The sequence below is a fragment of the Kitasatospora aureofaciens genome (assembly GCF_001188955.3).
GTDB lineage: Bacteria > Actinomycetota > Actinomycetes > Streptomycetales > Streptomycetaceae > Kitasatospora > Kitasatospora aureofaciens.
In genome coordinates this window covers 740,542-797,987 of record NZ_JPRF03000001.1, presented here as the reverse complement: position 1 = coordinate 797,987, position 57,446 = coordinate 740,542, and the positions used below count along the sequence as shown (strand labels likewise).

The window sequence follows — 57,446 nt, the reverse complement described above, 5'->3', positions numbered from 1 at the left end:
CCCGGCGGCAGGGCGAGGGCGTCGTGGACGGCCGTGCCGAGCACCATCGCCCCGGCGGCCGCCGTGAGCATCCCGATCCGCACGGCCTTCCGGCGGTCCTGCCCGTTCTTCTTCATGATCGGTATCGTCCACCGCCACGCGCGGCCGCCGCCTGAGTACGGGTACTCAGGCGGCGGCGTCCGCGTGCCCGGGTTCAGGCACGGGGCTCAGGCGTGCGACTCAGGCGTGGGCGGTGGCGCACTCCGGGTGGCCCCAACTGCTGCCCACCTTGGTGATCTTGTCGCCCTTGGCGTACGGGCGGCTGCACGGGCAGGTCCCGGGGAAGCGGGCGTTCAGGGTGCGCGAGCCGCTGCTGCGCTTGGCGGCGCCCGTGGCGGCGGAACCGGTGCTGCGCGCCTTGGGGGCCTTCGGTGCCTTCGCGGCCGCGGCCGGGTCGGGCACCGGCAGGTCGGCGGCCGTCCCGGCGGCGGCCTGCTGGGTGCGGGCGGCGTCGCTGGCGGCCTTGTCGGCGATGGCGTTCAGCGGGTCGCCGTCCACCTGGTGGGCGGGGACGTAGACGAAGGTGACGTCCCGGCCCTCCAGGAGTTCGTCGATCCGCTGGATCAGCTCCCGGTTGGCCACCGGCTTGCCCGCCGCCGTCTTCCAGCCGTTGCGCTTCCAGCCCTTGAGCCACTTGGTGACCGAGTCGCGGGTGTAGGTGCTGTCGAGCCGCACCTCCAGCGGGATCGCCGGGTCGGTGGCGGACAGCAGCTGCTGAAGCGCCGTCAGCTCGCCGATGTTGTTGGTGCTGTGCCCGAGCGGCCCGGCCTCCCAGCGCTGGGGCACCCCGGCGCCGTCCGCCACCACGTAGGCCCAGGCCGCCGGACCCGGGTTGCCCTTGGCTGCTCCGTCACACGCTGCAATGACTCGTTCGACCATGCCCCGATCATGCCTGGTCAAGCGGCCGGTCGCCAAAGTGGTCAGAGGCGCAGCAGCGGGAGCAGCAGTGCGGCGGACCAGCTGAAGTCGGTGGAGTTGCGGCCCCGGCCGGTCAGCGGGTCGTAGTTCTCCCGCGCCGGGCCGTCATCGCCGACCACGAGAACGCGCCGCCGAGGAGCACGAACGGATCGCCCAGTGCCTGCTCGACGGCGACGTCGAACAGGTCGCTCCGGAGGCCAACTGGATCAGCGGGATGGAACGCATCCTGGACCGCCTGCCCCCGCTCGGCGCCACCTGGCAGGCGCTACCGGAGGTATCCCTCCACCAGGTCGGCGCCCCGGGCCGCTCCCCCACCCCGCCGGATGGCCCGGCGCATCTCGGCGAGGGCGGCGCGCACCGCCGGGTCCGAGGCGACCCGGTCGATCGCCGCCCGCAGTTCCCCGGCGCCCGCCGCTTCCGCGTCCAGGCGCACTCCCAGCCCGAGCTCCGCCAGACGCCCTGCATTGGCGGCCTGCTCGGGTGTCCGCGGGACGGCGACGATGCCGACCCCGTAGGTCAGTGCCTCCATCACCGAGTTCATCCCGGCGTGCGACACGAACGCGGCGGCCCGGCGGAGCACCGCCAGCTGCGGGAACCACGACCGCACCTCAACCCGACCGGGTACGGCCCCCAGCGCGGAGCGCGGCGCACCGCCCACGCTCACTGCCACCTGCCACGGCCGGTCGGCGACGGCGGCCACGCAGGCCCGGTAGAAGTCCGCGTGACCGTCGACCACGGTGCCCAGCGAGACGTACAGCAGCGGCGCGTCCGGATCGCGCGGCGACCACGACTCGGACCGCTCGCGCGACTCCAGCGACGGGCCGACGAAGTGGAAGCGCTCGTCGAAGCTGTCGGCGGCCGGCTGGAATTCCCGTGGGACGAAGACCAGATTGAGCCCGTCCGCCACCGTCATGGTGTCGGCGACGCCGAGCGGGACGCCGTACTCGCGGGAGAAGGCCGCGCAGTCGGCGGCGAGCGCGACGAACTCCGGACCATCGGCGTCGATCCCCGCGGTCAACTGCCGGTCCAGCGAGTACTTCTCGTTCGAGGCGAGGTGGGGGAAGCACTGCACCCCGGGGATGCCCAGGCTCCGGGCGGCGATCCGGCCCGGCCAGTTCGTCGTGTCGTAGCAGACCGCGTCCACCGGCTCCGACAGGCAGTGCCTCCGCAGTACGGGGTAGGTACCGCTCAGCGCGGCGAAGTAGTGCCGCAACCAGCCCGCCACGGCCTCCGGCCCGAACGTCGACGGCGGGGTGAACGGCGGCGGCGACGGCAGCTCCAGCCAGCGCGCACCGGCGCCGGTGACGGTGGCGGCGTGGGCGGCCTCGGTCGCGTACACCACCTGGTGCCCGCGCCGTACGAGTTCCTCGACCAGCGGCAGCATCGGGTTGATGTGCCCGTGGCCGGTCAGCGTCACGAAGAGCAGGTTTCTTCCGAGCACGACCGGCACCCTGCCAGGAGCGCTCGGGCGGCGCCACCGGTTTTCGCCGCCACCGGTCCTACGCCGTCGGCCCGAGGGCCATCACCACCTCCGGCGATCGCGGACCGGCCCGGGCTGGTCGGGCAGGTGGGCGGCGGGTCGCCGACGGACGACCGGGCGCTGCTGCTCGGCCTCTGGGCGGACGAGGACGCGTACCTCCGCTTCATGCGCGAGCGCCGCGAAGCGGTTGCCACTGAGGCCTCCCGGCACGCCAGTTGGGTCTCGATCCGGGTCTTCTCCGGGCCGGTCGTCCAGGCCGCGCGGCGCGCTGCCCGGGGCGTTTCGCGTGCCGCGCCCCGTTCCTCGTCGTCCGTGCCCGCCCCGGCCTCACACCTGCCGGTCCAGGAGGGCCAGTTCCTCCTCGGTGAGACGGAGGGCACCGGCGGCGATGTTCTGGGCGAGATGGCCGGGGCTGGTGGTGCCGGGGATCGCCAGCACGTGCGGGCCGCGGTGGAGCGTCCAGGCGAGCCGCACCTGAGCGGGTGTCGCGCCGTGGGCACGGGCGACCGTGTGCACCCGCGCGTCCCGCTCCCGTACGGCGGGCGCCTCGCGCCGCCGTCCGGCGATGGCGAAGTACGGGACGAACGCGACGCCCTGCTCCCGGCACAGGTCCACCATTCCGCTCTCGTCCGCGCGGCGCCAGTCCAGGCCGTAGGAGTTCTGCACGCAGACCACGGGCGCGATCGCCCGGGCCTCGGCCAGGTGCTCCGGCCTGACGTTGGAGATCCCGAGGTGCCGGATCAGGCCCGCTTCGCGCAGCTCGGCGAGGGCGCCGAAGTGTTCGGCGATCGAGGCCGTCCCGGGGCCGTTGCGGCGCAGGTTCACCACGTCGAGGTGGTCCCGGCCGAGCTGGCGCAGGTTCTCCTCGACCTGACCGCGCAGCTGGTCCGGACGGGCCATGGTGAGCCACTCTCCGGAGGGGTCGCGCCCCGGACCGACCTTGGTCACCACCACCACGTCGCCGTTCCAGGACGCCAGGGCCCGGTTGATCAGCTCGTTCGCGGATCGCAGCGGCGAGAAGTAGAACGAGGCCGTGTCGACGTGGTCGACCCCCTGCTCGAAGGCGCTGTGCAGCAATCGCACCGCGGCGTCGCGGTCGATCGGCGTGCCGTCGGAGTTGCCCATCATGCCGTTGCCGGTCAGCCGCATCGCCCCGTACCCGATGCGGTTCACCTCCAGGTCCCCGAGCTTCCAGGTTCCCGCTTCCGACGCTGCTGCTGTGCTCATCGTGCTCCTCCGCCTCGGTGGTTCGTGAGGTTCCGGAGTATGGGCGGGTCAGCGGGCTTGCGACAGGTCAACGGGCTGGGCGAAGCGTCACATTCCCAGCGGGAACGAACCGTGACCGCCCAGCCGTTGGACCTGTCGTGGATGCGCTGCCCCGCAGGCCGGAAGCTACTGGTGCGCGGCGGCGTCGAAGCCTTCGGGGGCGCGGTCACCGTCGAGACCTTCTTCCCGGCCGACCGGGCGACGGTGACGCCGATGCGGGCGGCCGCCCCGTAACGTCGTCAGGCCACCACCGGCACGCCGTCCGGGCGCCCGACGAGCAGGGCCGCGACGTGGTCGGCGCAGCGCAGGGCCGCCTCGGCCATGGCGGTCCTGGTCATCCCGGCGACGTGCGGGGTGAGCAGGGCGTTGGGCAGGCCGGAGAGCGGTGAGGCGAAGGCGGCGTGCTCGTGGGCGAAGGTGTCGACGGCGGCGGCGGCCGGTGGCCGGGCCGGGTCGCGCAGGGCGTCGGCCAGGGCCTGTTCGTCGACGATGCCGCCCCGGGAGGTGTTCAGCAGGATCGACCCGGGCCGCATCAGGGCGAGTTCCGCCCGGCCGATCAGCCCCGCGGTGTCCGGGGTGAGCGGGAGGTGCAGCGACACCACGTCGCTGGTGGCCAGCAGGGCGTCGAGGGTTTCGACCCGGGGCACCGGCGCGGGCGTGGGGCGCCGCGCGTGGCCCTGGACGGTCATGCCCAGCGCCGTGGCCCGCTCCGCCAGCGCCAGCCCGATGCGCCCCATGCCGACGATGCCCAGGGTGAGGTCGGACAGCTCGACGGCCGGGGCCTTCGGCGCGCTCCAACGGCCCTGGTGCGCGGCCTCGTTGTACGCGCCGAGGTTGCGGGTCAGGGTGAGCAGTTGGGCGAGGGTGAACTCCGCGACGGCGTTCGCGTTGGAGCCGGGCGTGTGGGTGACGGTGACGCCGTGCCGGGCGGCGGCGGCCAGGTCGACATGGTCGGTGCCCGCCCCGGCCCGTCCGATCACCCTCAGCCGGTGGGCCAGCCCGCGGTCGGTCCCGGCCGCGAGCAGCGCGGCGCGCAGCGGGGCACCCGCGCGGGACTTGAGGGCGTGGTACCCCTGCCCGTCCCGTAGCACCTCCTCGATCAGCGCCGCCTCGGCGAACAGGTCCACGTCGGTGAACTCGACCCGACCCGCCCACCGTTGAACCACCCCCGGTCGGTCCTCCACCCGCCGCAGGTTCAACGTGACGGCCAGCCCGTACCCGACCAGGCGCTCCAGCTCGCGATCGAGCAGCTCCCCCGGAGCTGCGTCCAACAACAGGATCCGCATCCCTTCCACGCCCCCTACCTGGCCGGAATCAGCACTGTACATCGGGAATTTCCACCACTCCTGCCCCTGACCTCCACAAGCCGCCCGGCCCGGCAAAGGGTCCTCCCCCTCCACCGCCCACCCCCGGTCCGGCCTGGCAGGATCTCCCGCCATGACGCACTACGAGACGTCCCGGCCGGGGCAGCGACGCGGCCGGGGCGGCCGACCCCGGAGGTCCGGGGAGGACAGCACGCCGTGGCCTCGGCGGCCGCTGCTGATGGCACTGTGGATCCCGGCCGCCGCCGTGCTGCTTCCGCTCGGCGGGGCGCTCGGCGCGTTCGGCGCGTGGTTCGTGCTGCCCTCCGTCGCGCTGGCCCTGACCGGGGCGACCGGGCTGATCTACGCCACGGCGTGCCTCTGCCGAATCAGGGCGCTGCAGGTCGCGGCACTGCTTCTGGCGGTCGCTCCGATGATCGCCGTCCCGCTGATGAGCATGAACACCGTCCAGGCCACCGTGCTGTCCATGCGCGGCACGGCCCACCCGGGCACTGTCACCGACATCACGGTGACGCACGGCAAGGGCACCAGCTACACCTGCGAGGTGCGGTACGACGACGCCCCGGGGCGCACCCGGTCCGTCGCCTGCGGGAGCGGTGACACGGCGGGCGAGCGGGTCAGTGTCACCGAGGACCCGGACGGCCTGGTGCGCCCGGAGTTCACCGCGGAGGCCGAGAACCCCCGGTTCGACCTCGCGATGGTCGGCCTCGCCGACGCCTCCCTGCTCGTCGTCTCCGGCGCCGCGGCCGGCCTCGGCGCACTGCTCCACCTGCTGCGGAGGCGCCGTTATCCCGTTGCGCCGGCGGCCGGGTGACGGACATCCTCCCTGGATGGAGCCAGTAGAGCAGGAAATCGCCCTGGACGAGGTGACGCTGCGCCGTTTCCGCGGCGAAGCGGACTTCCCCGAGTTCTTCCGGGTCATCGAGGAGTCGCTGGAGCACCTGCGGCCCTGGATGCCATGGGTCGCCGAGCACAGTGAGGCCAAGACCACCGCGTTCCTGGCGGAGCGGCCGGAGCTGTGGGAGAGCGGGCAGGACTTCACGTACGCGATCCTGCTGGACGGCGCGATCGTCGGCGCCTGCGGGCTGTTCCGCCGCGATGACACCGAGGAGAACGGCCGGGAGATCGGCTACTGGCTGCACCCCGCCGCCACCGGTCGCGGCATCGCCACCCGGACGGCCCGGGCTCTGGCCGAACAGGCCTTCCGCCTCCCCGGCGTGGACTTCGTGGAGATCATGCACGACCCGGCGAACCTCGCCAGCGCCGCCGTGCCGGCCCGACTCGGCTTCACCGAGTACCGGCGCCGCCCCGCCGAGGCGCTCGCCCCGGCGGAGACCGGCGAGGAGCAGATCTGGCGGCTCCGGCGCAGCTGAGGAGGAGCGGCCCGGCGGTCCGCCGCCGTGGGGGAATGCGTGCGGACCGCCGGGCGACGCCGGACGGACGGGACGATCCGGCCTGGCGCCGTGGGAACGAACGCGGGCCGGAGACTTCCGTCCCCGCGCGGAGCGCCCCATCTCGAACCCCGCATGCCGACCGCGCACCCTCTGCCGCAGCCTGGTGCGTTCGTTCCCACGCCCAGGAGACCGCTCGACAGGTGGGCGGATAACACTTTTTTTCTCGGGCCTTCCTCCGCCCGCCGCCCCCGTTCCGGTGATCGTCTAGTCTCGGCTGCAGCCGACGGCGACCGAGACCTCGGCCCAGCCAGCAGCTCCCGCCGAGAGGCCCGACCGTGCCGAACGCCCCCGTGATCCGCAGTGACGTCCCCGGTTCCTTCCCCTGGGCCGTCTTCCACGAGCGCCACCCCGAGCTGGTCCGGCGGCTCCTCGACGCCCTGCCGTACGGCCCGGCCGAGCGGGCGGCGGTCGAGCGGCTGCTGCTGGAGAGCACCACCGGCCTCCTGGAGCCGCCGGAGGAGGACACCCCGGACGCCGCCCAATGGCGGGAGTGGGGCGGGCCCGTGTGGGGCAGTCCCTGGGGCGAGGCGCCGTTCCTGTGGGCGGAGAGCTACTTCTACCGCCGGCTGCTCGAGGCCACCGGGTACTTCGGGCCGGGCGCCTGGCAGGGCATCGACCCGTTCGCGCCGTTCAAGAACGCCGAACTGGCCGGTACGGCCGTGGACGAGGAGCTGGCGGCGCTCGACCGGCTCGACGACCTGCCGAAGCCCCAACGGGAAGACGCGCTGCTGTCCTCCGCGCTCTGGGGCAACCGGGCGGACCTCGGCTTCCAGCTCACCGCCGGTCCCGGCGGCGCCGCCTTCTCCGACCTGCTCGCCGACGACAGCGCGCTGCTCCGGTCCGGAGCTGGAGCGGGCTCGCGGAGGGCTGGTCTGCCTCGTCGCGGACAACGCGGGCCGGGAGCTGCTGCCGGACCTCGTGCTGATCGACCACCTCCTGGCCGACGGCCGGGCCGCCGAGGTCGCCCTCTACGTGAAGCCCCAGCCGTACTACGTGTCGGACGCGACGACGGCCGACGTCCTCGCCTCGGTCGAGCGGCTGCGCACCGCGCCGTCAGCGGCGGCCGGGGCCGTCGGCGGCCGGCTGTGGCGGGCGCTGAACCGCGGCACGCTCGTGATCCGCACCCATCCGTTCTTCTGCGCGCCGCTGCCGTACCACGACCTGCCCGCCGACCTCCGGACCGAACTCGCGGGCGCGGCAGTGACGATCCTCAAGGGCGACCTCAACTACCGCCGCCTGGTCGGCGACCGGCTCTGGCCCCCGACCACCCCCTTCGCCGAGGCGGCGGGGCACTTCCCGTCGAGCGTCGCCGCCCTGCGGACGCTGAAGTCGGACGTGGTCGTCGGCCTGGACGCCGACACCGTCGCCCGGCTCGACGGCACCGGCACGGCGTGGCGCGTCAGCGGCCGCCACGCCGTCATCCAGGTCCGGCCCCGGCCGTAGGGTCCGCCGTCGGGCGCCCCGTCGCCCGGGTGCCCGGGCAGGTGGGTCACGACTGACGCACCGGCCGTCCGCCGGCTGCTCGACCGGAGCAGCGGGCGGACGGCTGTGGTTCAGCGGCCTGACTCCCAACCGGCCGGGCACCCAACGGCCGGGCACCCAACGGCCCGGCTCTCAGCCCGCGTACACGTCCTCCACGTAGCGCCCGGCCTCGATCAGGCCCTGCAGCCACTCCTGCGCCCGCTGCTCGTCGGCCCCCGGAGTGCGCTCCCGGTAGAGCGCCCGGAAGGCCTCCCGCACACCAGGCGCCATCCGGGCGCCGTCTCCGCACACGTACACCTCGGCCCCGGCCTCCAGCAGCGCCCATACCTCCGAGGCCTCGGCCGCGATGCGGTCCTGGACGAAACGCCGCCCGTCCTCGGGCTGCTGGCTGAAGGCGGGCCGCATCGAGACCGCGCCGGCCCGTTCGGCCTCCTCCAGCTCGGCCCGGTGCAGGTAGTCCGCCTCCGGGGCGTCGCAGCCGAAGTACAGCAGGGCGGGAGCGAGCTCCGTACTCGCGGTGGGCGAGGCGAGCAGCGCTCGGCGGTCGGCGACGGCGCCGCGGAAGGGCGCCAGGCCGGTCCCGGCGGCGATCATGATCACCGGGGTGCGGTGTCCGATCCGGAACGCCTCCCGGCACGGCTGGACCCGGGCCAGTACGGTGTCGCCGACGCCCACCCGGTCGAGGTAGCCGGAGCCGGTGCCCCGGAAGGTGCCCCGGCCGGAGCGCGCCGGGGCGCTGAGCACCGAGACCATCAGGTCGACCTCCCGCGCGCCCCCGGCCGCCGGCACGGCGCCGGCGGGCGAGGAGGAGATCGAGTAGTGGCGGGGCCGGATCGGCGGCAGCAGCTCCAGCAGCACCGGCCAGCTGAGCGCCTCCCGCAGGGCCGGGAAGTCCTCGACCAGGTCGAGCAGGGTTCGCGGGTCGTCCGCGGGGAGCGCCCGCAGCGCGGCCTGCTCGGGCGGGCAGGGGTTGAGCGCGGCCAGCGCGGCGCGCTGCTCCGCCGTGGGGCGGTCCTGCAGCTCGACGTGGCGGGTGAGCAGTTCCCGTACGGTCAGGGGGCGGTCGACGGCGAGGCCGGTGCGCCGGTGGGCAACGATGCCGAGCACCGTGTCGAGGTCGGCGCCGAGCAGCTTGGCGGCGCGCTCGACCAGCACCGGGTCGTTGGCGGGGAGCACGGTCAGGTGGTCGGCCGTCCGGTAGTCGGCGCCCGCGGGCAGGGCGAGGCGGACGAACCGCTTGACCCGGTGGTAGTCGGGGTCGGTCAGACTGCCGACGGCGGTGACGGTGAGTTCGCTCATGCCGTGCCGGGCGGCGAGCGCGTGCAGCGGGCCGCCGGTCAGCTCGGTGACGGTGTACGCGGCCTCCTCCCGCGGGGCGGCCGCGGCCTCGGCGTCGCCGTGGCGCGCCAGCAGGAGGTCGGCCAGCGCCTCGGTGAACTCCCTTACCGTACCGACCAGATCGCCGGAGGCGTCGGCGGCGGCGCGGGCGAGCAGCCGGGTGCCGCCGAGGGCGGCGAGCCGGTCGTCGATCAGGGTGGGGATGCGCTGGTAGGTGGCGGCGTAGGTGCGGTCGCCGATGCCGAGCACCGCGTACTGGACGCCGTCGGCGGCGCCGTCCGGGGCGTCGGCCAGGCGGCGGACGAACTCGGCCGCGTCGTCGGTCGGTTGGCCGTTGTACGAGGCGGCGGTGATCACCACCGGGCGGTCGGTGGGCAGGCCGTCGGCGTACGCGTCCAGCGGGGCGGTCTCGGTGTCGCAGCCCAGTTCGGCGGCGACGTCGGCGAGTTGGCGGCTGAAGTCGCGGCAGGCGCCGTAGTTGGAGCCGTGCAGGAGCAGCAGGCCGGTGCCCTGGCGGACCCGGCCGGGGCGCTCGGAGCCCTCGGCGGCGCGCACGTCCTGCACCGGCGGGACCGGCTGGACGTGCCGGACCGGCGGCGCGGGGGTGCGCGGTGCGAGAGCGAGGGTGAAGCCGTCGGGCTTGATGGTGAGCGTCTGCTTGAGGGTCAGCCGGTAGTCGGCGTGGTCGATCAGCCGGTAGCGGTGGACCAGCATGCCCAGCAGCATGGTCGCCTCGTGCAGCGCGAACTGCCTTCCGATGCAGGCGCGTTCGCCGGTGCCGAAGGGCTTGAACGCGTGCGGCGAGCGGGCCGCCTCGCACTCGGGGTCGAACCGGGAGGAGTCGAACAGCTCCGTGTTGTCGCCCCAGGCGCGGTCGCGGTGCAGCATCGGGGTCAGCACGAAGATCGGCATTCCCGGACGGACCGGGATCCGCCCGCCGAGCAGGGTCTCCGCCCGCGCCTCCCGGCTGAACTGGGGCGCCGTCGGCCACAGCCGCAGCGCCTCGTTGAGCACCTGGCGGGTGTGGCGCAGCCGGCCGACGTCCTCGTACGAGGGCTCCGGGTCGGCCTGGTCGCCCCAGAGCGCGTCCACCTCCTCCTGGACGCGGCGGAGTTCGGAGGGGTGCTTGGAGAGGTAGTGCAGCGCGAAGGACAGCGCGCCCGAGGTGGTCTCGTGGCCGGCGATCAGGAAGGTGATCACCTGGTTGCGGATGTTCGCGATGTCCAGCCGGGTGCCGTCGACGGGGTGGACCGCGCCGAGCATCAGGCCGAGCAGGTCCTCGGCCGGGCCGTCCTCGGCACCGCCGCGTACCCGGGCGGCGATCACCTCGTCCACCACGCCGGCCAGGTAGTCGGCGTCCCGGCGGAAGGCCGCGTCGCGCTCCTCGTGGTCGAGCGCCGGGTTGCGGGTCAGCCTGGTCATCGCCCAGTCCAGGCAGCGCACCATCGCCTCGACGAAGGGGTGCGGCTCGTCCCGCTCGAAGGAGCCGAAGTCGAAGCCGAACCCGGCCAGTCCGATGGTGTCCAGGGTCATCCGGGTCATGTCGCCGGGCACGTCGACCGTCAGTCCGGCCGCCGAGCGGCGGTCCCAGGCCTCGATCACCCGGCGGGCGACCTTCAGCATCACCGGGTGGTAGGTGCGCATCGAGCCGAGCGCGAACGCGGGCATCAGGATGTCGTGCGCCCTGGCCCAGTTCGGCTCGTCGTTGTAGGCGGTGAACAGGCCGTCCCCGGTGAACTCGCGGACGTTCTCCAGCGCCGGGCCGACCGCCTTGGTGAAGCGTTCCTCGTCGGCCAGTTCCTCGACCAGTTCCAAGCTGCTGACCATCAGCACCTCCCGGCCGTGCAGGCGCTGGACGAAGGCCGGGCCGTGCTCTCTGGCCAGCTCCATGCTCCGCAGCACGGGGACGCTGGCCGGCGGCAGCGCGGAGATGTCCACGAGGGGAACGGCCGGGCCATCGGTGGTGGCCCCGGTGCCGGTCCTGGCCCTGGTCATGGCTTCGGTCGTGGTGTCGGTCATCGGTGGGTCCCTCCCACGGCGGAAAACTTCTCGGTTCCTCCACTCTGAGCCCCCGGGACCACCGCCCGACAGTGATCACTACATGATTGTGTAGTGCTCGCACCGTCCGGAGACTTGCCTACGCCCCACCGGTTGCGGCCCGGTGCGACAGGAGGAGAACGACGCATGCGACCGATCGAGGGCCGCCGCCCCGCGCCGGTGACCAGGCAGGACCCGGCGGTGATCTGGCGCAACCGCGCCCTGCGGCTCATGGACCACGTGCCGCTGCCCATCGCCGTGTGCGAGTACGGCGGCCGGATCCTGATCGTCAACCGCGCGATGGCCGCCGAGTTCGGCCTGCTGCCCGGCCAGTTGCGCCACCGGCGGATCCTGGAGTTCTTCACCCTCCACGACCGCGCCACCCTGCAGGCGCTCACCGAGGCCGTCCGCCTGCACCGCCGCTCCCAGTACCCGGCCAGGGTCTCCTGGACGCCCGCCGACGGCCGCGAACGGCAGGGCGAGATGACCGTCGAGCTGATCAGCGACTCCGCGGAGGAGACCCCGAACCTGCTGATCTCGCTGCGCACCCTCGCCGAGCCCGCCGCCCCGTCCGTCCCCCGACAGCCCGGACCGGGCGCCGAGGTCAGTCCGATCGAGGCCCGCATCCTCGCCGCGGCCGCCCGGGGCGCCACCACCGCCCGGATCGCCAAGGAGGTCGGCCTCACCGCGGACGGCGTCAACTACCACCTCTCCCGGCTCTCCCGCCGCTGGCACCTCCCCAACCGCACCGCCCTGGTCGCCCGTGCCTACGCGCTCGGCGTTCTCGCCGCCGGCACCTGGCCCCCGGAACCGGCCCGTCCGCACTGACGGGCCGTGAACTGCGAATGGACCGTGGCCCGCGAACGGACGCGTCCGGCTCGCCGCCGCCGCGGGCGCGTGCTGTCGTGAGGCACATGATCACTTCATCGCTGGCCCGCCTGGCCGTCCTGTTCGCCGCCACCGCCGTGCTCGTCCTCGCCGGCTCCGCCCCGGCCCGGGCCCTTCCCCGCGACGTCACCGCCGAGCAGTGCCAGAATAACGGCGGCACCGTCCAAGGCGGCGGCTACTGCGTGGGCGCCACCGGCGAGGACGAGTGGGGGGCGGACATCGACGGGCAGGGCATCGCCTAGAGCCCGCCGGCAGCAGCTCTCCCCCGAGCCGCGGGAGGGCGGCACAGACGCGCCCGGTGATTGAAAAGTAACCGTGCGTGAACGAAGCTGTGCCGCATGACCTCCCCAGCGCGGACCCCCGCACAGTTCACTGCGGATCTGCACGCCTACGCCGAGAAGTACTGGCACCACCACCCCTTCCACCTCAGGCTCCACGAGGGCGAGCTGACCGCCGATCAGCTCCGGCTCTGGATCGCGAACCGCTGGTACTACCAGGCCCGTCTGCCGCAGAAGGACGCGGCTGTGATCGCCAACTGCCCGGTGGCGGAGGTGCGGCGGCGCTGGACCGAGCGGATCGTCTACCAGGACGGCGCGGCCGACGGTCAGGGCGGTCACGAGGAGTGGCTCAGGCTCGCCGAGGCCGCCGGGCTCGAGCGGACCGCCGTGCTGGACGGGAGCCTGCTGCTGCCCGGGGTCCGCTTCGCCACCGACGCGTACGTGGACTTCGCCCGTACCCGGCCGTGGACCGAGTCCGTCGCCGCCTCGCTGACCGAGCTGTTCTCCCCGGACCTGATGCGCCGTCGGCTCGACGCCATCAAGACCCACTACACCTGGATCGCCCCCTCCGGCCACGGCTACTTCACGGACCGACCGCCGGTCGCCGCTGCCGACGCCGAGCACGCCCTGGGCCTGGTCATCGCCCACTGCGCGACGCGGGCGGAGCAGGACGCCGCCCTCGCCGCGCTGTCGTTCAAGTGCGACGTCCTCTGGTCCATGCTCGACGCAATCGAACACGCTTCCGAAGGCACCACCGAAAGCGGCCCTGAAAACGCCGCCTAGTCCCGGCCCGCCGCCCGTCCCGGCCCTGCCCCGTCTCGCCGCCCGATCCTCCGGAGGTCGTAGCGTGCCCCTGCTGCCCCCCACCGTCGTCGGACCGCTGTCCGAGTGCAGCACCTCGGTCCGTGTCCAGAACCAGCTCGTCGGGTCCACCGTCACCCTGCTCGTGAACGGCTCGCACACGGTCGGCGGCCAGCTGGTCGGCGGCGGCGTCGCGACCTGGCCCGACCAGGAGTTCCCGCTCACCCCCGGTGTCGCCCTGCACGCCGGTGACCAGGTCGCCGCCACCCAGCTGCTCGGTGGCCAGGTCAGCGCCGCCTCCGCGCAGCCGGTCGCCGTCCAGAAGGAGCCGGCCGTCATCGGCTCCCTGCACTACGGCGGCCACCAGTACGTGTGCGGGCAGTGCCTGTGGATCGACGGCGCGGTCCCCGGTGCCACCGTCACCGTGAAGCAGGGCGCGACGGTCCTGGGCAGCGCCACCGCCCCGGACGGCATCGCCCGCGTCCAGCTCGGCGCCCCGATCGCCGCCGGCGAGGTGCTGATGGCCGAGCAGCAGGCCTGCGGCAACCCCGGCACGCCCACGCCGAGCCCGGTGCCGGACGGTCCGCCCGAGCAGCCGCCACCACCGGTCGTCCACGGTCCGCTGCTGGCCTGCCAGACCGGCGTGCCGGTGAGTGGCGTGTTCGAGGGGGCACAGGTCACGCTGCACCGCACCGGCGTGCCCAACACGACGCGCGGCTGCTTCGACCTCAGCGCGTTGACGTTCCGGGTGCCGCCGCTGGTGGAGGGCGAGCAGGTCTCCGCGGACCAGGCCTTCGTCAACTGCGAGGCACCCGGCGGAGCCTCGGCCACCGTGGTGGTCGGGCCCGCCGACCAGATCCCCGCGCCGGCCGTCGTCGCTGCGCTGTGCGCGGGCGGCACCTCGGTCCGGGTCACCGGGCTGGTGGTGGGCGCGCTGGTCACGGTCCTCGAGAACGGCGTCGTGCTCGGCACGGCGCAGGCCTTCGAGCCGAGCGCCGACCTCGACGTGCCCGCGCTGATCGGCGGCGGCACCGTCACCGCGCGCCAGGAGCTCTGCGGGTACACCAGCCCCGATTCCGCGCCGGTGGTGGTGGACCCGCAGCCCGCGGGCCTGCCCGCCCCGGTGGTGGTCCCACCGCTCTTCGAGTGCGCCTCCCGGGTCCGGGTCATCAACGTGCAGCCGGGCGCCCTGGTCCTCGTCCACTCCGCGGCACTCGGCGCGCCGATCGGCCTCCAGTACGTCTACGCGGGACAGGCGGACATCCCGGTGGCACCGCTGCTCAGTGCCGGGGACCAGATCTACGCGGTGCAGCTCGCCTGCGGCCGGACCAGCCCCAGATCGGCCCTGGTGACGGTGCAGCAGCTCGGCGCTGTCGAGCCGCCCACCGTGCGCACCCCGCTCACCGAGTGCACCCGCTGGGTGTGGGTGGACGGTGTGGTCCCGGGGGCCGACGTGGACGTCTACGTCAACGGCCGGTGGCAGGGGACGGCGACCACGACCACCCCCGGCGTCCAGGTGGGCGTCAGCGGACCGCTGCGCATGAACGACACGGTGAGTGCCCGTCAGCGCATCCGCACCACCGTGACCGAGTTCGGCCCGGCTGCGACGGTGGCCTTCGGCCCGGTGTCGGTCACCACCCAGCACAACGACAACCGGCGCACCGGAGCCAATCTGCTCGAGGTGACGCTGCGCCCGTCGAACGTCGGCCCGAAGACCTTCGGCAAAGTCTTCACCCGGGCGGTGGACGGCGAGATCTACGGCCAGCCGCTCTACCTCTGCCAGGTCGACGTGGCCGGCGTCGGACAGCGCAACGTCGTCTACGTGGCGACCATGCACAACAGCGTGTACGCCTTCGACGCGGACGACCCGAACGCCTCGGCACCGCTGTGGCACGCCCGACTGGGCCCGTCGGCCCCGATGCCGGATCCCAACATCGGCCCGGGCGGGTACGCGGACATCTCCGTCGAGGTCGGCGTCATCAGCACGCCGGTGATCTCGGTCGACCGGAACCTCATCTACGTCGTCGCCTTCACCAAGGAGGGCAACACGTACCACCACACCCTGCACGCCCTCGACCTGCGGTCGGGGCAGGAATCCCTCGGCGGCCCGGTGCGGATCGCCGCCACCGTCCCGGGATCGGGCGAGGGCAGTGTCAACGGCACCATCACCTTCACCAGCCACCTCCAGATCCAGCGGGCCGCGCTGACCCTGGTCAACGACCGGCTGTACGTCGCCTTCGCGGCCTACGGCGACCGGGAACCGTACCACGGCTGGGTGTTCGGCTTCGACGCCGACAACCTGCAGCAGACCGGTGTGTTCATCACCACGCCCGACACCGGCCTGGGCGGGATCTGGCAGGCGGGACAGGGGCTGGCCGCGGACGGGAACGGCGACCTGTACTTCATGACCGGCAACGGCGGCTTCCGTCCCGACGGGTCGAACCTCTCCTGCTGCATCGTGAAGCTGAGCCCCGATCTCAAACTCCTGGACTGGTTCGCCCCGTTCAACCAGGCCTTCCTGAACGGCAACGCCGACCTGGACCTGGGCTCGGCCGGTCCGCTGCTGATCCCGAACACCAACCTCCTGCTGGGCGGCGGCAAGGAGGCGAAGTTCTATCTGCTGGACACCGGCGCGATGGGCCACTTCCAGGCCGGCTCCGACAGCCAGATCGTCCAGAGCTTCTGGCTGACCCAGGACCACACCAACAACCACATCCACGGCGGGCCGGTGTACTGGGACTTCCAGGACGGCCCGTTGGTCTACGTCTGGCCGGAGAACGTGCCGCTGCGCGCCTACCGCTTCGCCGGCGGGGTGCTGCAGACGGCCCCCGCCTTCACCAGCACCACCCCCGAGCCGCCCCCGTTCATCATGCCCGGCGGATTCCTCTCCGTCTCGGCCAACGGCAGCGACCCCGACTCCGGCCTGCTGTGGGCCTCGCACGTGCTCAAGGACGACGCCAACCACGCAGTGGTGGAGGGCGTGTTCCGCGTCTACCTGGCCTCCGACCTGACCAAGGAGCTGTGGAACAGCAAGATGAACGCCGCCCGGGACGACGTCGGCCTGTTCGCCAAGTTCGTGCCGCCGACCGTGGCGAACGGCAAGGTGTACCTGGCGACCTTCTCCGGGGCGCTGAACGTCTACGGGCTTCTCGAATGAGCCGCGCCGGGTCACCGTCGGACCGGCGGAACGTCGCGGACCGGTAAAAGCACCACCCCCTGCCCCTCCCCCCTCGCTGACCAGCCGCTACGCTCTGGGCCGCGCCGCGCCACGGGGGCCGGCGGATCCACCACGGGGGAACCACTGTGCGTTACCTGGTCCGCGACCGCATGTTCGCCTTCCACGAGGAGGCCTGGATCGAGACCGAGCAGCGGGAGAAGCTCTACCGCGTGAACCGGAAGTTCTTCCGGCTGCGCCGCACCTTCGCCCTGGTCGACACCCGTGGCGAGCACGTCGCGAGCATCGTCCGCAAGGCCTTCACCTTCCACCACACCCTGCTGATCAAGCAGGAGGGGCAGCCGACCGCGAAGGTCAGCAAGAAGCTGTTCAAGCTGTTCGGCGACCGCTTCAAGGTCCGTCTCGGCGACGGCCGCAAGCTGAGGATCAACGGCAACCTGTGGGACCGCGAGTTCGACATACGCCACGAGGGCACCACCCTGGCGCACGTCTCCCGCCGCTGGTTCACGATCCGCGACGCCTACGCCGTGGACGTGATGAGCCAGCAGGACGCCCTGCTCCTGGTCATCCTCGCGGTCTGCGTGGACCACGTGCTCCAGGACGCCAAGGGCGACCAGCTGACCAACCTCTGACGGGAAGCCCCGGACGCGTTGCGGACTACGGTGCGCCCAGGATCACCGGGTCCTCGGCGAGTTCGGCGAGCAGCGCGTCCAGCTTGGCCCGGTCGACCGAGGGCATCACGAAGACGTGCACGTAGCTGCGCCGGGTGGTCTCGTCGCCCGGGACCATCAGCACGTCCTGGGAGGACAGCGACCACTTGGCCACCAGCTCGGCGCTCGGCTTGCGGAACCGTACGGTGACGGCGCCCGGGGTACGGGCCGGCCAGAGCTCGACGCCGAGTTCGCGCTCCATGGCGGTCAGCCGCCGCTCCAGGTAGGCGGCCAGCTCCTGGGCCGCGCGGATCCGCTCCACCTGGTCCCGGTAGGAGTACCGGGACAGGTGGTCCCAGAGGATCAGCGGGGAGAAGCCGTTGCGGGAGCCGGCGAAGGTGGTGTCCGGGGCGCCGATGTAGTCCGGCTGGGACGGCGGCGAGATCTGGTACTTCACCTTGGTCATGTAGATGCCGCACGGCCACGGCGCGCCGGCCCACTTGTGGCCGCTCATCGCGATCGAGGAGACCATGTCCACCTCGCCGTGTCCGGCGGTGGGCAGCCGCAGCCGAAGTCGAACTCGGGCAGCTCCGCCTCGGGCGTCCAGCCGTACCCTTCCGGGTCCTCGGCGGCCAGCCGCAGGAACGGCGCGTAGCCGGCGCCGAGCGCGCCGTCCACGTGGATCCAGAAGCCGCGGCGCACGTCCACCAGCGGCCGGCCGGTCTGCGGGCAGCTGCCGTAGACCACCTCGCGCTGGACGAGCCCGTGCCGCTCGAAGATCGGCAGCAGGCGCTCGCAGACGGCGCGGACGTCGTCGTGGGCGCCCTTGAAGGTGCTGCCGAGGTTGAGGTTGACGAAGACCGGGTGGCCCTTGGCGGCGAAGAACTCGACGAGTACGGCGAGGGCGTCGACGTCTATCTCGCCGGGGCCGTCCCAGGACAGGCCGGACGGGCCCGGGCGGGAGGGCACCTCGGTGGGCCAGGTGCGCAGCCCGGTCACCGGGTCGACCAGCGGGCACTCGTCGGCGTACTTCTCCAGGCCGACGGCGTGGAAGGTCTCCACGCCGAGGACGGCCACGGCCTTGGCGAAGGAGTAGTGGGTGTCCTCGGAGTAGAAGGCCACCGGATGGTGGGCGTTCGGGTTCCGCCGGTCGGGGTCGGCCTTGACGTAGCGCACCGCGTCGAAGGGGGCGGTCGGCGGCTGGATCAGCGCCTTGCCGCTCAGGTAGTCCCGGGCGTTCCAGAGGGCGTACATGTTGCCCTCGGTCGAGCCCATGGACAGCATGTAGCCCCAGTACGACTCCGGGTCGGCCGGGTCGTGCGGGCGCTCGGCGTGCCAGAGCTTCGCGTAGTAGTCGAGCACGGCCCGCTCGACGACCTTGGTGTTGGGCTTGTATCCGCCGCTCTGGAACGGGTCGCCGAGGTTGTTGATGTTGTTCGGCATGAACCGGGCGAGGTCCAGCGCGGTGCCCTGCATGTCCTGGGTGGCCTGGTAGCCGACCAGGTGCTTGCGCTTGCGGGTCAGGTACTCGTCCACGGCGTCGAGCGCGCGCAGCCGCCGGTCGTCGTCCAGGCCGCCCTCGGGGAGGGTGAAGTCACCGCCGTCCAGCTCCGGACCGGGATCGACGGCGGGCGCGGGCGCGGTCGCGGTCTCGGCGGCGGGGAAGGCGGTCGGGCTCATGGGCGGGGCGCTCCGGGGGTGCGGTGGGGCGGCGACCGGGTGTGACGTCGTCGTCGATGTCGATGACGGTCGTCGGTCAGGACCGTCGGTAAGGATGGAACTTTCAGGCGCTCCTGGGAAGCCTCTTCGAAGAACATTCGGCCAAGTTCCGATCAGGTTTGCGAATCTGCGGAAAGGGCTGCGATCCTGGCGGGCATGCCGAACAATCCGCAGGGCCGCCGGGCGCCGGTCGACGACGTGGACCGGGCGATCGTCCGCGCCCTGGCCGACAACGCCCGCCTCCCGAACAACGCCCTCGCGGCCGCCGTCGGCATCGCCCCCTCCACCTGCCTGGCCCGCGTCCGCGCCCTCCAGGAGCGCGGCATCATCCGCGGCTTCCGGGCCGAACTCGACCCGGCCGCGATCGGGCTGCCGCTCCAGGCGATGATCTCGGTACGGCTGCGCGCCCACACCCGCGAGCAGAACGAGAGCTTCCGCAGCACCGCCCCCGACCTGCCCGGCGTGCTGGCCGTCTTCCACATGGCCGGATCGGACGACTACCTGCTGCACGTCGGCGTCGCCGGCCCCGAGGCGCTGCGCGACTTCGTCGTGGACCACCTCACCACCCACCCGGCGGTGGCCCAGACCCGCACCAACCTGATCTTCGAACAGATACCGGGCCGCCGTTACCTGGGGCACTGACGGGCGGCATCGGCCGCCATCTGGTCGGCCTCGCCCTCGCCGACGGACACCAGGTCACGGCCGCCGTTCGCGACCCGGCCCGGCTGCCCGCCCGCCACGACCGGCTGACCGCACTCCGGGACGCCGACCTGGAGGCGATGGAGCGGGGGTGACGGCGACCACCCGGGCGGGCGGATCCGCCGGAGTGCTCGGCTTCCTGCGGCGGCTGCACGACCGGGGCGGACCGCGCCTCGGCCTGATCGGCTGACGAACGGAGGCCGGGCCCTCGGCCTGATCGGCTGACGAACGGAGGCCGGGCCCTCGGCCGGATGGGCAGACGGATGGTGCGCACCGGCACGGTGGCCCCGCGCACCCCGCGCCCGACGGCCACCCGGACCACGTCCTCGACCTGGTGGCGGACCTGCCGGAGTTGCCGTCCCGGCTCCGGCGGGAGCGCTGAAGGTGCGGCGACCCGCCCGGTGTGCGTCCCTGGTCCTCGAACCCACCGCACGGAACGGATGGACGGAGATACCGATGGGCCTGCCCCTGCTCGCCGGCCATGTGCTCGTCCGCCTCACGGACGGCGCACCGGAGGTCGCCGGGGCCGTCCTCGACGCCCTGGAGACGGCCTTCCCGACGCACACCGGCCGGGGCCGGACCCGGATCGGCAACGTGTGGGACGTACCGCCCACCCTGACCTCGGAGAGCACCTGGACGGTCGCCGAGGCCGGGCCCGAGGGCACCCGGACGATCCCCGGGCCGGGCCCGGCGGTGAGCACCTCGCAGGCCTTCGACGTCCAGAGTCCCGCCCCGCCGCCGGGACCGCCCGCCCTGACGGGCGAGGCCACGGCGGAACTGCTCGGCGCGCCCGAGCACGTCGAAACGATGCTGCGGGCGCTCTCCGAGCTCTGCCCGGTGGACGAGGAGGGCCGCGAGGAGCAGGGCCCTCAGCTGGCGGTCCGCCTGCGGCTCGGGTGTGCCGCGCCCGGGGCCGGGTAGCCGCGCGGCGACAGGACTACTGGCCGCACCGATCCTCGGGAGCCCCCATGGCCGGACGACGCACGCGACGCGGGGCGGGTGAGCACCACGACTTCCCACACACCCCGAGCGGCCCCGGCCGGACGACGCCCGAACTGCGGCCCCAGCCGGGGGTGCGCCGGGGCACCGAGCCGGTGAACGCCCGGACGGACCTGGAACTGCGGCGGCTGCTGTCCCGGATCTTCCTGGTGCTGTTCCTCTGCGGGACGGTGGTCTTCGCCGTACTGGCCGCACTCGCCGCCCCGGGCCCGCCGCCGAACCGGGGCGTGTACGCCGTGCTCGCCGCCGTCTGCGCGGCCTTCGCCGGGATCAGCGCGTTCGACCTGACGGTGGTCCGCCGCCGCCTGGCCGCCGGGCAGGGGCGCGACACCCGTCGGCGCTGATGCCTACTTGACGGCCCCGCTCACGACCGCTTGCCCCGGACGGCCGCAACCGCCCGGGCCAGCGCGACCAGCACCAGCCGCTCGGCCTGTGGGAGCAGCGGCGGGGCGGCCAGGGCCACGACGATCGAGGCCGCCACGCCCGTCCAGGCCACCGGGCCGAGCGGGGTGCAGCCGAAGAACCGGCTGACGCCCGGCGTCTGCACGATGACCGCCAGCGCGGCGGCGGAGCCCAGCACCGTCGCCAGCACCAGCGGGCTGCGGGCCCGCCCGGCCAGGGTCTGGGCCAGCTGGGCGCCGACGACGCCGCACAGGGCCATCGTGCTGGTGCGCCGGGCCGTGCCGGGGGTGGCGGTGCCGATGAACCAGGCGGTGGCCGCGCCGAGGGCGGTGACCAGGCCGCGGTGCCGGATCTGCCGGGCGAGCGGGGCGTCCAGGGCGGCCGTGCCCACGCGCCGGGTGGCCTCCCCGTTCGACGGATCGTTCCGCGGGGTGACGGCGACGGCCATCGCCGGGAACATGTCGGTGAGCAGGTTGACCAGCAGGATCTGCCGGGTGGACATCGGGGCGCGACCGGACAGCACCGTGCCCAGCAGGGAGAAGCCGATCTCGCCCGCGTTGCCGCCGATCAGGATGGTGATCGCGTCCGCGACGCTGCGCCACAGCGCCCGTCCCTCGTCCACCGCGTCGGTCAGCACGGTCAGTTCGTCGTCGGTGATCACCAGGTCGGCCGCGTTGCGGGCGGCCGCCGAGCCGCGGGCGGCGATCCCGATGCCGATGTCGGCCGATCGGATGGCGGCGGCGTCGTTGGCGCCGTCCCCGACCATCGCCACCACCCGCCCGGATTCCCGGAGCGCCTCGACCACCAGTACCTTCTGCTCGGGCGCGACCCGGGCGACGACGTCGCAGCCGCCCAGCGCCCGGGCGCGGCCGGTCCGGTCGAGGCCGGCCAGCTCGTCACCGGTGGCCAGTGCGAGGTCCTCGGGCCAGCCGAGGGCGAGGGCGACCGCGCGGGCCGTGGCCGGGTGGTCGCCGGTGAGCATGACCGGCCGCACCCCGGTTTGGCGCAGCCCCTCGATCAGCGCCGCGGACCCGGGGCGCGGGCTGTCGGCCAGGGCGACGAAACCGACCAGTTCCAGCCCATCCAACGGGCGGTCCAGCGCCTCCTCCTCATCGGCGGACAGCGGTCGCAGCGCGACCGCGAGGACCCGCAGGCCGTCCGCGCCCAGGGCGGCCACGGTCGCCTCCCCGTCCTCCCTCGCGCCCGTGCCTGTGCCCGCGCCCCTGCCCGTGCAGGCCGGCAGCACGGCTTCGGGTGCGCCCTTCACCACCAGCAGCGCCCGTCCGTCGTCCTCCGTCCCGGTGGCGGCGGCGTACCCGCGGCTGGCCTCGAAGGGCAGCGTCTGGGCCGGGGTCCAGCCGAGGTCGTCCGGTGCGGCGGCGAGCACCGCCTCGTCGGTGGAGTGGGCGTGCACGGTCCTGTCGTCGTCGGCCGGCGGGCAGGCGCGGGCCGCCATCCGCAGGACCGCGGCCGCCGTGGGGTCGTCGGCCGGGTGGCGGGCGCCGTCGGCCGTGGCGACGCGGGTCACCCGCAGCCGGTTCTCGGTCAGGGTGCCGGTCTTGTCGAAGCACACGGTGTCCATCCGGCCGAGCGCCTCCAGCGCGCGCGGGGTGCGGACCAGCACGCCCCGGCTGCTGAGCCGGCGGGCCGCAGCCAGCTGGGCGACGGTGGCCACCAGCGGCAGGCCCTCCGGTACGGCGGCCACCGCCACGGCCAGTCCGCCCCGGACGGCCTCGCGCACCGGGCTGCCCCGCAGCACCGCCAGGCCCGCCACGGCGGCCCCGCCGAGCAGGGTGAACGGCAGGCTGCGGTCGGTCAGTTCGCGCAGCCGGGCCTGGACTCCCCCGGCGGGCGGGGTGCGGGCGGCGAGGTGCGCGGCCCGTCCGGCCTCGGTGTCCTCGCCGGTGCCGACGACGGCGGCCCGGGCGCGCCCGGCCACCACGGTGGTGCCCTCGAAGACCATGCAGCGGCGGTCGGCGACCGTCGCCTCGGGGGTGGCGGCCAGCTGCTTCGCGACCGGGAGGGACTCGCCGGTCAGCGCGGACTCGTCAACCTCCAGCTCGTCCAGTTCGATCAGCCTGGCGTCGGCGGGCACCACCTCGCCGGTGCCCAACTCGATCACCTGACCGGGCCTCAGGTCGGCGGCGCTGACCCGCCTGGTCCGCTCGCCGTCGACCACCGTCACGCGCTGATGCTGGGTCACTTCCAGTGCGGACAGGGCTCGTTCTGAGCGCAACCGCTGGAAGGCGCCGATCAGCGCGTTCATCGTCAGGGCTCCGGCGACCAGCGCCGCGTCCACGGTCGATCCCAGCAGGGCGGAGGCGGTCGCCCCGACGAGCAGGACCGGCGTCAGCGGATCGTCGAGCTCGGAGCGCACCGCGCCGACCAGCCGGCCCGCCCCGCGCAGCGGCGAATGGGCGGCGAGCCGCCGGACCCATGCGGCGTCGCGGCGCGCCGGGCGGCGGACGGCCTTGAGCCGGGCCACCGCCTCCTTCGGCGCGAGCGCGTGCCAGGGGACGCGCGGCGGCGGGTGGGGCGCGCTGCGGGTGCCGACCCGCAGGGCGGCCCGCCAGCCCGAGACCAGGGCCCCGGCCGTCGCGACGTTCACGGGCGAGAGCCGGGCGGCGACCGGGAGGGTGCTGTGCGGCCGTCGACCACGGGTGACGACCAGGAGGCCGGACAGCGCGGCGCTCGCCTCGGCCAGGGTCTTGGAGTGCTGGGCGACGGTACGGGCGGCGGGGATCGCGGCCAGCAGCCGCCAGGCGGAGTCGAGACCGTTCAGGCCGTTGAGCAGGATGAGGTCCGCACCCCACACCACCGCGCTCTCCCGGTCGGTGAGCGCGACGGCGAGGTCACCGCGCAGCAGCCCGGCGAGCAGTTCGCGGGCTTCGTCCGTCAACTCGGCGCCGTGGTCGGCCGGAACGCGGGCGATGGTGAGCACCACCCTCCCCTCGCGCTGGAGTTGGCGCACCGCATCGGACAACGACCTCTCGCTGCCCAGTAGTTGATCGGCCAGGGTGCCGAAGTCTCCGAGCGTTCCGTCGTCGGCCACCACGACGTGCAACCCGGCTCGGCGGGCGGCGTCCAGCGCGGCCTCGGCCACCGGGGCGATCTCCCGTCCGACCAGGACCGTGCCGACGTCCCTGCCCCCGGCGGACGCGACCAGCAGCCCCGTCCCGGCGTCCGGCCGGCCCGACCGGTCCGGCAACGGCCGTAGTTCGAGTTCCGCCCCGGGCCGGTCCAGGGCGGCGACGGCCGCCTGCCAGAGCCGGTCGTGGTCCCAGTCGGGCGCGGAGGGATGGACCTCCAGGACCGTTCTGCCCGTCCCGCGCAGCGCGTCGGGGTGCAGCACCACGGTGTCCACCAGTTCGAGTCGGCGCAGCCGCTCCAGGTTGCGGACCAGCACGCCCTCCCGGGCGAGCGCGGTGCCCAGCGCGGAGGTGAACGCGGCGGGACCGTAGCGCGCGGCCTTCGGGTTGCCCGCCGTCAGGCCCTCGGCGGACTCCGCCACGTCGCGGGTGAACAGCAGTGCCGCGGCCGCGCCGAGCAGGGTGCTGCCGACGGCCTGGTCCTCGAACTTCTCGCGGGGCAGCGGCCGCAGCGCGGGCCGGGCGGTTCCGGTACCCGCGACGCTCAGCCGTCCGGGGGCGCAGACCGTGTCGTGCGCGGCGTCGAAGGCCGCGGCGCCGGCGATCGTCTCCATCAGCCGGCCGGTCCGCAGCACCGCGTCCAGGACCAGCGCGCCGGGCGACTGCCCGACGCCGTGCGCCGCGGCGCCGACCGCGGCCAGCACCAGGTCGGCCCCGGCGTCGCCGAACCGGCGGCGCAGCAGGGTGCGGACGTCCGGGTCCTCGCGGACCAGGGAGACCAGGGCGGTGGCCAGCCGGGGCCCGGTGCGCAGCGGAACCACCCGGGCTCCCACGGCGGTGACGAAGCCGACGGCGTCGCAGGCCAGGGCGACCGACTGGGCGCGGACGCCACCGGTGCGACCGGGGTGGGCGGTCTCCAGGACGTCCTCGTCGACCCGTTCCAGGCGCTGCCCGGCAGCGAGTTCGGTGGCCCGCTCCACCACGCGGTCGATGGCCGCGTCCTGGGTCAACTGGATCACCAGCCGGGCGAGGCCGCCGTCCCAGTAGGCGGCGATGACGTCCGGCCGCCTGGCCAGTCCCAGCGCCACCCGCCGGGCCGCCGCCTCGACGTTCCGCGCCGTACCGGCTCCCCGGGAGCGCAGTGGCAGCTGGATCCGCGAGCCCGCGTGCCAGTAGCCCGTGCCCGTCTCGGCCGCGCTACGGGCGACCCGGCCCACCCGGGTCGCCGTCCCCGCGGCCGAGACGGCCGTCCGGACGGTGGTGCGAACGGTGGTACGGGCGCCGACGCGCCCGGCCTCGGCGGCCACCCGGGCGGCGGCGCGGGCCGTGGGCACGGCGGAGCGCGCGAGGACGACCGGCACGGCCAGGGACAGCCCCAGGCCCATCGCCGGTAGTCGGGTCAGTCGGTGCGGCACCACGGCTCGGCCCCGATCCGCCGGGTCAGACGGTCTTCCGCCGGGACGACCCGGCGGACGCGGCGATGGTCGTCCGGCGGCGGCTCGGCGCCGTGCCGCCCGACCGGGAGGCCTTCGGTGCCTCGGTGGTTCTGCTCTTGGCTGCCGGCGCACCTTCCCGGGCGGGCGTGGCGGCGGACCCCGTGGAACTCTTCGGGCGCGCCTGGGTCAGCCAGACCGCCGCCGCGCCGGCTGCGGCCACCGGCCACTCGACCGCGCCCACCGCTCCCAGCAGCCCGGCGCCGGTGTAGGCCGCGATCCGACGGGCCCGCGGCGACACCAGTCCCACGGTGTCGAGCACTCCGTCGACCATCCCGCCGACGGCCCCGGCACCCGGTACACGCCGCACGGCGGAGGCGGCGGACTCCACCGGGCGCAGCAGCAGGGCCGTACCCCTCGACGGGGCGGATGAAGTCGATTCCTGGTCGTTCATGGCCGTTTCCGATCACTACTCTCCGACGGCCCGCAGGCCTGCCGCGCATACGCGCAGATCGACCCGCGGGTCCGCGTGTCCACCTTGCGTCTGCCCAGCAGCCCCGGCTCAAACATCGGCAGGCGGGGCCGGGCAAGGTCATGGCGACGGTGAGGGTCCCACGTCGACGGGACTCGCGTGATCCACGTCGAGGGGCTCGCGTGATCCCCCCGGCGGCCGCGGCAGCCGTTCCCGGCCCCGCCGCCGGGCAGGCGCGCCTTCGCGGGGCCCGTTCGGCGGGCCGCGTACGGCGTCGCCGCCGAACGTCCTCACTGACGGCCGTCCCTTGAGCGTGCCCCGACGCCGTGCGTCGGGGCACGCTCTATCGGCGCGCCTGGCGTCGGGGCACGCTCTACCGGCTCAACAACCGCCGCCATCGCGGCAGTTCCGTGCCGCAGCAGGCCAGCGCGAGGAGCGTGACCAGCACCGCCGCCCAGCCCGGGAAGAGCAGCCCGGCGGCGGTGACGGCCCCGGCGAGTTCGGCGAGCACCATCAGGACCGTGACCCAGCCGGGCACCGCGACGACCGTCCCCGGTTTGTCCCCGGGCGTCTGCAGGAGCGCCGGGACGCCGATCAGCAGCACGTCCACGCCGATCGCCAGCAGTAACGAGTGCGGCCACAGCGCGATCGGCAGGCCGATCCAGCCGACCAGTTCCAGCCCGGCCCGCAGCGCGGTGGCGTACCAGGGCTCCGCATGCTGCTGTTTCTCCATCGCCTTCCCCCGTCGCACAGCCGGACCGGAAGCGCGCGGCATCGTCGCGCACTACAGCCGCTCGGCCAGCGCCCCCCGGACGCGCCGCCAGGCGTCGGCGGTCGCGGTGGCGTCGTGGTCCGCCGGGCGGTCGGCCGCGAAGCCGTGCCGGGCGCCCGGGTAGGTGACCAGCTCGTGCCCGACCTTGGCGTCGGTCAGCCGCCGCTCGGCCTCCCGCCACTCCTCCTGCGGGAGGATGTGGTCCAGCTCGCCGCAGAAGCCCAGCAGGTACACGCCGTTGGCGGCGATCCGCTCCGCCGTCTCCAGCGGCGGCACCGGACCGACCAGCGGGAAGCCGGAGTTGAGCAGCCAGCCCGGGTAGTACACCGCGGCCAGCTCGAAGCGCAGCTCGGTGGCCGCACGCACGGCGATGTGGCCGCCCATGCTCATCCCGAAGAAGGCCACGCCGTGGCCGTCGGCCAGTGCCCGGGCGGCGTCCAGTGCCGCGGCGGCGTCGGCGACCAACTCGTCGCGGTCCAGGGCGGTCATCAGCACCAGACCCGCCTCGCGTTCCTCGGCGCCGTAACCGAGCTCGGTGCGGCGGGCGTTGCGCCAGTAGAAGTCCGGGGCCACCGCCACGTACCCGAGGTCCGCCAACTCGGCACAGACGCGCCGCAGGTACGCGTTGACGCCGTACAGCTCCGAACAGACCACCACCGCCCCGCGCACTTCGCCCGCCGGGCGGTGCACGTACGCCTCGATACCGCCGGGCGTGCCCAGCTCCTGCCACTGACCCGTCATCAGTTCCCCCTTGATCGGCCGGAAAACATCGCTGCGCATCGTAGTACCGACCGCCGTGGACCATCGAACACGTCCACCGGCCGTTCGACGACAAGGACTTGGTATGACCACGGCAAAGGCTTCGCACGGCCGTGTCCGCCATCTGGACTGCACCGCCGCCGAGTTGGTGTGGTGTCCGGGCTCGACTCGACGAGCACGGACAAACCTCCCACACCCTCACACTCGGGAGCAGACGCATGCGCACACCGCTCAAGGCCGCCGCACACACCCTCACCGCGCTGGCCCTGGCCGCCCTCGGCACCACCGCACTGGCCACCGGCGCCGAGGCGCAACCCGCCCCGGCCGCCGCCCACTTCGGGACCAAGGCGCTCCACCCCGGCGCCGCCCAGCGCCCGACCGCCACCACCAACAACACCCTCTCGGTCCGCTCCTCCGCGACCCAGGGCGTGGTCTCCCCCACCCCGAAGGTGTACCTGGTCTTCTGGGGCAGCCAGTGGTCCTCCGACCCGGCCGGGGTGGCGGCCGACATGCAGAACATGTTCAAGGGCCTCTACGGCAGCCAGGACACCTGGGGCACCATCCTCGACCAGTACTGCGAGGGCGTCGCCAAGGGCACCACCAACTGCGGCACCAAGGGCGTCCACGTCCAGCACCCGGCCACCACCCCGCTCGCCGGCGTCTGGTTCGACAACTCCGCCGCCGCGCCTGCGAGCGCGACCAGCACCCAGCTCGGCGCCGAGGCCGGCAAGGCCGCCGCCCACTTCGGCAACACCACCCAGGCGCCCAACCTCAACGCCCAGTACGTGGTGCTCTCCCCCACCGGCACCCACCCGGACGGCTTCCCCAACAGCGGATTCTGCGCCTGGCACGACAAGACCAGCAGCTCCTACGGCACCCTGGCCTACACCAACATGCCGTACATCCCGGACCTGGGAGCAGGCGCCTGCACCACCTTCACCGACGGCCGGATGCTCTCCGGCATCGAATCCACCGAGACCCACGAGTACGCCGAGACCGTCACCGACTTCTGGCCCAGCATCGGCTGGAACGGCGGCGGCGGGGAGATCGGCGACGAGTGCCAGAACCTCGACGCCTACGTCACCCTGAGCACCGGCACCTTCGACCTCCAGGGCCTGTGGTCCAACAGCGCCAACAAGTGCGTCACGCACGGCTAGCACTCCTTGCGCCACCGGTGGGGCCGCCGTCCGCCCGGCGGCCCCACCGCCCCTCCCTCCTCACCCCACCAGGCTCAGCACCGCCTCGGCGAACGCCTCCGGCGCCTCCTGCGGAACGTTGTGCCCCACGCCTGGCAGGGTCCGCACCTCGCACGGGCCCGTGAACCGGTCGGTGCCGGTCTGGTCCGCGGCGGGGATCACCCCGTTCTCCTCCCCGACCAGCACCACCGTCGGAGCCGCGATAGGCGGCCGGCCGGCCAGCGTCTCCTCCAGCTCCTGGTAGCGCGGGTCGCCCTCCACCAGTCCGTACCGGTGCCGGTAGGAGTGGATCGACACCTCGACGAAGTCCGGGTTGTGCAGGCTGGGTGCGGACGCCGCGAACGCCTTCCCGGCCGCCGCCCAGCTCGGCGACCACAGCCGCCAGAGCAACCCGCACAGCTCCTCACGGTTCTGCTCCAGCCCCTGGCGGCCGCGATCGGAATGGAAGTAGTACTGATACCAGAGGTTGCGCTCCGCCTCCGGCGCGGCGGGCTCCATCGCGCGGGCGATGTCCTGGACGGTGTAGCCGCCCGCCGCAACCAGACCGTCGATCCGCTCCGGCCACAGTGCCGCCGCCGCACAGGCCGCCCGCCCACCCCAGTCGTAACCGGCCACCACCGCCCGCTCGATCCCCAGCGCGTCCATGAACTCCACCAGGTCCCGCGCGAGCGCGGCCTGCTGGCCACTGCGTACCGTCCCCCCGTCCAGGAACCGCGTCGGCCCGTAACCACGCAGGTACGGCACCAGTACCTCCCGGCCGACCTCCGCGACCAACCGCGCCACCTCGTCGTAGGCCCGCACGTCGTAGGGGAACCCGTGCAGCAGGATCACCGGAGCGTCGGTGGTCCGGCGGCGCTCGCCGGTCCGGTGGTAGGCAATCTCCAGAACCGGCGTCGTCACCCGGTGCAGCTCGTGGGAAGTCACAGTCATCCGGTCATGCTCGCACGCCATGACCGAGGAGCAACTGATCCGGAATCAGCCGAAGGTGCCGCCGCAGCCCCGCCCGACGGCCACGCCCGACGGCAGCTCATGGTGCTCACCTATTCGCTGCTGTACCTCGGTACCGCACCGGCGGGCATGCACGTGTCCCGCGTCCGGGTCGGCCCGGCCTCCTTCGCCGTCGACTACCGGCCCGTCCGCGAGGGTTACGAGACCGGGTACGTGGGTCTCGTGGTGCGCCTGCCGCTCACACCGGCTCTCCGGTGCCCCGACCGCCGCGCACCAGCGCGGCCGGCGCGGCCGACTCGGCATGGCCTCCTTCAGCAGCGGCCACGTGGCCCTCACCTGCTTCCTCGGCGAGCGTGCGCAGCGCAGGTAGTGCTCGCGGCCGACGGCGTCCGGGGTGCCGTCGGCGGCGGGCAGGTAGGTGTCGGCGAGCCAGTCGCGGAAGGCGGCAGTGGCGGCGGTCGCCCGTTCGGCGGCGGCGTCCAGTTCGGGGCGCAGCGCGGCGGGCCCGTCCGCGACGAAGCCGGTGAACCAGCTCGTGCCGCCGCCCGCTCGCCCCGTCCAGGCGTCCAGTTGGGCGATGGCGGCGCGGGCCTGCCGGGGGCGCTGAGCAGTCCGCGGCCGATGCCCTCGGCCAGCGTCGCCCGGTATCCGTGCAGGGCGCCGGGGACGTTGCGCAGCCGTCCGGCGACGGCCGCCCACTGCTCGGCGGTGTCGGTGGGCATCATGGTGAAGACGCCGCGGACCTTGTGCAGGGGCGAGTTGACGTTGCGCAGCTGGCGGTAGTGGTCCCCGGCCTCGTGCACGGCGAGTTCGGCGGTGAGCCGCTCGCGCAGCAGGCGGGCGCAGTCCAGCTCGGCGGGATCGTCGACGAGCGCCGTGGTGTCGAGGGCGGTCAGGGTCTGCCGGGCGACTTCGGCGAGCGCCTCGAAGCCGTCCGGTGACAGGTCCGGCTGCCGGTCGTCCTCGGGGTGGAGGCCGAGTCTGGTCGAGGTCGCCGGGTCGAGTGCCGCGACCCGGACGACGTGGTCGTCGGCGATCCTGCGCGGGGACTTCGGCGTCTCGGGCATGTGCTCCATGCTCGCGCAGCCGCTGACCCGCCGTCCAGGGCGCCCAAGGGCCTCTCTTCGGGCTCGCGCCTGCGGGGCCGCCCTCGCCGGGCTCCGGTTCGGCGGGGGCGGCTCCTTGACTGCTCTTCTACTGACCGTCAGCCCTGGCAGACGCCCCGGCTGTAGTCGAAGGTCGCGGCGGCCTGCGAGTACTGCCACTGCGGGGCGAGCAGCTGCTGGTCGAGCTGCCCGGCGGCGGCGCGGTTCTCGACGACGTAGCCGAAGTCCTGCAGCCAGGCCGGGTAGAGGTTCTTGGAACCGATGAAGAAGGCGGATCCGTCGACCGAGACCAGCTTGTGGTGCAGCGCGTACGGGTGGCCGTCGGCCCAGGTCGGGGCCGAGGAGGCCCGGAACGGCGCGAGTTGGAGGTTCTGGCACATCGTCGCCTTCGCCTTCCCCGGGTCGCCGAGGCGGGCGGTGAGGCGGGCGGCCAGGGTGTCGCTGATCTCGTTCAGGGACTTGATCTGCGAGTAGCCGCCGCTGCCGACGGTACCCCGGTTGCCGGGATCGCTGACCACGATGCGCACCTTCACGCCGTCCGCGAGCTTGCCCGCGAGCAGGTCCAAGAGCCGCACGTCGTAGCGCGGCATCGGCGGGCAGGTGCCGGTCACGTCCTGCTGGGAGATGTCGATCCGGCTGCCGGCGCCGGCGATCAGCGCCCGCAGCGCGGCCTCCTCCGGGTTGACCGTCGCGTAGTCGCGGTCGTCGTTGGTGTTGTCGTGCAGGCCGATCGGGCCGCACTTGAGGTCGTCGGCGGCGGGCGCCCGGTCGGGGCGGTAGCCGGAGGCGGGGTCGTTGCCGCGGATGCCGACGCCCAGGCCGCCGACCGAGATCACCGGCAGGTCGCCGGCGGCGGGCACCTGCGCGGCCGCCGGGTTGAGACGCCGCTCGAGGTCGGGGGTGCACCCGGCGCCGTTGGAGGAGGCGAACCAGGCGGCCGAGAAGACCCCGGTGTTGCGGCAGGTCCAGTCCCACAGGGTGTCCAGGTAGGCACCGGCGGAGGCGGCGGCCGGACCGTTCAGCGCCAGGTCGACGTCGGTGACCGGGTGGGCGGTGTCGAGGTAGTCGCCCTTCCAGTTGTTGATCCCGCCGGTGATGACGCTCTGCCCGTCGACGACCAGCAGCTTGGAGTGGTTCCAGGAGAACGCGGTCTTCGCGGTGGTCATCGAGGCCACCTCGACGGTCACGCTCCCGGCGGCACCCCCGAGCCGGGCCACCAGGTCGTCCCGGTACTTCGACGGCAGCGCGGTGATGTTGTACAGCGGCGCGGCCCCGGCCAGGACCCGCACGTGCGGCGTGTTCCCGGCGGCGACCGACGCCTTGAGGCCGTCCACGATCGCGTCCTGGAACCCACCGTCCGGGAACGGCGCGAGAGTTGAGATGTCGACGGTCCGGGTCGCCCGCGAGATGTTCTCCCGCATCTTGTCCAGCACCCGCCTGGTCCCCACCCGCTGGCTGCACGAGGCGTCCCCCCAGCACCCCGGCGTCTGCAGCAGCCACCCACCCGGGTCTCCGGCCGGCGCATCCAGCCGGTTCCCCGCCGTGCGCTCCCACGCCGTCCCCTCCAGCCCCGGCGACACCTCGCGCAACGCCCGCTCCACCGCATCCAGATGCGCAGTGGCGTCCGGCTGACCGGCCGCCCCCGGCACGGGCGCCGGATCGGCGAACGCGGGAGCAACGGGCAGTACACCGACAGCAGCAACAAGGGCCAGCGCGGACCCGGCCAGACGGCGACCGGAACGGTGGAACTGGTGAGAGAGCACGTACGAGTCCTTCAAGGGAGGCCGGGGACGTTCACCCGGACGACACCGTTAAATTACCCTAAAGTAACCTGATGTGCTGTCAGGGTCCCATCAAGGAAGTTCACGTGGGCCTGACACCCACTCGGCGCCGGAACCGCTGGGCACCCGGTGGTACCTAGCCCGGACGTCGCGAAAGGGCGGGCGGACACGTTGGACACGGAGTTGCGGCACGCAGCCGTCGCTGCCCTGGCCGACCTCGGACGAAGCCGGGACCACCGCGACCGCGCGGACGCCGGTCACGCGCGAAGCCCCGGCCGGGATCGACCCCGTCCTCCGCTCCCGTAACACGAAGAAGCCGGGGTCGGCGCACCAAGTGCGCCGACCCCGGCTTCTGTTGGTAGCGGGGACAGGATTTGAACCTGCGACCTCTGGGTTATGAGCCCAGCGAGCTACCGAGCTGCTCCACCCCGCGTCGGTGAGATCACCATAGGCGATGTCCCTACCGAAACGGAAATCGGTTTCCCGCAGGCCCCGCTCTACACGGTCCTGGCGGCGAGGGCCTTGGTGACGAGGTTCACGGTCGGGCGGTACTTCACCGTGCCGGCCAGGCGCTCCAGCTCGTCGTACGCGTCCTCGTCCCCGAGCTGGACGAGGGCGTGCACCGCGGCGGAGGCCGTCTTGTGCGACCGCGGTCCGACGCCGGGGATCCGCAGCAGGGCTGCCTCCACCAGACGGCCCAGGGCTGCGGCCGAGTCCGGGTGGGCGGGTGCCAGCGCCAGGAGCGCGGCGACGCCCTGGAGCGCACGCACGTTGAAGGGGTCCATCTCGAACCCCGCGGTGCCCGAGCCGTAGTAGGACGCGACGGGCAGACTGCGCGGCTCGCCGGCCAGGGCGAGCCACCCGCAGACCGCCGAGCGGACGCGCTCCGGCCCGAGTTCGGCGAGCAGCTGCCGCCCGGCCCGCTGCCACCCGACGCCGGGGCGGGAGCCGGAGAGGGACAGCGCGTGGCCGATCAGCGGGTGCCAGGCGGGCCCGGTGACCGCCAGGTCCGCGAGTGCCCGATCCGCCCACGGCTCGCCGGGGTTGAGAGGCGGCTCGGCGATTCCGGCGGCCACATCGAGGAGTTCACCGGGGGTCTCGGCGGCCAGCGCGGTCCGGCGAACGGTGGCGACCACCGCGTCCGGCAGGCACCGACCCGCCGCCAGCTCGACCTCGGCCAGGCAGCCCAGCCGCCAGCCCTCCCACAGGGTCATCATCCCCGCCGCCAGGTCGAGCAACGGCTCCCGCCAGGCGGCCAATTGCTCGCAGCTCAGCCCCTCACTCAGCCGTACGACCAGCCTGGCCAGACCCGGGCACTCACGGGGCGCGTGGACGGCCGTCTCCTCCAGCCCCTCCGTCATCCGGCACAGCAGCTGCACCCGGTCGGGGATGGGCATCCGCCCCAGCAGCTCGATCACCTGCCCGCCGCCGTCGCCGGCCCAGTCGCCATCGAGGTCGACGTTCAGGCCGTAGAGGCTCCTCACCAGACCGTCCAGATTCCCGGCCTCCGCGAACCTCCGGACCCCGGCCACCCGCGCGTCCCACTCGTTCCCCTGCGGCTCCAACTGCCCCACCCTCAACACCGGCTCAACCTGTCGGGCCCGACCCTACGCGGCACCACCGACGACCAGCCCGGGCCGGTGCGGGTCAGCAGCTCCGGGGCGGGACGGTCTCCGCCCCGAGGCCGTCGTCGCCGAGGAGGACGTCTGCCACTCCGGCGATCAGCACCGTCCGTCGGGTCACGACTCCTCCGGCGGGGTGATCTCGTCGGGCTGCAGGCACCGGAAGCGCCCCTGGGCCCGCCACAGGTCCGCGCCCAGGTCGTCCTCCAGTCGTGCCGGCCAGGTGCACCGACCCGTCGAGGTCCTGGGTGGCGGTGCGCCGCCGTCCGGGCCGCAGCAGCACCGGGCTGCCCGGGTCCCACCAGGGCTGTTGCCGGTCCGGGCCGCAGCCGGTGATGCCGCGCACGCCGCGGATCACGCCGTGCGGCTACCCGAGCACCTCGGGCGGCATGGAAGCGGCCAGGCCGTCGCTGCCCCGGGGCTCCCGCTTCCGCCGGTCGGTCGGGGTCGCCGTCCGCAGGGCCCGGATCTCGTCGATCTCGGTGGCCTCGTACAAGGCGTCGGGGCTCTCCGGGGGGATGGGCGGGTGGTCCTCCAGGAGGATCGGCGAGGAGAGGACCACCTGGTACCCGCCGTCCGGTCCGGCGGGCATGGGCCAGGTGCGCTCGTTGCGGCACCGCTCCACGGCCGAGCGGGCCCAGTCGGGCGGATCGGCGACCGACAGGAAGCGGCCGTGCTCCAGTGCGAGCAGCAGGTGGGTGGAGAGCAGGGAGCGCGGCAGCGCCTCCTCGCGGCCGGCCCCTCGGGGCGGCGTCCAGGTGGAGGCGTTCTCCACCTCGACGGTCAGGCGCTGCGCCCGGTACCGGCCGGGCAGTTCCTCGACCCTCAACCGCACCAGCCCGTCGACCTGTTCGCGCCGGCGCACCAGTCGGCCGACGGCGCTGCCGCGCTCGTGCAGCAGCTCCGTGCTGCCGACGCCCGGCAGCCGGAACCCGTGCTGCACCACCTCGCCGGTCAACTCCTCGACGGACAGCAGCAGTTCGATCCGCTCCTCGACCGCCTCGTCGCACTCGACGAGCACCCGGTCGGCCAGCTCCAGTTCCTCCACCGGCTCGAACCCGCCGCCCTTGACGGCCTGTTCGACGGTGCGTCGCTGGGCCCGCAGGAAGCGCAGCTCCACCGCCAGCCGGTCGTCGTACTGCGCCTCCATCACGCACTCCGTGCGCTGGTGGGAGTGTTCGCCGCCCTGCGCCGTGTACTCGGGCGGCACCAGCACGCCGAACTGCCGGCGCAGCCTGTTCTCGGCCTCGGACACGCGGTGCGGGTGGAGCTCGTAGCCCGCCGTCAGCACCGCGTCGGCGATCCGCCGGGCCCCTGCGAAACCGCGCTCGATCTTCTCGGGGAAGCCGCTCGTGTGCCTTCGCTCACTTCGTTCACTCACGCCGTCACCTCCGCGGGCAACGGGCGGGCCCGTTCGGCCGACTGTGCAGCATGTCGGTGTCGGCGCTTGCAGCGGTTGCGGCGGTTATAGCCATTGCGGCGGTTACAGCCGTTGCGGCGGTCGCGGCGCTCATGAGGATGCCTCCTCGGGGACGGGAACCGGAGGGGATGGCTCGGTCCCAGTCATACCAACGATCCGGGTCGGCCGCCGGGCGGAGAGCCCACCGGACCGTCCTGGCCGCGCAAGCCCGCCGCGGCCGTTCGGGTCACGTCCTCGCGAGGAGCCCGGCGGGCACCGGGCGCTTGTGGACGAACGCGGACCGCAGGGCGTGGTACGGCGATTCGGGTGTGAAGAACTGCCGGCGCATCACCGCGAGCTCCTCCTCCCGGTACGCGGCGAGCGGCTTCGCCCGCTCGTCGGCCTCGCGCACCGCCTTCTTGGCCGCGATCCGCTGCTGGGCGGCGGGCGAGGCGGCGAGCAGCCCGGCCAGGTGGGCCGCGTTCGCCCCGAACTCGCCCGGCCCGCAGTCCAGCACCCGGTCGACCAGGCCGATCCGCTCGGCCGCCGCGGCGGACACCGGGAGGGCCTGCTCGGTCAGCCGCCCGGCCTCCGCCGCGCCCACCCGCCGCGGCAGGGTGTAGGTCCAGTACTCCGAGCCGTACAGGCCCATCAGCCGGTAGTGCGGGTTGAGCACGGAGCCGGCGCGGCACCACACCTCGTCGGCGGCCAGCGCCAGCATCATCCCGCCGGCCGCGGCGTTGCCGCCGAGGGCGGAGACCACCAGCCGGTCGGTGGTGGCGAGCACCTCGGCGACCAGGTCGTCCATCGCGGTGATGTTGGCCCAGGACTCGGCGGCCGGGTCCTGGGCCGCCTCGATGACGTTGAGGTGGATGCCGTTGGAGAAGAAGTCCCGGCCGCCGCCGAGCACCAGCACCGAGGTCGGGCGCCCGAGCGCGAAGCGGTACGCCGCCAGCAGCCGGCGGCAGTGCTCGGTGGACATCGCCCCGCCGGGGAACGCGAAGCGCAGCAGGCCCACCGGGCCGTCCTCGCGGTAGCCGATGTCCGACCAGCCGGGCCGCTCGCCCTCATCGGGCATCAGCGGCGCGAGTGCCTCGGGCAGGGGCGGCAGCAGGGCGCCGAGCGCCGTGACCGCCGGGAGCTTGAAGGTCGCGGGCCCGCCCGGGGTGCGGCGGCGGCGCAGTTCGGGGATCCACACCGCGCCGTCCGAGGTGGCCCGGCAGACGGCGCCGGCCCGGGTGGCGAGCAGCTCACCGGGGCGGCCGCGCAACAGCGGCTCGCGGTGGCCGCCGTGCAGGAACCACTCGCCGCCGCACAGCTCGTCCAGCACGCCGGGCTGGGAGTCCGCGGCGCGGAGCCTGCGCAGCACCGTTTCGGTGGGGTCGGCCGCCCAGTCGATCCGGCGGTCGTGCTGGCGCAGGAAGGGCCGGGTGCGCACTGTCCGGCGCCAGCCGGGACCGTGCTGCGGCTGCGGGACGTACGTGCCGGAGGCGACGCGCTCCACAGCGAGCAGGGCGGCGGCCACGGCCGCGTCGGAGACCTCGTTGCGGTAGAGGTCGCTCTTGCCGTGCTCGGGCAGCCCGCAGGGCTCGGCGGCCCAGACCGGTCCGGCGTCCATCTCCGCCTCGGCCTGGAGCACCGTGACGCCCCACTCGGTGCGGCCGTCCTGGATCGCCCGGTCGAGTGAGGAGGGACCGCGATCGCCGGGCGGGCCGGGGTGGACGATCAGGCAGGTGAGCTCCGACCAGACCTCCTGCGGGATCGCGGTGCGCAGCATCGGCGCGAGCAGCACGTCCGGCCGGAACCGGGCCACGGTGGCGGACAACTCCTCGTCGTCACCGGCGAGTTGGAACTCGACCTGGTGGCGTCGGTCGCGCAGTTCGGCGTGCAGCCGCTGACTGAGGCTGTTGAACGCACTGGCGAGGAGCAGGATCCGCATGTCCGCCTCCGACGGTGAGGGCCTCCAGGATTCCGGCGATCATCGCCTCCGGCCCGCCGCGCCGCCCGTTCACCCGGACCGCCGCGCCGCCCGTTCACCCGGGCGGCGGGAGCGGTGTCCGGGGCCCCCTCCGCGATCAGGCCGGGCGTCGGCGGTGGCCGAACAGCAGGACGGTGAGCGCCGCGGTGGCGATGCCCTCGGCCCAGGCGGCGCGGATCTTCTCCTCGAACCAGATCGGCTCGTACATGTTCGGCAGCGGGCCCAGGGTGCCGACGTCGACGTAGCGGCGGAGCAGCGGTGCGCCGAGGCCGCAGGCGGCGACGAGCCAGGCGTAGAGATCGCCGGTGCGGTGGCGCCGGAGGAACACCACCGGCACGGCGAGGCCGGCGGCGGCCACCACGCGCGGCAGGAGGTGGGCGAGGGGTGCCGGCGGGCGGGTGCGGGGGTGGCCACGGGGCCTCAGCCCACGGTGAGGGTGCCGTGCATGAACGGGTGGATGGTGCAGATGTACGGGTGGTCGCCGGCCTGCTGGGGCGCGGTGAAGGTCGCGGTGGCGCCGGGCGCGATCGTCCCGGTGTCGAAGGACTTGTCGGCGGCGGTGAGGGTGTGGGCGGTGGTGTCCTGGTTCGTCACGGTGACGGTCCGGCCGGGGCCCGCCTTCAGGGTCGCGGGCGCGAAGGCGAAGTCCTTGATGGTGACCTGGAGCGCCGCGGTACTGCTCTGGGCGGGGCTCGCGGCGGCGGCACTGCTCTGGACGGGACTCGTCGCGACGGTGCTGCCCTGCAGGGGGCTCGTCGCGGTGGTCGACGGCGTTCCGGAGCCGGAGCCCGAGCTGGAGCAGGCCGCGAGGACGGCGGGGAGCAGCAGCGCGGCGGCTGCCCGGAGGGGCCGGGATCTGGTCACGTTCGGGCTCCGTTCGGGAGGGCGGGCGGCGGGAGCGGCCCACTGGCCAGCCTCCTCCGGCAGGAGGCCGCCGTGACCTGCTCCAGAGCTCCGGACGGCCCACCATTTCATGCGCAGGAGTGAAGACGCGGGCGCGGAGTTGACGCCTGCCGGCGGGCGGTGCAGGCCGGCGATGCAAGGGAATTGTGGAGATTCGTCCGCCCCTGGCTGTGTCTCGGCGCGCCGGGTAGGCGCCATGGGCAGCCGGACCGCCGCGGGCCGGCCGTTGCGATCGCAGGAGGCCGAATCGATGCAGTTGTCCACCGTCCGCCCGCTGTCCGTGACCTTCCCGGAGAGCGCGGCGCCCGACGTTCCGGTCGAGGCGGAGCTCCGCTTCGACGCGAGCCTCCCTTATGCGGCCTGCCTGGCCTTTCCGCTGACTCCGTGCCAGTGCACCGGCGACGGAGCCCGGGTGTCCTGGTACTTCAGCCGTGAGCTGCTGAACGAGGGGCGGCTCGGCCCGGTCGGCAGCGGCGACGTGAAGGTCCGTCCGGGGGTGGCGGGCGAGGTCCTGATCAGCCTGCGGGGGCCCGGCGGCGGGTCCCTGGTCAGCGCACCGGAGGACCTCGTCACGGCGTTCCTCTCGGACTCCTTCACCCTGGTGCCGGCCGGCTCCGAGTCCGACCACCTGGACATCGACGCGGCCCTCGCCCGGCTCCTCGCCACCGACTGAGCCCGCCGACCGGGCCCACCGAGCGAGACCAGCGACCGGGCCCACCGAGTGGGACCAGCGACCGGGCCCGCCGGCCGTCCGGGTCGCGTGCGATCCTCCGTAGAATCCACGGGCCGATCCCACTCGCCCGCAGGAGGCCTCGTTGACGTCCGATCCCGGCCCCGGTGTGCTCGCCCACCTGGGGTCCCTGCTCCACCAGGCTCCCGCCGACCGCAGCGGAGCGCTGTGGCGCCTCCAGGAGGAGAGCCGCCAGCTGGACGCGAACATCATCCGCCTGCCCGCGAACGCCGAGGTCGCCGGGCACGTGGAGCCGGACCTCGACGTCCTGGTCCAGGTGCTCGACGGGAGCGGTCGGCTGGAGACCGCCAACGGCCGCCAGGACCTCTCCCCGGGGTGCACGGCCTGGCTGCCGCACGGCGCCCGGCGGTCCGTCACGGCGGGCGGGGACGGACTGGTCTACCTCACCGTCCACCGCCGCCGGCCAGGCCTGTCCATCCGCTCGGCGCCCGCCGAGTGAGTACGGCCGTGGGGGTAGGTCCCGCTGCGGCGAAGCCACCCGCCCTCTGGGCCGGCGATCTCCGGGGCCGGAGCGCACCCGAGAGTTACTTGACAGCCTCAACCTTTCAGGCCTAGCGTCGTCGCAATTGCTTCACTACATGAAGAATTGAGAGGCAGCCCTGATGACCCCGCTGGACCACGGCACCGCCGTCGCCGCCGAGACCGCCCGCTTCGTCGCCGCCGTGCGGCAGGCCGACCCCGCCCTCCCGGTCCCCGGCTGCCCGGGGTGGACGCTCGCCGACCTCGTCCGCCACACCGGCAGCGTGCAGCGCTGGTTCACCGTCCTGCTGCGCCAGCGGATCCAGGAGCCGCCGCGCAGCCGGGACGTCGACCTGCGGCTGCCCGAGCGGCCGGAGGACTACCCGGCCTGGCTGGCCGAGGCCGCCGAACAGGCCGCCGCGGCCTTCGCCGAGGGCGACCTCGACGCGCCGATGTGGGCCTGGGGCGCCGACCAGCACGCCCGGTTCTGGGTGCGCCGGATGCTGTTCGAGACCCTCGTCCACCGGGTCGACGCCGAACGCGCGCTCGGACTGGAGCCGGAGATCGACCCGGCCCTGGCGGCCGACGGGGTGGACGAGTTCCTGACCAACCTGCCCTTCGCCGCCTTCTTCGCCCCCGCGACGGCCGAACTGCGCGCCGAGAACCGGACCGTCCGCTTCGCCCGCACCGACGGCGAGGGCGACTGGCTGGTCCGGCTGCGCCCCGACGGCTTCGGCCTCGACCACGCCGACACCGACACGGAGGCCGATGCCACCGTCCGCGCCACCGCCGCCGAACTGCTGCTCATGCTGTACGGGCGCCTCGACCGCGACACCGCCGGTGTCGAGCTCTCCGGCGACCAGGAACTGCTGGCGCACTGGTTCGCCCACTCGTCCTTCTGAGCACGACCACCTTCCGAGCACCGACCGCCTTCGCGAGCACCGACGGGACTTCCGAGCACCGACGGGCAGCGGCTCAGGCCGTCGCGGCGAGGGTGCCGTCGAAGGTGGCGGCCGCGAGGCCGAAGGAGAGGGTCATCCCGATGCCCGAGGTGACCGAGATGGCCCGCACCCCCGGGGCCAGGTCGCGCACCAGCAGCGGCCCGCGGGGACTGCTGGCGTAGACGCCCTGCCAGCGCTCCAGGATCCGCAGCCGCGGCACGCCCAGCACCCGGGCGACGGCGTCGATCAGCAGCTCGTAGGTGCGCTCGTCGACGAACGGCGGGGTGGTGGCGTCATAGTGGTGCGAGTCGCCGATCAGCAGGGTGCCGTCCGGCTGGCGGGTGAACATCACGTTCGCGCCGATCTCCAGCAGCTCCGCGCTGTGGCCGAGCACCTCCTCCCGCAGCCGGGCAGCCGATGGCCGGGCGGTGAAGGCGTCGTAGCGCAGCATCGAGGTGGCGGTCAGCACCGCGGAGTCGGTGCGGAAGCCCTCCGGGGCGGCGGCCCGGGCCATGGTCAGCCGGCAGCGCTGGATCCCGTGGTCCTCGGCGACGTCGGGGAGCAGGTGGTCCAGGTCGTGGCCGACGCAGACCAGGATGCGGTCGCCGTGGACCGGGCCGCGGGTGGTGTGCACGGTGCCGGACTCGACGCCGGTGACGGCGGTGCCCCACAGGATGCGGCCCCGTGGCTGCTCGGCCACCCAGCGGGCCAGGCCGGGCGCCGCCTCGCGCGGGTCGACCCGCAGGTCGGCGGGCAGCACCGCGCCGCCCACCAGGTCGCCGTCCTCGCCCGCCGCCCGGCCGAGCGCCTCGGCCGTCTGGGCGGCGCTGCGCAACCGCACCGCGTCGCCGCCGCGTTCGGCGTGCAGTTCCTCCAGGACGGCCGCCTCGGTCGCCGACCGGGCGACCACCAGGGTGCCGGCCTCCGCGGCCCAGATGCCGGACGCCTCGGCGGCGCGCAGCCAGCCCGGCCGGGAGCGCTGGGCGAGGGCGAGCAGTTCGCCGTCCTGGGCGCTGATGCAGCAGTGGCCGAAGTTGCGGACGGAGGCGCCGACCGGCCGCCGGTCGCGGTCGAGGACGGTGACGGAGAGTCCGTTGCTCAGCGCCTCGAAGGCGTGGGCGAGGCCGATGATTCCGGCGCCGACGATCACCACATCGCTGCGCGGGGTGGTGGGGGAGGTCACGGGTGGGGTGCTGCTGCTCATGGGTCCAGCTTCCGGGCGGGCGGGCGCTGGCGTCAAGACATGTATGTACAAGTTACCGACTGTTCATCCGCCCGACGATCTCAGTGATCTGCCGGGTGAACAGGAGAATCCGCAGCTCGATCGGTCTTGAGAAGTCCTGGGCCCGGGTGCCATAGTCGACTTGTGAAGACAAGTGAGGACCTCCCCCTCCACCAACGGCTCGGCGCCGAGTTCCAGCGCCGCATCGAGTCCGGCGAGTGGCCCGAGGGCGAGCCGGTGCCCAGCGAGTCGCAGCTCTGCGCCGAGTTCGGCACCTCCCGGGGGCCGGTCCGCCAAGCCCTGGCCATGCTGCGCAGCGCGGGCAGCCTGGTCGGCGGGCGCGGGAAGCCGCCCGTGGCCCGTCGCACCACGCCCTCCCAGCCCTTCGACACCTTCCTGTCCTTCACCCAGTGGGCCCGCAGCATCGGCCGCGAGCCCGGGCAGCACACCCTCGAGGTCGCCCGCCGCCGGGCCTCCCCGGAGGCGGCGGTCCGGCTGGGCCTCGCGCAGGACGAGCCGGTCGTCGAACTCGTCCGGCTGCGGCTGCTGGACGGCGTCCCGGCCATGCTGGAGCGCTCCACCTTCGTCCACGAGGTCGGCCGCATCCTGTTCGACTTCGACCCGGACACCGGCTCCGTCTACCAGGAACTGCTGCGCCGCGAGGTCGACCTCCACCACGCGCGGCACACCATCGACGCCGTCGCCGCCGGGCCGCGCGACGCCGAACTGCTGCGGGTCGACGCCGGAGCCCCGCTGCTGCGGGTACGCCGGCTCACCACCTCCCGCCTGGGCGTGCCGCTGGAGGACGCCGACGACCGCTACCTGCCCGCCATGGCCACCTTCACCATCGAGAACACCATCGAAGGCCGTACCGTCATCGGCCGCTACCGCACCGAAGAGGACTGACACCGTGATCGAGCTCGCCGCCCTGGACATGGCCGGGACCACCATCAACGAGTCCGGCGCCGTCTACCGGGCGCTGCGCACCGCCGTCGAACGCAACGGTGTGGCCGTCGCCGAGGCCGACCTCCAGGCCTGGATGGGCACCGACAAGCGCGAGGCCATCGCCGCCCTGGTCCGCCTCGGCGGCGGCACCCCGACCCCGGAGCTGGTGGAGGAGAGCTACGCGGCCTTCGCGGAGTACCTGCGCGAGGCCTACCGGACCACTCCCCCACAGGCCGTCCCCGGGGTCGAGGAGGCGCTGGCCGAGCTGCGCCGCCGCGGGATCAAGGTCGCGCTCACCACCGGCTTCAGCGGCGACGTCGCGTACCCGCTGCTGGAGTCGCTCGGCTGGTCCACCGGCGAGGGCGGCAACCTTGACGCGGTGGTGACCTCGGACGAGGTGCCGCGCGGCCGTCCGGCCCCGTACATGATCCACCGGGCGATGCAGAAGACCGGGGTGATCGACACCCGCCGGGTGCTGACGGCCGGTGACACCGTGGTCGACGTCGAGGCCGGGCGCAACGCCGGGGCCGGCGTGGTCGTCGGGGTGCTGACCGGGGAGCTCGGCCGCGCCGACTTCGACGGGCACCCGCAGACCCACGTGCTGGCCAGCGCCGCCGAGATCCCCGGCCTCGCCGAGGCCCGGCCGAGCGCCTGACGGTTCCCCCGCACGGGCTGCCGGGCCGTCGCAGGGCGGTCCGTCAGCCCGTCGTGCGTCGCGCGCGCCGACCCGCTAGCGTGGACCGCTTCGCCCTACCGACGCCCACCAAGGAGAGCAGCGCCGTGTCCGACAGCTTCGCGCACCTGCACGTCCACACCGAGTACTCGATGCTGGACGGGGCGGCGAAGAATGGCAAGCTGTTCGCCGAGGCGGAGAGACAGGGCATGCCCGCCATCGCGATGAGCGACCACGGCAACATGTTCGGCGCGTACGAGTTCTTCCACGCCGCCGCGAAGACCGGCGTGAAGCCGATCATCGGCATCGAGGCGTACGTCGCACCCGGCTCGCGCTTCCTGAAAAAGCAGGTGTTCTGGTCGCCGGGCGGCCAGCGCCCGACCGGCGCCGACGGTGAGGGCGGCAAGGACGTCTCCGGCGGCGGCCGCTACACCCACATGACGATGTGGGCGCAGAACGCGACCGGCCTGCGGAACCTCTTCAAGCTGTCCTCCCTCGCGTCGATGGAGGGCTACTACATGAAGCCCCGGATGGACCGCGAGCTGATCGCCGCCAACGCCGGCGGCATCATCGCGACCACCGGCTGCCCCTCCGGCGAGGTGCAGACCCGGCTGCGGCTGGGCCAGTACGAGGAGGCGGTCAAGGCCGCCGGCGCGTACCAGGACATCTTCGGGAAGGAGAACTACTTCCTGGAGCTGATGGACCACGGCCTGGACATCGAGCGCGACGTCCGCGAGGACCTGCTGCGGCTGGCCAAGCAGCTGAACATCCCGCTGCTGGCCACCAACGACTCCCACTACGTCACCGCTGACCAGGCCGACGCCCACGACAGCCTGCTCTGCGTCGGCGTGGGCAAGAACAAGGACGACCCGAACCGCTTCAAGTTCCAGGGCACCGGCTACTACGTGAAGACCGCCGAGGAAATGCGCGCGCTCTTCCGCGAACTGCCGGAGGCCTGCGACAACACCCTGGCGATCGCCGAGCGGGTCGAGTCGTACGAGGAGGTCTTCACCTACGTCGACCGGATGCCCCAGTTCGACGTGCCCGAGGGCGAGACCCAGGCCTCCTACCTGCGCAAGAAGATCGAGGTCGGGCTGAAGCACCGCTACGGCGACAACCCGAGCCAGGAGGTGCTGGACCGGATCGAGCTGGAGATGGGCGTCATCACCCCGATGGGGTTCGACGCCTACTTCCTCGTGGTCGCCGACATCTGCCAGTACGGCCGGGACAACGGCATCCCGGTCGGCCCCGGCCGTGGCTCGGCCGCCGGCTCGATGATCGCCTACCTGACCGGGATCACCCAACTGGACCCGCTGGAGCACGACCTGTTGTTCGAGCGCTTCCTCAACCCCGAGCGCATCAACCCCCCGGACGTCGACATCGACTTCGACGACCGCCAGCGCGACCAGATGGTGCGCTACGTCACCGAGAAGTACGGCGCCGCGTACACGGCGCAGGTGAACACCTTCGGCACCATCAAGGCCAAGGCCGCCGTCAAGGACGCCAACCGCATCCTGGGCTACCCGTTCTCGATGGGCGACCGGATCACCAAGGCGATGCCGCCGGACGTCATGGGCAAGGGCGTGCCGCTGGCCGACCTGTTCGACGAGAAGCACGCCCGGTACAACGAGGGCACCGAGATCCGGGCGCTGTACCAGAACGAACCGGACGTCAAGAAGATCATCGACACCGGGCGCGGCATCGAGGGCCTGATCCGCGGCACCGGCGTGCACGCGGCCGCCGTCATCCTCTCCTCCACCCCGCTGCTCGACCTGATCCCGCTGCACATGCGGGACAAGGACGGGGTGATCATCACCGGCTTCGACTACCCGTCCTGCGAAGCCATGGGCCTGATCAAGATGGACTTCCTGGGTCTGCGGAACCTGGGCATCATCGACCACTGCATCAAGATCGTGAAGGCCAACCGGGGCATCGACGTCGACATCGAGAAGATCCCGATCGACGACCCCACCACCTACCAGCTGCTCGCCCGCGGCGACACCCTGGGCGTGTTCCAGCTCGACGGCGGCCCCATGCGCGCCCTGCTCAAGCTGATGAAGCCCACCGAGTTCGCCGACATCTCCGCCGTCTCCGCGCTGTACCGGCCCGGCCCGATGGGCATGAACTCGCACACCAACTACGCGCTGCGCAAGAACGCCCAGCAGGAGATCATCCCGATCCACCCCGAGCTGGAGGAACCGCTCAAGGACGTCCTCGGCCCCACCTACGGCCTGATCGTCTACCAGGAGCAGGTCCAGCGAGCGGCCCAGGTGCTGGCCGGCTACTCACTCGGCCAGGCAGACCTGCTGCGCCGCGCGATGGGCAAGAAGAAGAAGGAGGTGCTGGAGAAGGAGTTCGTGCCCTTCCACGCGGGCTGCAAGGAGCGCGGCTATTCCGACGAGGCCATCCAGGCGGTCTGGGACGTCCTGGTCCCGTTCGCCGGCTACGCGTTCAACAAGTCGCACTCCGCCGCCTACGGCCTGGTCTCCTACCACACCGCCTACCTGAAGGCCAACTACCCGGCCGAGTACATGGCCGCGCTGCTCACCTCCGTCGCCGACGACAAGGACAAGATGGCCGTCTACCTGGCCGAGTGCCGGCAGATGGGCATCAAGATCCTCTCCCCCGACGTCAACGAGTCGGTGGTCGACTTCACCGCCGTCGGCAGCGACGTCCGCTTCGGCCTCAAGGCCGTGCGCAACGTCGGCGTGCCCGTGATCGAGTCGCTGGTCGGCACCCGGGAAGAGAAGGGCAAGTACACTTCCTTCGCCGACTTCCTGGACAAGGTCGAGCTGGTGGTCTGCAACAAGCGCACCGTCGACTCCCTGATCAAGGCGGGCGCCTTCGACTCGCTCGGCCACACCCGGCTCTCGCTCAGCAGCGTCCACGAGAGCGCGATCGACTCCGTCACCGGGCTGAAGAAGCAGCAGGCCATCGGCCAGGACGACCTGTTCGGCGCCCTCGACCCCGGCGACGGCGGCGGGCCCGGCATCGGACTGGACTTCCAGCTCACCGACAACGAGTGGCCCCGGCGCCAACTCCTCGCCCTGGAGCGGGAGATGCTCGGCCTGTACGTCTCCAGCCACCCGCTCGACGGCGCCGAGCACATCCTGTCCCAGAACCGCGACACCTCGATCGCCGAACTCCTCGGCTCCGGCCGCTCCGAGGGCGAGGTCCGGCTGTCCGGGCTGATCACCGGCGTCGACCGGCGGATCAACAAGGCGGGCAACGCCTGGGCGATCATCACCCTCGCCGACCGCGACGGCTCGGTCGAGGTGCTGTTCTTCCCCGCGACCTACAACCTGATGGCCGACCAGATGATCGAGGACAACGTGATCTCGATCCGCGGCCGGCTCAACGAGCGCGACGGCTCGCTGAGCGTCTTCGGCCAGGAGATCACCACCCTCGACGTCTCCTCCGCCGAACTCGGCACCAAGCCGCCGGTCCAGATCACCGTCCCGGTCCACCGGATCACCCCCCAGATGGTCGCCGAGCTCAAGCTCGCACTCCAGGCCCACCCCGGCGACGTCCCGATCCGGCTGCTCACCACCAACTGGGACAAGAACACCCTCTACGAGCTGGGCTTCCTGGTGAACCCCGACAACGGGCTCGCCTCGGACATCAAGACCCTCCTCGGCAACCGGGCCTGGACGGGCGCGGCGGTGCGCTCGTAGGGCCCTGTCCTCGATGGGACACGTACGGGCCCCGGACCGGTTGGAGCCGGTCCGGGGCCCGTTCACGGTCCTCGGGGAGGGTGTCAGCCGTCGTTCTCGGCGGAGGGGATGTAGGCGCCGGGGACGTCGTCCGGGGTGTGGATCTCGTCCTCGCCCGGGTACGGCGTGGTCCAGTTGTGGGTCTGGTACCAGGTCAGGTGGTTCATCTGGGCCGGGTTCGCGCGGTCCGGGGCGGCGTTGGGGCCGGTCAGGTGCTGCTTGGACTTCCAGGTGTCCCACTGGGCGGCGACGCCCTGCTCGGCCGCCGGCGGGGCGGCGGTCACCGGCGCCGCCACCGCGCTGCGGTCCTGGGCCCCGCCGGGCACGTCGACGCCGCAGGAGGGCGGGGTCTTCAGGCCGTCGGTCAGCGAGGTCCGGTTGGGCACCGCGGTGAACGGGGTGTAGTCGGGCTTGTCGGTGAAGGCCGTGGCCATCGGCGTGGCCGCGCTGTCCTTCTGGTTCATCGGGTGGATCCCGAGGATCTGCTCGATGGTGCGGACCATGGTGATCTGCGAGTAGTAGCGGCTGTCGACGGCGCCGTGCTGGGCCCAGGGGCTGATGATCTGGATCGGGGCGCGGTGGCCGTCCACGTGGTCCAGGCCGGCCTGGGAGTCGTCCTCGACCACGAAGATCGCGGAGTCCTTCCAGTACCCGCTGTGCGAGATCTCCTGGACGATCCTGCCGACCGCCAGGTCGTTGTCGGCGACCTGCGCGGCCGGGCTGGCCGGCCCGCCGGTGTGGTCGCTGGACAGCCAGAGCATGTTGAGCGCGGCCGGGCCGTTCTGCTCGAAGTCCTGCTTCCAGATCTGGTAGCGGTACTGGTCGGGCACGTCGAGGTCGAACTTGGGGAAGCCGGGCACCGACACGTCGTTGAGCGACGGGATCGGCGAGGAGGAGTTGAGCGGGTAGGCGGTGCCGTCGCCGGTCGCGTCCATGTTCTTGGCGTCGCAGTACAGGTTCTGCCAGTTCGCGCCGTCGGGCTTGGTCAGGAACTGGTGGAACTCGCCGAAGTCCCGCACGTCCTGGCCGGCCGCCTGCGCGCCCGTCCACAGGAAGCCCGAGCGCTGGTGCCCCAGGGCGTCGTCCTCGGTGTCGTAGCTGCGCTCGTACTCGCCCGCGGAGGACTCGGTGTACTCCGGGTTGTCCGCCTGCATCAGCCAGTTGTGGCCCTCGGCGGAGTTGGTGCCGATGTCGTAGGTGTTGTCGTAGAGCCCGAACTGCTTGGCCAGCGCCTGCTGGTTGGGCGTCACGTTGGCGCCGAACTGGGCCAGCTTCGGGTCACCGTTGCCCTTGCCGATGTCGCCGAAGACCTGGTCGTAGGTCCGGTTCTCCTTGACGATCAGGAAGACGTGCTTGATCGTCGACGGGTCGCCGATCCGGGCCGGTACGGCCACGGGCTTAGCCCCGCGCCGGTCGGCCGTCCGAACCGCGTTCTTCGTCCAGCCGTTCTGCTGGAAGACCTTCTCGGTCTGGGAGCGGATCTCCTTGTCGCCCGGCAGGGTGAACTGGGTCAGGCTGGAGGTGGTGTCGTGGGTGTTGTGGGCGCCGGTGGAGTTGGGGCGCCGGGCGTCGATGCCGCGGGTGTTGGAGACGACCACCTTCGGGCCGACGGTGGTGACCTCGGCCGGGAAGTAGTCGGTGGGCAGCAGGCCGACGTAACTCACCGGCTCCTGGGCGCTGGTGAAGCGGTAGACCGCCACCGCGTTGGCGCGGCCGAGGGTGACCAGCAGGCGTCCGTCGTCGGTGAGGGTCACCGCCGTCGGCTCATAGCCCACCGAGGCCTCCGGCCACGGCTTGGTGGAGATCCGCTGCACCACCTTGTCGCGCCCGGTGTCGATGACCGACACCTGGTCGGAGGAGGTGTCGGCGACGAAGACCGTCCCGTTCTTGGCGTACACCGCGGTCGGGTGCAGGCCGACGTCGATCGAGCCGACGGCGGCGGACGGGGCGGAGAGGTCGATCACGCTGACGGTGCCCGAGGTCGCGGCGCCGGTGTCCGGGTCGGCCGGGACCTGGGTGCCGTAGGAGTTGAGGGTGTCGTCGTCGGGGGTGGCGGGGCGGCCGCCCTCGTTGCTGACGTACAGCTTGTGCCCGACCTGCACGATGCCGCGGGGCGCGTTGCCCACCGTCCAGCTCTGCCCGAGCGCGCCGGTGGCCGTGTTGATCGCGACCACCCGGTTCTGGCCGTTGACCGCCGCGTACAGCGTCGAGCCGTCGGCGGAGAACACCGCGCCGGAGGCCAGCGCGTGCTTGTCGCCGTCGGCCGGGATCGCCACCTTCACCGGGTCGGCCAGGGAACCGTCGGCCTTGACGGTGAACCGGGTGTAGCCGTCGAGCTGGCCCAGCCAGAGCTGCCTGCCGTCCGGCGAGTAGACCGGGGCCTCCTGGCCGACCGAGCCGTCGGTCAGCTTCAGGTCGGCCGTCCTGGCCTTGCCCGCGCGCTGCTGCACCTTGCCGGTCCTCAGGTCCACCACGACCAGCGAGGCGTCGCCGTCGGCGAGCGAGGCGGCCAGGTGGGTGCCGTCCGGGCTGACCCGGGAGCCCATGATCTTGCCGTTGTTGATCACCAGCCGGTCGCCGTACGGGGCCAGGTACTGGTCGCTGGAGATCACCTGGCCGTCGGCGGTGACCTGGCCGACCTGGTCGTTGCCGAACTGGTGGGTGGCCGCGAAGGCCGTGCCGGTGGCCACGGCCACCGCCGTGATGCACGCCGTGGCCAGCACGGCCCGGCGGCCCGACCGCCGGCCGGGGCGCCCGGGGTGCTCGTTGCGGACACGTCGACGACGCGTTACCTGCATGGCGTCAGCCCTTCGTTGTGAGTGCGCGCTTCGTGGTGAGCGCGCGGGGATGCGTGGGAGCGTGGGAGCTTCGGTGTGCCGGTGCCGGTGCCGGCGCTGGTGCCCGGTCAGCCGGTCGGGGAGGCGAGCAGGTCGACCTGGCCGTCGAACTGCCAGAGCGGGTTCGGCGCGTCGCCGGCCCCGGTGTGCACCAGGAAGTAGCCGTTCACTTCCTTCGGGCCGTCCCCGTCCGCCATCACCCGCCCGTCCGAGGCGACGTCCAGCTGGTAGATCGCCGTCCCCGGAGCGGCAGTACCGGGCAGGTGCCAGGTGACGGTGCAGCGCCAGTCGTTGCCCGGCCCCTCCGGGTCGACCTGGCCGTCGCCCCGGCCGCAGTCCGCCGTGACCCGCAGGTCGGCCTCGGTGACGGTGGGGCGGTGCAACTGCTCGGTCTGCAGCCGGTACAGGTGCGCGAACACGGTGGTGACCGTGCGCTGCACCTTCGCCTGGGTGATCCCCGACCCGGTCGAGGGCGTGGCCACGGCGACCGCGCCGAAGGTCAGCGCCAGCAGCCCGGCCAGCGGGGCCGCCCCGAAGGCGAGCGCCCGGCGACCGCCGCCGTCCTCGCTGCCGTTGGTGAAGTCCCGCCGGAGGAACAGCACACGGGCCGCGGTGGTCGCCACCACCGCCCACACCAGGCTCACCGCGACGGCGATCAGCAGCTCGGTCAGACGTGCCGGATCGGCGAACAGACCGTTCCACGAGACGAAGGCGTAGCCGGGCAGCGCGAGGCGCAGCGCCACCGGCAGCGGCAGCATCTGGGCCAGCTGCATCGCGACCGCGGACAGCGCGGGGACGAGCAGCCCCATCGGGGAGCGACCCAGGGCGACGGAGCCGAGCAGCCCGAGCGCCGCCAGCGCCAGGGTGGGCGCCAGCGCGCAGGCCCAGGCCAGCAGGACCGACGCGGCCGCGTCGGACGGGGCCAGCTGGTGCCCGTCGACGCCGACCAGCGGCCGGTTGCCGACCGCCGCCAGCCCGCCGACCGTACTGGAGGCCACCAGCCCGGCCACCAGCAGCGCGAGCACGGTCGCGCCCGCCAGGGTCTTGGCCAGGAAGATCCGCCGCGGCGAGCGGACCGCCACCAGCAGGTGCCGCCATGTCCCGAGGCGGTCCTCGGCGGCGAACACGTCGCCCGCGACCACCGAGGTCAGCAGCGGCAGCGCCCAGGAGCCGGCGAAGCCCAGCACCACCAACGGACCGGCCCAGCCGGTGGCGTGCATCCAGCGGCCGAACAGGGTGTCGGAGGGCAGTGTCCCCTGCTGGGCCACGGCCGCCACGAACAGCCCGGGCAGCGCCCAGCAGGCCAGCACCAGCAGGCGGATCCGCCACTGCGAGACGAGCTTGACCAGCTCGAAGCGGTACACCCGGCCCACCGGCACCCGGCGCGTCGCGGGCCCGGCGGCCGGACCGGCCGCCGCCTTCCCGGCCGTGACCGTGCTCATCGCCCGTACTCCTGCTGCTCCTCGGTGCGCTGCTCCTCGGTGAGGGCGAGGTACGCGGCCTCCAGCGGCGACACGACGGGGGCGACCTCGCGCACCCCTACGCCCTCCCGTACCAGCGCCGCCACCAGCTGTTCGACGGCCGGCGCGGTGGCGCGCACCACCAGGACCTCCGTGCCGCGCCACGCGACGTCCCCGTCCAGGACCGTCACCCCGGCAGCCCCGGCGGCCACCAGCCGCGCGGTGCGCAGGTCGGAGGTGAGCAGCCGGTGGTCGAGCGCGCGGGTCTCGACGGCCAACGTGCCCAGCGGGCCGGAGAATCGCACCCGCCCGGTCGCGAGGATCGTCACCTCGGAGCAGAGCGCCTCCAGGTCGTCCATCCGGTGGCTGGACAGCACGACCGTCACGCCGTTGTCCGCGAGCCGGCGCAGCGCCCCGTGCACGTGCTGCTTGCCCGCCGGGTCCAGGCCGTTGGAGGGCTCGTCGAGCACCAGCAGCCGCGGCTCGGTGAGCAGCGCGGCGGCCAGGCCGAGCCGCTGTCGCATGCCCAGCGAGAAGCCCCGCACCCGGTCGTCGGCGACGTCGGTCAGCCCGACCTCGGCCAGCACCTCGTCGATCCGCCGGGCCCCGGTGTCCTGACCGCGCAGCGCCGCCAGCGCGGCCAGGTTCTTCCGGGCGGTCAGCGACGGGTACAGGCCGGGGCCGTCGACGAATCCGGCGACCCCGTCCGGCGCCGCGAGTGCCCGTCCGACCGGTCTGCCCAGCACCTCCAGCTCGCCGCCGTCGGCGACGGCCAGCCCGAGCAGCAGCCCCAGCAGCGTGGTCTTCCCGGCGCCGTTCGGCCCGGCCAGCCCGTGGATCCGCCCGGGTACCAGCTCCAGCCCGACCTCGTCGAGCGCCACGACGTCACCGAAGCACTTCGTCAATCCGCGTGCCCGTACGGCAGGTTGGGTGTCTTCCATGGCTCCTTCTCGCAGTCCCCCAGGGAAGGTAGGGGGTTGACGGGACGGAGTCGAGACCGCGTGGTTGAACACCGGTGGAACAGCTGACGGTCGTTCCGGAGGCTGCCGAGGGCTCAGACGGTGGCGAGCGCGTGCCCCAGGAGCGACATCGCGTCGGGCATCACCCGCCGCCAGAAGCCGTCCGTGTGCCTCGCTGGTGGACCAGACGCCGCCGGACAGACCGTACTCGGAGTCGTTGGCGATCCGGACGGCGTCGTCCTCGCCCTCGTAGGGGATGACCACCAGGACCGGGCCGAAGATCTCCTCCTGGGCGATCCGCATCGAGTTGTCGACGTCGGCGAACACAGTCGGAGCACCGGACGCTGGCCGGTATCGGCCAGAACGTCCCCCAGGAGGCGCCGACCGCCTTCGCCCAGGCCGTCGTCGACGCCGACCACCTCTGACGCCGGCCACCCCTGAGGCCGGAGCCCACCGGGCCGGGGCCGTTCCGTTCACCGCACGGGCCCCGAACCCGCGCGGAAAAACGGGCGGCGCCCGGCGAAGTGGACTGCTACGCTGGCGAACCAACCCCTTCGGAGGAGTGCAGCAGACATGGCGGGTGACGACGACATCTCCGGGTGAGACCCGGACTTGACGGCCGTTGCGGGTGCAGGGCGCCCGGTGCAGCGGTCGGACTCGTCGTACCCCAGTCCCCCTGTCTTTCCCGGGCCGGACTCGTTTCCGCCCGCTCACCTTCCGGGTCGTTCCCATGTCCTTCGCATCCATCGTCGCGTCCCAGCTGTCCTTCGCCTGGCCCGACGACACCCCCGTCTTCCAGAACCTCTCCTTCACCGTCGGCCCCGGCCGCACCGGCCTGGTCGCGCCCAACGGTTCGGGCAAGAGCACGCTGCTCAAGCTGATCGCCGGTCAACTGCGCCCGGCGGCCGGCTCGGTGACGGTCACCGGCACGGCCGGCTACCTCCCCCAGGACCTCCCGCTGACGGCCGACCTCACCGTCGCCGAGGTGCTCGGCGTCGCCGAGGTGATCCGGGCGATCGACGCCGTGGAGGCGGGGGACGTCGCCGAGGAGCACTTCACCACCATCGGTGACGACTGGGACATCGAGGAGCGCTGCCGTGCCCAGCTCGAACGCCTCGGCCTCGGCGCCCTGCGCCTCGACCGGGGCCTGGCAGCCCTCAGCGGCGGCCAGATCGTGCAACTGGGCCTCGCCGCCCAACTGCTCAAGCGGCCGGACGTCCTGCTGCTCGACGAACCCACCAACAACCTCGACCTCGGGGCCCGCCACCGGCTGTACGACGCGCTGGAGGACTTCGGCGGCTGCCTCCTGCTGGTCAGCCACGACCGTGCCCTGCTCGACCGGATGGACCGGATCGCCGAACTCGACTCGCACGAACTGCGGCTCTACGGCGGCGACTTCACCGCCTACGAGCAGGCCGTCCAGGCCGAGCGGGAGGTCGCGGAGAAGAACGTCCGCAACGCCGAGCAGGAGCTCAAGCGGGAGAAGCGGGAGATGCAGCAGGCCCGCGAACGCGCCGAGCGCCGGGCGGGCAACGCCGCCCGCAACCTCAAGAGCGCCGGGCTGCCCCGCATCTTCGCCGGGAACATGAAGCGCGGCGCCCAGGAGTCCGCCGGGCGGGCCGGCCAGATGCACGCCGCCCGGGTCGACGAGGCCAAGGCCCGGCTCGACGAGGCGGGGCGCGCCGTGCGCGACGAACAGCGCCTCACCCTCGACCTGTCCGGCACCAAGGTGCCGAACGGCCGCGACCTCTTCATCGGCGAACACCTCCAGGTGCTGCGCGGCGGCGCCCCACTGTTCGCCGGGGGCGGCGTCGACCTGACCGTTCGAGGTCCGGAGCGGATCGCCCTGTCCGGCGCCAACGGGGCCGGCAAGACCACCCTGCTGCGGCTGCTGGTCGGCGACCTCACCCCGGACGGCGGGCAGGTCAAGCGGGCCGACGGCCGGGTCGCCCACCTCTCCCAGCGCCTGGACCTGCTGGACCCGGACCGCACGGTGGCGGAGAACTTCGCCGCCGCCGCGCCGGAGCGGCCGGAGGCCGAGCGGATGAACCTGCTCGCCCGCTTCCTGTTCCGCGGCGCCCGGGCCCACCTGCCCGTCCGGGCGCTGTCCGGCGGCGAGCGGCTGCGCGCCACCCTGGCCTGCGTGCTGTGCGCCGAGCCCGCGCCCCAGCTGCTGCTGCTGGACGAGCCGACGAACAACCTGGACCTGGTCAGCGTCGGGCAGCTCGAAGGCGCCCTCAACTCCTACCAGGGCGCCTTCCTGGTGGTCAGTCACGACGAACGCTTCCTGGCCGGCATCGGCGTCGACCGCTGGCTGCGGCTGGCGGACGGCGAGTTGGTGGAGGGCGGCGCCCCGAGCGCGTGAACCGTGCGGCTCCGGTTCACCGGCGGGGCAGGCGTGGTCCTGCCACGCCGGCGGACCGGAGCCTCGCCTCGGTCAGCGCGGTCAGCCGGGCGGAGACCGGTGCCTGCTCCTCCCGGTGCCCGTCGATCAGCCGGTACTGGGTGGCAGCCCTGCTCCAGGCCTCCAGACTGCCCGGGTCCCCCAGCAGTCCGGGGTTGGCGAGGTAGCGGTCGGCCATGGCCGCGGCGAGTTCCTCGATCCTCGGGTCGTCCGGGTCCCAGTCCCGCGCCTCCCAGCCGCGCTGGGCCAGCTCGACGAACCCGGGGTCGTCGAGCTGGTGTTCCAGCTGGGTCAGGAAGCCGTCGAAGCCGTCCGGCACCAGTACCCGGGCCAGCACCAGGGCCTCGCGCTGGGCGGTCACGTACGCCGGGTCGAAGCCGAGGGCGGGCATCCGGTCGAGGGTCGCGCAGGCGCGGTCGGGCAACAGGGCCCGGTCACCCTCGGCGAGCCGGTGCAGTGTCTCCCTGCGCGCCGCCAGCTCGGCGATCCGTTCGGCGAGCCGCCGCTCGACGTCGGCGAGGGCGGCGGCGAAGTGCTCGGCGTCGGCGTCGAGCAGGGGCCCGATCTCGGCCAGTGGCACCCCGGCGGTGGCCAGGGTCCGGACCTGCACCAGCCGCAGCAGCTCGTCCGAGCCGTACCTCCGGTAGCCGGAGGCGTCTCGCCGTGGTTCGGCGACCAGTCCGTGCTCGTGGTAGTGCCGCACCGTCTTCACCGAGACGCCGAGGAACGCCGCCGCCTGACCGATCGTGACTCCGCTCATCATCTGCTCAGCTTCTCGTGCGTCCGGACCGGGCGGCCACCCGGCCCCCGGTCCGGCCCCCCGTCCCGATGCCCGCCGTTCAGTCCGTCGACGGCGCCGGATCGGCCTGCCCGCCGCAGAACACCTCGGCGACGAGCAGTTGCTGTGCCTTCTGGAAGGCCCCGGCGAGGGACAGGTCCGCGTCGTCCACGTAGTTCAGGCCGGCGGTCAGGATCCTGCTGCCGTCGGCCGAGCCGTACATCAGCGCGGCCGAGCCGATGGTGGCGCCGTTGTGGTGGTAGACGGTACCGCCCTCCGTTTCCTGGGCGAACACCCCCAGGCCGTAGCCGATGGTCGCCTCCGGCGTGCGCATCTCGCCCAGCAGCTCGGCGGGCAGGAGCCTGCCGCCCATCAGCGCGGAGAAGTAGGTGTGCAGGTCCCGGGTGGTCGAGATCATGTCGCCGCCGGCCGCGACCCAGGAGGGGTTGTGCCGGGTGACGTCGAGCGTCCGCTCCTGCCCGCCGTCCTGGTAGCGGTAGTAGCTGTGGTGGTGGGGCTCGGGGAGTTCCGGCGAGGCGCCCGGCGCCACGGTGCCGGTCATCCCCAGCGGCCCCAGGATCAGCCGCTGCAGCTCCTCGGCGAAGGACCGGCCGGTGACCTCCTCGATCACCAGCCTGGCCAGCACGTAGTTGGTGTTGGAGTAGCTCCAGCCCTCCCCCGGCGCGAACCGCGGCTCCTTGGACAGCGACAACCGGACCAGCTCCTCGGGCCGGTAGGTGCGGAAGCGGTCGTCCACCCAGGCCTTGCCCTGCCAGGCGACGCCGGGCACGACCGTCCCGTCCGCCAGGAGCTCGCCGGTGTGGCTGAAGACCCCGCTGGTGTGCTGGAGCAGCATCCGCACGGTGATCCGGCCGTCCAGCCCGAAGGCGGGCAGGTACTGCGCGGCCGGGGCGTCCAGCTCGATCCTGCCCTCCGCCACCAGCAACAGCACCGAGCCCGCGACGAAGCTCTTGGTGCTGCTGCCGATGCGGAAGTGCCCGTCGGTCAGCGGCCCGGCGCCGGAGCCCAGCTCGCGGGCCCCGGCGCTGCCGACCCACTCCCCCCGTTCGTCGGTCACCAGCAGCTGCACGCCGAGGACGCCCGACTCGACGATCTCCTCGATCGCCTGGCGCAGTTCCGGGCGGTCCTGGTCGGAGGAGGTGGTGGCGGTGGAAAGGGTGGTGGACATGGTGTTCCTCGGAGTCCGTCGGGTCCGGATCGGTGTCCGGCTGGTGTGACGAATCTCCACCCTGCCCCAGGGGCGGGCTCAAGTGTGTCCCGGGCCACAGCCCGGGCCTGCCGTCAGCCCGTGACCTCGACCGTGACGTCGTAACTGCGCTGGTCCGGCGAGCAGTTGAGGGCCTCGCCGCAGGCGGTGCGGGAGGCGGTGAGGTGCGCCGTGCCCGCGGTCCGGGCGGTGAAGGAGGTGGTGACCGTGCCGCAGCCGCCGCCCGGGCGGCAGGAGGGGGACGGCGCGGTGGTCGGGGCGCCGACGGACGCGAGGACGTCGCCGGCGGAGCTGGAGACGGCGGACCAGTAGGTGCCGTGCAATTGGATCGAGACGGTCGCGCCGGCGGCGACCTTCAGGGTGGTGTGGTTGGCGTGTTCGTCGGCGGTCACGGCGGCCGGGGTGCTCAGGGCCGTGGTGGTGGGCGCCGGGGCGGACGCGGCCGTCGCGGCCCCCTTGGAGCCGCAGCCGGTCAGGGCCAGCAGGGCGGCGGCGCAGGTCAGGGCGAGGGCGGCGGGTCTTCTCAGGTTCACGGTGGTTCCTCAGTGCAGGGGGAAAGCGGTACCGGTTGGACGCACCGCGCGCTGGATCGGATCCCCCCGGAACCGAAGAAACACACCGGGGCGGGCACGAGGCCCACCCCGGTGCGTCAGCGCGAGGAGATCGTCAGG

47 protein-coding genes, 1 tRNA gene and 3 pseudogenes (2 of these 51 only partly in view) are annotated in these 57,446 nt (G+C 73.3%); 21 read left to right on the top strand and 30 right to left on the bottom strand.

Features of this window, described 5'->3' with window-relative positions; translation table 11 throughout:
• The 4 genes from HS99_RS03415 to HS99_RS03400 all read right to left on the bottom strand — a co-directional run.
• Positions 1–116, bottom strand: partial view of a hypothetical protein gene (locus tag HS99_RS03415; protein ID WP_030279464.1) — the start only. It extends 118 nt beyond the left edge of the window; 116 of the gene's 234 nt are visible here — the first part of the coding sequence; its start codon is at positions 114–116; its stop codon lies off the left edge, out of view.
• 103 nt (positions 117–219) lie between these two features.
• Positions 220–918, bottom strand: a complete 699-nt coding sequence (locus HS99_RS03410) for a ribonuclease H family protein (protein ID WP_030279462.1) — start codon at positions 916–918, stop codon at positions 220–222.
• Positions 919–1,222: 304 nt separating this feature from the next.
• Positions 1,223–2,398, bottom strand: a complete 1,176-nt coding sequence (locus HS99_RS03405) for a macrolide family glycosyltransferase (protein ID WP_232790665.1) — start codon at positions 2,396–2,398, stop codon at positions 1,223–1,225.
• A 366-nt stretch (positions 2,399–2,764) separates the two neighbouring features.
• Entirely contained in the window at positions 2,765–3,664 is a 900-nt protein-coding gene (locus tag HS99_RS03400; RefSeq protein ID WP_030279458.1) for an aldo/keto reductase, read from the bottom strand.
• 111 nt (positions 3,665–3,775) lie between these two features.
• Here HS99_RS03400 and HS99_RS44540 point away from each other — a divergent pair, with 111 nt between their 5' ends.
• On the top strand, positions 3,776–3,937 hold the full coding sequence (locus HS99_RS44540) for a hypothetical protein (RefSeq protein WP_157881807.1): 162 nt from the start codon (positions 3,776–3,778) through the stop codon (positions 3,935–3,937).
• Between the two features lie 5 nt (positions 3,938–3,942).
• Here HS99_RS44540 and HS99_RS03395 read toward each other — a convergent pair whose 3' ends face one another.
• Positions 3,943–4,974 carry an NAD(P)-dependent oxidoreductase gene (locus HS99_RS03395; RefSeq protein ID WP_234344512.1) on the bottom strand — a complete coding sequence of 344 codons (1,032 nt, stop codon included), beginning with the start codon at positions 4,972–4,974 and terminating at the stop codon, positions 3,943–3,945.
• A 271-nt stretch (positions 4,975–5,245) separates the two neighbouring features.
• Here HS99_RS03395 and HS99_RS03390 point away from each other — a divergent pair, with 271 nt between their 5' ends.
• The 3 genes and pseudogenes from HS99_RS03390 (at position 5,246) to HS99_RS48325 (ending at position 7,922) form a co-directional block, all read left to right on the top strand.
• The gene (locus HS99_RS03390) at positions 5,246–5,839 is read left to right on the top strand and encodes a hypothetical protein (protein ID WP_030279454.1); all 594 of its coding nucleotides are present in this window, start codon (positions 5,246–5,248) and stop codon (positions 5,837–5,839) included.
• Between the two features lie 16 nt (positions 5,840–5,855).
• Entirely contained in the window at positions 5,856–6,398 is a 543-nt protein-coding gene (locus HS99_RS03385) for a GNAT family N-acetyltransferase (protein ID WP_030279452.1), read from the top strand.
• Between the two features lie 356 nt (positions 6,399–6,754).
• Positions 6,755–7,922: pseudogene (locus tag HS99_RS48325) on the top strand (damage-control phosphatase ARMT1 family protein).
• A 171-nt stretch (positions 7,923–8,093) separates the two neighbouring features.
• Here HS99_RS48325 and HS99_RS03375 read toward each other — a convergent pair.
• Positions 8,094–11,318 (bottom strand): bifunctional cytochrome P450/NADPH--P450 reductase, encoded by a 3,225-nt coding sequence (locus tag HS99_RS03375; protein ID WP_030550450.1) that lies wholly within the window; start codon positions 11,316–11,318, stop codon positions 8,094–8,096.
• 165 nt (positions 11,319–11,483) lie between these two features.
• On the opposite strand from HS99_RS03375, the gene HS99_RS03370 reads away from it, so the two are divergent.
• The 5 genes from HS99_RS03370 to HS99_RS03350 all read left to right on the top strand — a co-directional run bounded on the left by HS99_RS03370 (position 11,484) and on the right by HS99_RS03350 (position 17,110).
• A complete protein-coding gene (locus HS99_RS03370) occupies positions 11,484–12,164 on the top strand; it encodes a PAS domain S-box protein (protein ID WP_046387026.1) in 681 nt (226 codons plus the stop codon).
• Positions 12,165–12,250: 86 nt separating this feature from the next.
• Positions 12,251–12,466 (top strand): hypothetical protein, encoded by a 216-nt coding sequence (locus HS99_RS03365; protein ID WP_030279441.1) that lies wholly within the window; start codon positions 12,251–12,253, stop codon positions 12,464–12,466.
• A 96-nt stretch (positions 12,467–12,562) separates the two neighbouring features.
• The gene (pqqC, locus tag HS99_RS03360; RefSeq protein WP_030550448.1) at positions 12,563–13,285 is read left to right on the top strand and encodes a pyrroloquinoline-quinone synthase PqqC; all 723 of its coding nucleotides are present in this window, start codon (positions 12,563–12,565) and stop codon (positions 13,283–13,285) included.
• A gap of 64 nt (positions 13,286–13,349) precedes the next feature.
• On the top strand, positions 13,350–16,460 hold the full coding sequence (locus HS99_RS03355) for a hypothetical protein (RefSeq protein ID WP_030550446.1): 3,111 nt from the start codon (positions 13,350–13,352) through the stop codon (positions 16,458–16,460).
• Between the two features lie 146 nt (positions 16,461–16,606).
• Positions 16,607–17,110, top strand: a complete 504-nt coding sequence (locus tag HS99_RS03350) for an LURP-one-related/scramblase family protein (RefSeq protein WP_030279435.1) — start codon at positions 16,607–16,609, stop codon at positions 17,108–17,110.
• Positions 17,111–17,135: 25 nt separating this feature from the next.
• Here HS99_RS03350 and HS99_RS03345 read toward each other — a convergent pair whose 3' ends face one another.
• Positions 17,136–17,660 (bottom strand): PLP-dependent aminotransferase family protein, encoded by a 525-nt coding sequence (locus HS99_RS03345; RefSeq protein ID WP_063737769.1) that lies wholly within the window; start codon positions 17,658–17,660, stop codon positions 17,136–17,138.
• Positions 17,639–18,808 carry a PLP-dependent aminotransferase family protein gene (locus HS99_RS03340; protein ID WP_050367065.1) on the bottom strand — a complete coding sequence of 390 codons (1,170 nt, stop codon included), beginning with the start codon at positions 18,806–18,808 and terminating at the stop codon, positions 17,639–17,641. The genes HS99_RS03345 and HS99_RS03340 overlap by 22 nt, the downstream gene beginning before the upstream one ends.
• 195 nt (positions 18,809–19,003) lie before the next feature.
• Between HS99_RS03340 and HS99_RS03335 the strand changes: the two genes are divergently transcribed.
• From HS99_RS03335 to HS99_RS03325, 4 genes are all read left to right on the top strand, one after another.
• Complete coding sequence (locus tag HS99_RS03335) at positions 19,004–19,489, top strand: Lrp/AsnC family transcriptional regulator (protein WP_030279431.1); 486 nt, start codon at positions 19,004–19,006, stop codon at positions 19,487–19,489.
• Complete coding sequence (locus HS99_RS40585) at positions 19,486–19,641, top strand: NAD(P)H-binding protein (RefSeq protein ID WP_078867090.1); 156 nt, start codon at positions 19,486–19,488, stop codon at positions 19,639–19,641. Before HS99_RS03335 ends, HS99_RS40585 begins: the two co-directional genes overlap by 4 nt.
• Positions 19,642–20,002: 361 nt before the next feature.
• Positions 20,003–20,467, top strand: a complete 465-nt coding sequence (locus HS99_RS03330; protein WP_030279429.1) for a hypothetical protein — start codon at positions 20,003–20,005, stop codon at positions 20,465–20,467.
• Between the two features lie 47 nt (positions 20,468–20,514).
• The gene (locus HS99_RS03325) at positions 20,515–20,889 is read left to right on the top strand and encodes a DUF6343 family protein (RefSeq protein ID WP_232790681.1); all 375 of its coding nucleotides are present in this window, start codon (positions 20,515–20,517) and stop codon (positions 20,887–20,889) included.
• Positions 20,890–20,909: 20 nt separating this feature from the next.
• Here the strand turns inward: HS99_RS03325 and HS99_RS03320 are convergent, their stop codons facing one another.
• The 4 genes from HS99_RS03320 to HS99_RS03305 all read right to left on the bottom strand — a co-directional run bounded on the left by HS99_RS03320 (position 20,910) and on the right by HS99_RS03305 (position 27,454).
• Positions 20,910–25,454, bottom strand: a complete 4,545-nt coding sequence (locus HS99_RS03320) for an HAD-IC family P-type ATPase (protein WP_046386145.1) — start codon at positions 25,452–25,454, stop codon at positions 20,910–20,912.
• Between the two features lie 22 nt (positions 25,455–25,476).
• A complete protein-coding gene (locus HS99_RS03315; RefSeq protein WP_050367064.1) occupies positions 25,477–25,923 on the bottom strand; it encodes a hypothetical protein in 447 nt (148 codons plus the stop codon).
• Between the two features lie 391 nt (positions 25,924–26,314).
• Complete coding sequence (locus HS99_RS03310; RefSeq protein WP_030550442.1) at positions 26,315–26,674, bottom strand: hypothetical protein; 360 nt, start codon at positions 26,672–26,674, stop codon at positions 26,315–26,317.
• A gap of 51 nt (positions 26,675–26,725) precedes the next feature.
• The gene (locus tag HS99_RS03305) at positions 26,726–27,454 is read right to left on the bottom strand and encodes a dienelactone hydrolase family protein (RefSeq protein WP_043480378.1); all 729 of its coding nucleotides are present in this window, start codon (positions 27,452–27,454) and stop codon (positions 26,726–26,728) included.
• 236 nt (positions 27,455–27,690) lie between these two features.
• Between HS99_RS03305 and HS99_RS03300 the strand changes: the two genes are divergently transcribed.
• Positions 27,691–28,629 carry a hypothetical protein gene (locus HS99_RS03300; RefSeq protein ID WP_051746596.1) on the top strand — a complete coding sequence of 313 codons (939 nt, stop codon included), beginning with the start codon at positions 27,691–27,693 and terminating at the stop codon, positions 28,627–28,629.
• Between the two features lie 60 nt (positions 28,630–28,689).
• On the opposite strand, the gene HS99_RS03295 is transcribed toward HS99_RS03300, so the two are convergent.
• The 9 genes and pseudogenes from HS99_RS03295 to HS99_RS03255 all read right to left on the bottom strand — a co-directional run bounded on the left by HS99_RS03295 (position 28,690) and on the right by HS99_RS03255 (position 38,366).
• A complete protein-coding gene (locus HS99_RS03295; RefSeq protein ID WP_030550438.1) occupies positions 28,690–29,598 on the bottom strand; it encodes an alpha/beta fold hydrolase in 909 nt (302 codons plus the stop codon).
• 45 nt (positions 29,599–29,643) lie between these two features.
• A pseudogene (locus HS99_RS03290) lies at positions 29,644–30,683 on the bottom strand (DUF885 family protein).
• Positions 30,684–30,820: 137 nt separating this feature from the next.
• Positions 30,821–32,485 (bottom strand): phospholipase D-like domain-containing protein, encoded by a 1,665-nt coding sequence (locus HS99_RS03285; protein ID WP_072656026.1) that lies wholly within the window; start codon positions 32,483–32,485, stop codon positions 30,821–30,823.
• A 374-nt stretch (positions 32,486–32,859) separates the two neighbouring features.
• A tRNA-Met gene (locus HS99_RS03280) sits at positions 32,860–32,936 on the bottom strand.
• A gap of 64 nt (positions 32,937–33,000) precedes the next feature.
• Positions 33,001–34,068, bottom strand: a complete 1,068-nt coding sequence (locus HS99_RS03275) for a hypothetical protein (RefSeq protein WP_030550436.1) — start codon at positions 34,066–34,068, stop codon at positions 33,001–33,003.
• Between the two features lie 424 nt (positions 34,069–34,492).
• Positions 34,493–35,506 (bottom strand): hypothetical protein, encoded by a 1,014-nt coding sequence (locus tag HS99_RS03270; protein WP_305953093.1) that lies wholly within the window; start codon positions 35,504–35,506, stop codon positions 34,493–34,495.
• A 265-nt stretch (positions 35,507–35,771) separates the two neighbouring features.
• Entirely contained in the window at positions 35,772–37,463 is a 1,692-nt protein-coding gene (locus tag HS99_RS03265; protein WP_043480375.1) for an enoyl-CoA hydratase-related protein, read from the bottom strand.
• A gap of 136 nt (positions 37,464–37,599) precedes the next feature.
• On the bottom strand, positions 37,600–37,863 hold the full coding sequence (locus HS99_RS03260; protein ID WP_052743456.1) for a hypothetical protein: 264 nt from the start codon (positions 37,861–37,863) through the stop codon (positions 37,600–37,602).
• A 59-nt stretch (positions 37,864–37,922) separates the two neighbouring features.
• Positions 37,923–38,366 carry a cupredoxin domain-containing protein gene (locus tag HS99_RS03255; RefSeq protein WP_030279403.1) on the bottom strand — a complete coding sequence of 148 codons (444 nt, stop codon included), beginning with the start codon at positions 38,364–38,366 and terminating at the stop codon, positions 37,923–37,925.
• A gap of 289 nt (positions 38,367–38,655) precedes the next feature.
• Here HS99_RS03255 and HS99_RS03250 point away from each other — a divergent pair, with 289 nt between their 5' ends.
• From HS99_RS03250 to HS99_RS03240, 3 genes are all read left to right on the top strand, one after another.
• A complete protein-coding gene (locus HS99_RS03250; RefSeq protein ID WP_050367059.1) occupies positions 38,656–39,078 on the top strand; it encodes an SsgA family sporulation/cell division regulator in 423 nt (140 codons plus the stop codon).
• 142 nt (positions 39,079–39,220) lie between these two features.
• Entirely contained in the window at positions 39,221–39,595 is a 375-nt protein-coding gene (locus HS99_RS03245; protein WP_030279399.1) for a cupin domain-containing protein, read from the top strand.
• Positions 39,596–39,758: 163 nt separating this feature from the next.
• A complete protein-coding gene (locus tag HS99_RS03240; protein WP_030550430.1) occupies positions 39,759–40,517 on the top strand; it encodes a maleylpyruvate isomerase family mycothiol-dependent enzyme in 759 nt (252 codons plus the stop codon).
• A gap of 73 nt (positions 40,518–40,590) precedes the next feature.
• Here HS99_RS03240 and HS99_RS03235 read toward each other — a convergent pair whose 3' ends face one another.
• Positions 40,591–41,760 carry a TIGR03364 family FAD-dependent oxidoreductase gene (locus tag HS99_RS03235; protein WP_046387512.1) on the bottom strand — a complete coding sequence of 390 codons (1,170 nt, stop codon included), beginning with the start codon at positions 41,758–41,760 and terminating at the stop codon, positions 40,591–40,593.
• A gap of 162 nt (positions 41,761–41,922) precedes the next feature.
• Between HS99_RS03235 and HS99_RS03230 the strand changes: the two genes are divergently transcribed.
• The 3 genes from HS99_RS03230 to dnaE all read left to right on the top strand — a co-directional run bounded on the left by HS99_RS03230 (position 41,923) and on the right by dnaE (position 47,070).
• Entirely contained in the window at positions 41,923–42,684 is a 762-nt protein-coding gene (locus tag HS99_RS03230; RefSeq protein ID WP_030550426.1) for a GntR family transcriptional regulator, read from the top strand.
• Between the two features lie 4 nt (positions 42,685–42,688).
• Positions 42,689–43,378, top strand: a complete 690-nt coding sequence (locus HS99_RS03225) for a phosphonatase-like hydrolase (RefSeq protein ID WP_030279391.1) — start codon at positions 42,689–42,691, stop codon at positions 43,376–43,378.
• Between the two features lie 125 nt (positions 43,379–43,503).
• On the top strand, positions 43,504–47,070 hold the full coding sequence (dnaE, locus tag HS99_RS03220) for a DNA polymerase III subunit alpha (protein WP_030279389.1): 3,567 nt from the start codon (positions 43,504–43,506) through the stop codon (positions 47,068–47,070).
• Positions 47,071–47,153: 83 nt separating this feature from the next.
• Here dnaE and HS99_RS03215 read toward each other — a convergent pair whose 3' ends face one another.
• The 4 genes and pseudogenes from HS99_RS03215 to HS99_RS48320 form a co-directional block, all read right to left on the bottom strand.
• Entirely contained in the window at positions 47,154–49,907 is a 2,754-nt protein-coding gene (locus HS99_RS03215; protein ID WP_030550424.1) for a bifunctional YncE/alkaline phosphatase family protein, read from the bottom strand.
• A 107-nt stretch (positions 49,908–50,014) separates the two neighbouring features.
• The gene (locus HS99_RS03210; protein ID WP_030550422.1) at positions 50,015–51,388 is read right to left on the bottom strand and encodes an ABC transporter permease; all 1,374 of its coding nucleotides are present in this window, start codon (positions 51,386–51,388) and stop codon (positions 50,015–50,017) included.
• On the bottom strand, positions 51,385–52,347 hold the full coding sequence (locus HS99_RS44535) for an ABC transporter ATP-binding protein (protein ID WP_030279383.1): 963 nt from the start codon (positions 52,345–52,347) through the stop codon (positions 51,385–51,387). The genes HS99_RS03210 and HS99_RS44535 overlap by 4 nt, the downstream gene beginning before the upstream one ends.
• 243 nt (positions 52,348–52,590) lie before the next feature.
• A pseudogene (locus HS99_RS48320) lies at positions 52,591–52,668 on the bottom strand (aldehyde dehydrogenase family protein); the annotation flags it as partial.
• A gap of 427 nt (positions 52,669–53,095) precedes the next feature.
• Here HS99_RS48320 and HS99_RS03200 point away from each other — a divergent pair.
• Positions 53,096–54,730: an ABC-F family ATP-binding cassette domain-containing protein gene (locus HS99_RS03200; protein WP_030550420.1), complete on the top strand. Its 1,635-nt coding sequence runs from the start codon at positions 53,096–53,098 to the stop codon at positions 54,728–54,730.
• Between the two features lie 16 nt (positions 54,731–54,746).
• Here HS99_RS03200 and HS99_RS03195 read toward each other — a convergent pair whose 3' ends face one another.
• The 4 genes from HS99_RS03195 to HS99_RS45730 form a co-directional block, all read right to left on the bottom strand.
• Entirely contained in the window at positions 54,747–55,532 is a 786-nt protein-coding gene (locus tag HS99_RS03195) for a MerR family transcriptional regulator (protein WP_030550418.1), read from the bottom strand.
• Between the two features lie 76 nt (positions 55,533–55,608).
• Positions 55,609–56,736 (bottom strand): serine hydrolase domain-containing protein, encoded by a 1,128-nt coding sequence (locus tag HS99_RS03190; RefSeq protein ID WP_030550416.1) that lies wholly within the window; start codon positions 56,734–56,736, stop codon positions 55,609–55,611.
• A 113-nt stretch (positions 56,737–56,849) separates the two neighbouring features.
• Entirely contained in the window at positions 56,850–57,308 is a 459-nt protein-coding gene (locus tag HS99_RS03185; protein WP_030550414.1) for a protease inhibitor I42 family protein, read from the bottom strand.
• 133 nt (positions 57,309–57,441) lie between these two features.
• On the bottom strand, positions 57,442–57,446 hold the end of the coding sequence (locus HS99_RS45730) for a putative Ig domain-containing protein (protein WP_063737767.1). 1,882 nt of this gene lie beyond the right edge of the window; 5 of the gene's 1,887 nt are visible here — the last part of the coding sequence; the start codon falls outside the window, past its right edge; the stop codon is at positions 57,442–57,444.

What these genes read in the sequence shown, in the direction of transcription:
- HS99_RS03410 (WP_030279462.1), bottom strand. Translation starts at nt 918, where the DNA reads ATGGTCGAACGAGTCATTGCAGCGTGTGACGGAGCAGCCAAGGGCAAC.
- HS99_RS03400 (WP_030279458.1), bottom strand. Translation starts at nt 3,664, where the DNA reads ATGAGCACAGCAGCAGCGTCGGAAGCGGGAACCTGGAAGCTCGGGGAC.
- HS99_RS03390 (WP_030279454.1), top strand. Translation starts at nt 5,246, where the DNA reads ATGGCACTGTGGATCCCGGCCGCCGCCGTGCTGCTTCCGCTCGGCGGG.
- HS99_RS03385 (WP_030279452.1), top strand. Translation starts at nt 5,856, where the DNA reads ATGGAGCCAGTAGAGCAGGAAATCGCCCTGGACGAGGTGACGCTGCGC.
- HS99_RS03375 (WP_030550450.1), bottom strand. Translation starts at nt 11,318, where the DNA reads ATGACCGACACCACGACCGAAGCCATGACCAGGGCCAGGACCGGCACC.
- HS99_RS03370 (WP_046387026.1), top strand. Translation starts at nt 11,484, where the DNA reads ATGCGACCGATCGAGGGCCGCCGCCCCGCGCCGGTGACCAGGCAGGAC.
- HS99_RS03365 (WP_030279441.1), top strand. Translation starts at nt 12,251, where the DNA reads ATGATCACTTCATCGCTGGCCCGCCTGGCCGTCCTGTTCGCCGCCACC.
- pqqC (WP_030550448.1), top strand. Translation starts at nt 12,563, where the DNA reads ATGACCTCCCCAGCGCGGACCCCCGCACAGTTCACTGCGGATCTGCAC.
- HS99_RS03345 (WP_063737769.1), bottom strand. Translation starts at nt 17,660, where the DNA reads ATGGTCTCCTCGATCGCGATGAGCGGCCACAAGTGGGCCGGCGCGCCG.
- HS99_RS03340 (WP_050367065.1), bottom strand. Translation starts at nt 18,808, where the DNA reads ATGAGCCCGACCGCCTTCCCCGCCGCCGAGACCGCGACCGCGCCCGCG.
- HS99_RS03335 (WP_030279431.1), top strand. Translation starts at nt 19,004, where the DNA reads ATGCCGAACAATCCGCAGGGCCGCCGGGCGCCGGTCGACGACGTGGAC.
- HS99_RS03330 (WP_030279429.1), top strand. Translation starts at nt 20,003, where the DNA reads ATGGGCCTGCCCCTGCTCGCCGGCCATGTGCTCGTCCGCCTCACGGAC.
- HS99_RS03325 (WP_232790681.1), top strand. Translation starts at nt 20,515, where the DNA reads ATGGCCGGACGACGCACGCGACGCGGGGCGGGTGAGCACCACGACTTC.
- HS99_RS03315 (WP_050367064.1), bottom strand. Translation starts at nt 25,923, where the DNA reads ATGAACGACCAGGAATCGACTTCATCCGCCCCGTCGAGGGGTACGGCC.
- HS99_RS03310 (WP_030550442.1), bottom strand. Translation starts at nt 26,674, where the DNA reads ATGGAGAAACAGCAGCATGCGGAGCCCTGGTACGCCACCGCGCTGCGG.
- HS99_RS03305 (WP_043480378.1), bottom strand. Translation starts at nt 27,454, where the DNA reads ATGACGGGTCAGTGGCAGGAGCTGGGCACGCCCGGCGGTATCGAGGCG.
- HS99_RS03300 (WP_051746596.1), top strand. Translation starts at nt 27,691, where the DNA reads ATGCGCACACCGCTCAAGGCCGCCGCACACACCCTCACCGCGCTGGCC.
- HS99_RS03295 (WP_030550438.1), bottom strand. Translation starts at nt 29,598, where the DNA reads ATGACTGTGACTTCCCACGAGCTGCACCGGGTGACGACGCCGGTTCTG.
- HS99_RS03265 (WP_043480375.1), bottom strand. Translation starts at nt 37,463, where the DNA reads ATGCGGATCCTGCTCCTCGCCAGTGCGTTCAACAGCCTCAGTCAGCGG.
- HS99_RS03250 (WP_050367059.1), top strand. Translation starts at nt 38,656, where the DNA reads ATGCAGTTGTCCACCGTCCGCCCGCTGTCCGTGACCTTCCCGGAGAGC.
- HS99_RS03240 (WP_030550430.1), top strand. Translation starts at nt 39,759, where the DNA reads ATGACCCCGCTGGACCACGGCACCGCCGTCGCCGCCGAGACCGCCCGC.
- HS99_RS03235 (WP_046387512.1), bottom strand. Translation starts at nt 41,760, where the DNA reads ATGAGCAGCAGCACCCCACCCGTGACCTCCCCCACCACCCCGCGCAGC.
- HS99_RS03215 (WP_030550424.1), bottom strand. Translation starts at nt 49,907, where the DNA reads ATGCAGGTAACGCGTCGTCGACGTGTCCGCAACGAGCACCCCGGGCGC.
- HS99_RS03210 (WP_030550422.1), bottom strand. Translation starts at nt 51,388, where the DNA reads ATGAGCACGGTCACGGCCGGGAAGGCGGCGGCCGGTCCGGCCGCCGGG.
- HS99_RS44535 (WP_030279383.1), bottom strand. Translation starts at nt 52,347, where the DNA reads ATGGAAGACACCCAACCTGCCGTACGGGCACGCGGATTGACGAAGTGC.
- HS99_RS03200 (WP_030550420.1), top strand. Translation starts at nt 53,096, where the DNA reads ATGTCCTTCGCATCCATCGTCGCGTCCCAGCTGTCCTTCGCCTGGCCC.
- HS99_RS03195 (WP_030550418.1), bottom strand. Translation starts at nt 55,532, where the DNA reads ATGATGAGCGGAGTCACGATCGGTCAGGCGGCGGCGTTCCTCGGCGTC.
- HS99_RS03190 (WP_030550416.1), bottom strand. Translation starts at nt 56,736, where the DNA reads ATGTCCACCACCCTTTCCACCGCCACCACCTCCTCCGACCAGGACCGC.